The following is a 57,671-nucleotide window of genomic DNA, read 5'->3' as shown; positions in this document are numbered from 1 at the left end:
ACGCGGCCTGGTACTTTGATAACTTTGAGCCCGAAACCATGCAGGCAACTTTTGCCAAAGGTTTGGAAGAATATGCAGCCAATAATATGGAGGCAAGCATCATGCAGCATGCGGCTAAATTTGATTGGGAAAAAACGGCCCGGCAATATCTTGATCTGTATACCGAATGCCTGGGCATGTAATTATTAAATAGATTAATTTTCGATACGCCCGGATAAATCAACGCTTATGAGTAAATCAACTGTATTGGTAACCCTCGATTCTATGAAATATCCCAACACGGGGTTATTTCATTTTGGCAAAAGCCTGGGTAAAGCGTTGATTAAGGAAAATAACCATAATTTTAAGCTTAATTATTACATTGATAAAACCGCCGAAAGTTACTTTACCGGTGGTGATGTTAAGTTAATTAAACGCGTTCCATTGCATAAGTTAGTGTTTCCTAAACGCAACAACTTCAACGTTATACATTTTACCGATCAGTTTTGCAGGCTAAAACCGCAAAAATTTAGCGGTAAAAAAATACTGACCATACATGACCTTAATCAATTGTATGAAGAAAGCTGGTCGCCTCAAAAACGTAACGAATATATGACCAGACTGAGAGGGTATATTGACTCCTGTGATCATATTGTAACTATATCAAATTTTGTTGCCGGTGAAATTTTAACTCATTTCCCACAGACTAAAGATAAGCTTAGCGTCATCTACAACGGTGCCGATAAGCCGGAATCTATAGATGGACATGCCCCTGTTTATCAGCCGCAAAAACCATTTCTATTTACCATTGGTATACTATCGGCGAAAAAGAATTTTCATGTTTTGCCGGCCCTTTTGCAAGATAATGATCTGGAACTGGTGATAGCCGGAATTGATAGCCCTTATAAAAATAAGATCATGGCCGAGGCTGAGAAATACGGCTGCCTTAACAGGGTCAAAATTACCGGCCCGGTAAGTGATGAGGATAAAGCATGGTATTACCAGCATTGTTCGGCTTTTGTGTTCCCGTCTTTGGCAGAGGGCTTTGGTTTACCTGTTATAGAAGCGATGCATCTTGGAAAACCGGTTTTTTTATCCCGGTATACCTCGCTGCCCGAAATTGGTGGCGACGCAGCCTGGTATTTTGACAGCTTTGAACCTGAAGCTATGCAGCATGTTTTAACAAGAGGAATGCATGAATTTCAGGAAAGGAAACTATCAGAAACTATAAAACAGCACGCAGGTAAATTTACTTGGGAACAAACAGCAAAACAATACCTGGAGTTATACGACAAGTGTATTGCCGGTTAATTAACCCCCTTTCAAAGTAGCTTTCAACAGCCTGAATATATAGCGGAGCCCAATTTTGTAGCCAAAGTTTTTTAATATTAAAGCTGTTTTATCTTTTTCAAATGGTCCGTCTACTTCAGTTCCAGATACACCCAGATGGTTAAATTTGGCAATGATATGATCCTTGTAGACAAAATTAAAAGCTTTGTCTTTATAGCATTGCATATTCAGGGCATAATCGGCTGCAATTTTATATTTGGTATTAAACTGATATTTATCAAAAACAGCTTTGGGGTAAATAATGGCCTGATGATAAATGCCGCCTTTGGCCATGTAATACGGGCTTACCTCGCCAGATCTTTTGATGCCATCAGATAAAACATTGCCATAGTATATCACATGAGGGTCATTTAACTCCTGTGCCATATCAGAAAACTCCGGAAATAGCTCATCGTCAGCGCCTAAAAAATAAACCCAGTCGCCTGTAAGCTGCTTTACAGCTTTATTCATTGCGTCATATATGCCATTGTCTGGCTCACTTTTCCAATAGGCTATGCGCTGGGTATTATTTTGCAGCAATTGCACGGTTCCATCTGTGCTTTTACCATCAATTATAATAATGTCAATGGTGGGGTACTGCTGACTATAAATGCTGTTGAGGCATTTTTGTAGCGTTTTAGCTGCATTATAAGTAACAATGATTACGTTAATTTTTGTGTGGGTATTTTGCACGCCTATTTGATCAATTGAATTGTAAAAATACAATTCGATTAATTAAATCAGGTAAGTTTAAAAATCGGGTTGCGCAAATGATGTATTGCACGCTGAAAAATAGTGGTTTTAAAGTACATGAGGCTCATCAAAACAACATCAATAAATATTGCTCGCATATAGTTACTTTTGCACTCTTATAAAATTTTAAATGAAGACTTATTTCAGACTTCTTTCCTTTGCCAGACCTATCGGTAAGTTTGCCGTTCCATATATTGTATGTACTATATTTTCGGTGATATTTAATACACTTAATCTTGCTTTACTGGCGCCACTGCTAAAAACAATTTTTAACCCGGTACCTGCCGGACAGGTATTGAAAAAACCAGAACATTGGATTGATCTGTTGGAGAACTTTAACTATTATGCGCATTTTGCCAACCAGCAATATGGTACTTTAGGTGCTTTAAAGTTTGTTTGCGTGGCCATTGTAGTTTCAGTATTACTAAGCAACGTATTCCGGTATTTTTCGCAACGGATCATGGAGAGCTTACGGATTTATACTCTTTTAAATTTAAGGCGAACTGTTTTTAATAATGTTATGAACCTGCACCTCGGCTATTTTAGCAATGAGCGCAAAGGTGATATCATTTCAAAAATTGCTGCCGATGTACAAGTAGTGCAATTTTCGGTTACAGGTACTCTCCAGGTAGCATTTAAGGAGCCTTTTCAGCTTATAGCCTATCTGGTAGCATTATTCGCTATTTCGGTAAAGCTTACTTTATTTTCCATGCTTATTATTCCAGTTTCAGCATTTATTATTTCAAGGATAGTTAAACGTTTGAAAGAGCAGGCAGTGGAGTCGCAGCAAACTTATGGTAACATGATCAGCTATCTGGACGAAGCCTTATCCGGCATAAAAATTATAAAGGCTTTTAACGCGATACCTTTTATCAAAAACAGGTTTAACCATGAAAACGAAGAGTATTCCAGGATTACCCGTTCCATGGCTAAAAGGCAGCAAATGGCATCGCCGGTTTCTGAATTTTTAGGAGTTTTGATGGTTTCGGGTATAGTTTTATACGGCGGTTCATTGATCATCAATCATACAGGTTCATTAACCGCCGAAAAATTCATCATTTATATTGCCATGTTTTCGCAGGTAATGCGTCCGGCAAAGGCCATATCTGATTCGTTCAGTAATATCCATTCCGGCATAGCTGCCGGTGAACGCGTGCTGGCACTTATTGATGAAAAGCCACAAATAACAGATGCTCCTGATGCCGTAGCAATAACTGATTTTAGCAAAAGTGTAAGATTTGAAAACGTATCTTTTGCGTATAAAAACAAGGTTGAGCCAAATTACAAGGGCGTTGACCCGGAACCGGATAAATATGTACTGAACAATCTCAATCTCGAAATACCTAAAGGTAAAACGGTAGCCTTGGTTGGCCCGTCAGGCGGAGGTAAATCAACCCTGATGGATCTGTTGCCCCGGTTTATTGAACCACAGATGGGTACTATATATATTGATGGTATCAATATACAAGCGGTTACTATGGAATCATTAAGGGCACAAATGGGGATTGTGAACCAGGAGTCGATATTGTTTAATGACACCATATTTAATAACATAGCCTTTGGCAAAACAGGGGTAACGCAAGAAGAGGTTGAAGCTGCCGCGCGGATTGCCAATGCCCATAATTTTATCATGGAAACGGAAAAAGGCTACCAGACCAATACAGGCGACAGAGGGACAAAACTTTCGGGCGGGCAGCGGCAACGGATCTGTATTGCCCGGGCTGTATTGAACAACCCACCTATTATGCTGCTTGATGAAGCTACCTCAGCATTGGATACCGAATCTGAAAAACTGGTGCAGGACGCGTTAAACAATTTGATGAAAAACCGTACTTCGCTTATCATAGCACACCGCCTCAGCACGATACAAAATGCCGATATTATTATTGTATTGGAGAAAGGCTGCGTAGTTGAGCAGGGCTCACACCTCGAACTATTGCAAAACAACGGGCTGTACAAGAAACTGATAGATATGCAAACTTTTAATGCCGATTAATAAATAGCAGGTAAAAGTTAAATTAATCTTTACAATAATGAACAGTGCAGTTATTGTTATTCCGGTTTATAAGCTCGAATTATCAGCGTATGAAAAAATTGCGCTCATGCAGTGCCAGGCCGTGTTATCAAAATATAACATGGTATTGGTGAAACCCAAAAGCCTGGAAATTGATTTCAAGATTGATGATATCAAATTTTCAATGATATCATTTGACGATCATTATTTTGAAGACATACATGGTTACAACCGTCTGATGTTATCGGCCAGTTTTTATGAAAGTTTCCGCGAGTATGAATACATGCTTATTTATCAGCTGGATGCCTTTGTATTTACAGATCAGTTGGATTGCTGGTGCGTTGAGGGATATGATTATATAGGTGCTCCCTGGTTTGCCGTTAAAGACCCCTCCAATATTTTTGATGAATTCATAAGCCGGATCAAGAATTACCTCTATGTAAGATACAATGTAAAGTACAAGGATGGTATGCCCAAAATTGGTAAGCAACTGGCCGGCAGAGTAGGTAACGGAGGGTTTTCACTCAGAAAAACCGAAGTGTTTACCAAATATTGTATTCAATACAAATCACTTATAGATTATTACTGCTCATTACGGCACTCCTGGTTTAACGAGGATATTTTTTGGAGTATTGAACTCAACCGTAAAAAGAAACAACTCAAGATACCGAAATTGAAAAAAGCCTTAGGATTTGCCTTTGAAACCCGTCCCGAAAAAGCTTTAAAAATAAGTAATGGCCATTTACCTTTCGGATGCCATGCCTGGGATAAGCATATTGATTTCTGGCGCCCGTTTTTTAAAGCCTACGGATACGAAATTTAACCATCTGCAAGTTGTTTGCTATTTAGTCTGGTCTTATCTAAAGTGAGATATTTTTTAAGGATATAAAAATTCAGCTTCAGGAAAAGCTTCAGATCAAGCGCTAAGAATTTGTTATTCTTCCAAAGCATATTGAATGCTGTAGAAATGGGATATTCAAATTTAATCAGTTGCTCTATAAAGGCTTTAAATGTGTTTTTTTCGATATAAATAACCTGCCTGGGGGTAAGCGGTTCAATATTTACAGGTAAATGTTTGCTCCATTTATCATGCAGTTTTAAATTTTCTTTCATCCATGTACCGTCGTACCGTCCTTCCGAAAGATGGTCGAGTAAAACCTCAAACGTAACAGCAACCTTATATTTTTGGCCAACCGATAAAGAAAAATCGATGTCATATCCGTGGAAACCCCAGAAGGTATTTTCATCAAACATGATTTCTCTCGCAATTTTTCTGGTGGTGCAAAGCCACACTCCATCAACACAAGCTACCTCGGATATTGACTCGTTGTTAGGATTGCGATTAATATGTTTGGTTTTCTTTTCCTTATACTTAAATGATTGTAATAAGTTAGTATAGGTAGTGTCAATGCCTGTGCCTCCCCAGCCAGAAGGTGTAACAGGTTTATAGCTACTGCCGGCAACACCAACTAAGCCTAACTCCGGATCGTTATGAAATAATTGAACGGTTTTTTGCCCCCAGTTATCGGTTTTAATCAGCACGTCTTCGTGCATGAAGCATAAAATATCATACCGGGCCTTTAAAATTCCCCTATTGTAAACGGAGCAGATTCCCTGTTGGCCATCGCTGTTATCGGTGGCAATAATTTCATATGGAACACCGATGGTTGCTGAAATATTTTCACTTACTTGCTTAAGGAGATTTTTATTGGCCGAACAAATAATTACAGATATCATAGGGAAATGGCAAATGTAAGCTATATTAATAGTTAATTAAGTTAAATAACTCTTTACGCGAGTTTTTGTTATGCGCTAAAACCATAAATACGCAAAATGCTGTAGGTTTGCTACAGCATTTTGTGTCATTTTTGCAGGAAAATGTTTAATAATATGCAATTTATTGAAACTTAAATCCTAAGCCAATTTGCCAAACCTGGTTACGAAAATCGGGTAGGTCGGCTTCATTAGAGCTGTTCCTGGAAAGGTCAATGTTGTAACGGCCCCTGATCTCCACATTGCGGTTAATATCAAAACTAAGGCCTACAACACCGGCAACATAACTTTGATCACCTTCGTGCCCATCATAGCGGGTTTCTACATTGGTGCCAAAGTCACGGTAGGTGTCTCTTTGCGAAGTTAAAAAGGTAAGCTGAGGGCCGATTAAGAAATTAAATCCAGGTACGATCTTGAATTTTGCCAGTAAGGGAACGTCGATATAGTTGGTACGTTCGGTAAAATGGGCATTTTCAAGGTCGGCACTGTACCCCTTTTGCGAAAATAATACTTCGGGTGCGAATGAAAAATAATTTGTAACAGGAACATCCAGTGTAAGTCCCACATTGAAGGCCGCAATACTGTTTGAGCTAAAACGGGAATCATAAGCATCAAGCGAATTTGCAACGTTGAGACCAGCGGTAAAACCCACTTTGATCTGATTCTCATTATATGGTCTGCGTTGTTCATGCCTTACATAGCGGCGTGGTGGCCTGCGGTAAGGGCCATTATAGTTTTGCGCGCTGGCAGCGCCGGCTGCAAATAAACATATTGCAAAAAAGATAAATTTTTTCATTTTTTATTTGTTTTTAACGGTAGCAGAACCAATTACAGATGTTTGTGTTTTATGAATAGGATCTGTAACTGTTCCTTAATTAATTTAATTTATACATGTATAGATTGAAAATTTATACAAAGGTTTATTTTGAATATCCAATAATTCGTGTTAAACATCAGGAGAGTTGTATTTCTTCATGAAATCTTCAAAAATCCCGATACTTGTTGCTGATTACCCAATACTATTTTATACTACATTTGAACCATGCCAAAATTCAATAACGGTGTTTGCCGCACTTTAATTATAGCACTTCATTTTATTGCGGTTAATGCTTTCGCCCAAAAGACAAGCTATATACAAAGCCTGAATACACAGAACCGCTGGGTTGATTCTGTGTATAACAAACTAAGCCGCAAACAAAGGGTGGCCCAGTTGCTTTTTGTAAGGGCGCATACCAATAAAGGCAAAGCCTATGAAGATTCGGTAGCCCGGGTAATTAATGAAGAGCAGATTGGCGGTCTGGTGTTTTTTCAGGGCGGCCCAGGCAGACAGGCTACCCTGGTTAATAAATACCAAAGGCTGGCACAGGTACCTTTGCTTATTTCTATGGATGGTGAATGGGGCCTGGGCATGCGCCTGGATTCTACCATATCATACCCCTACCAAATGACGCTGGGTGCCATACAGGATAATAACCTGATATACAAAATGGGGCAACAGGTAGCTTATGATTTTAAGCGCCTGGGGATCCAGATTAACTTTGGGCCCGATATGGATGTCAACAACAATCCCAATAACCCGGTGATCAATTATCGGTCCTTTGGCGATAATATGTATAATGTGGCCAAAAAAGGGATAGCCTATTTTAAAGGTATGCAGGATGCCGGTTTGCTCACCACGGCCAAACACTTTCCGGGGCATGGCGATACCAATGTCGATTCGCATTTTGATCTGCCTTTGTTGCCCTACAATCGTGCCCGCCTGGATTCGCTCGAGGAATATCCTTTTCGGGAGGCTATTAATGCGGGCATCAGCGGTGTAATGATAGCACATATGAGCATCCCTGCACTGGATAGTACTAAACGCTTACCATCAACCTTGTCGCGCCCCATCGTAACGGGTGTTCTTAAAGATTCATTAAGGTTTAAAGGCCTGGTGGTATCCGATGCTATGGAGATGAAAGGGGTTACCAAATATTTTCCTAACGGCGAGGCCGATGTAAAAGCTTTTTTGGCGGGTATTGATATTATTGAATTATCAGAAAATTCAGATCGCGCTGTTAAGCTCATCCGCCGGGCCATACGTAAAGGTTTGATCAGTCAGGAAGAATTTCAAACTAAAGTAAAGAAGGTACTGGCGGCTAAATACTGGGCAGGTCTTAACCGCCGGCCACAGGTTTCACCGGTAAATTTAAGTGAAGACTTGAATCGCCAGACTGCGAAGGACCTGGTACAGCAGTTGAGTGATGCCTCTGTAACTTTGTTAAAAGGTAACTCGGCGGCGCTGAAGCTGAACCCGTTCCTGAAAACAGCCATCGTGAGCATAGGGGTTGAAGCGCCTACCGTTTTTCAGCAGGAAGTAGCTAAAAGTTTTCCGAATTGCCGCATATTTATCGTGGCTAAAAATGCTCCGGCAATAGAAGTGCGAAATATCATGAACTGGGTAAAGCAATATAACCAGGTAATTGTAGGCATACATGATACCCGTTTGCGCCCGCAAAGTAAACTGGATTACAGCAGTGACGTACGCCAAATGATAACCGACCTTGCTGCCCGCAAAGGTGTAGTAATGAGTGTTTTTGCTAATGCTTACACTATTGCCGGTTTGCCTGGCATCGAGAAAAGCAATGCACTAATGGTATGTTATCAAATGAGTCCGGAACTGCAAAGGTCGGCAGCCAAAGTAATTGCCGGCACACTAAAGCCAACGGGTAAATTGCCGGTGAGTGTAAATACGTCTTTCCCTACTGGTGCAGGGCTGGGTTTGCAGTAGGAATAAAAGTTTTATTTTCTGAATTTCTTGTTTGGATTTCGGCTGATATGAAATATTGCAATGATCAGAACCTGTTTTAAGTTTTCATCAATAGTATAAACAATTAAAAAAGGGGATTTTTCTGTTAACGCCTGATGAAATTGATTATATTCAGCTTTATAGTGGTATGGATTTTTACAAATCTGATTTAGCTTTCTTTTTACAGATGTTTCAAATATTGCACCCAAGTCTTGTTGCTGTTCTTCGTACCAGACAAAAGCGTTTGCGAATTCCTGTGATGCTTCTTGTCGAATTTTTAAATCATAGCTCATCAGAAACGGGCTTATTTTAATAAAGCCTGTTTTGCCATAGCTAAAGTTTCATCCCAGGTAAATGAGTGGCCGATCCCGTTTTGATGATCATTAAATCTCTTATCCAACTCATCTCTTTGAGCTTTGGTAAGCTCATGATTTTCGGAAATTTCATCTTGTAACAAAGTATATATGGCTTTCAATTTATCATTTTCCGCAGTTTCTATATAATTATGCAGTTGTTTTTTAATTTGTGAGGTACGCATATATTCTACTTTTAACAAAGTTAAAAAATATTAATGTATAATATCCATGTTAGGTACTTAAGACAGATTGTTGGTTTATTTATAAGAAAAAAGCAACATTTATCTTATCAATTGTCATCCCGCCCTTCCTTTCTTATCTTTACTAAACAATATGCAATCAAATCTTCATAAATATAACGATAAATTTCAAGCGGCTTTGGCCGGATTAAACCCCGAGCAGTTAGCTGCTGTTAATAAAATGGATGGGCCGGTACTGGTAGTGGCAGGACCGGGTACGGGCAAAACACAGATACTGGCCGCCAGGATAGGTAAAATATTAACCGATACCGACGCCCTGCCCAGTGAGATACTGTGCCTTACCTATACCGATGCCGGGGCGGTGGCCATGCGTAAACGCCTGTTTGAATTTATTGGTCCTGATGCCTATCGCATCAACATATATACCTTTCATGCTTTTTGTAACGAGATTATCCAGGAAAACCTGGAATATTTTGGCAAACTGAACCTGGAATCATTATCTGATCTGGAATCGGCGATGCTGTTCCGTGAGCTGGTTGATGAGTTTGGGAACGATCATTTGCTTAAACGCTTTACGGGAGATATTTACTACGATACCAAGCGTCTTAAAGATCTGTTCTCAACCATGAAACGGGAAAACTGGGACGTTGATATGATAACAAGGGCTGTTCAGGAATATCTGGACGATATCCCCTATCGTGAGGAGTTTGTGTACAAACGGGCCAATGCTAAAACCGGCATTAAAGTTGGCGACCCTAAACAGAAAGATATTGATGCCGCCCATGAAACTATGAGCAAACTACTGGCAGCTGTAGGTGAATACAAAAACTACGATGCCAAGATGAAAGCCCGCGGCCGGTATGATTATGACGATATGATCATCTGGGTGCTCAAAGCTTTCCGCGATAATGAAGAGATACTGCGTAAATACCAGGAACGCTACCAGTATATTTTGGTTGACGAGTTTCAGGATACCAGCGGTTCGCAAAATGAGTTGCTCCGGTTTTTACTAAGCTACTGGGATGTGCCTAACGTTTTTGTAGTAGGTGATGATGACCAGTCTATCTTTAAATTTCAGGGTGCCAATATGAAAAACATCCTTGATTTTGCTACCGATTATGTGGATACCCTGCACACCGTGGTATTGAAGCATAATTATCGCTCCAATCAGCATATCCTGGATATTTCAAGAGCCCTTATTAATAATAATTTTGAAAGGTTAACCAGTCAGCTCAATCTGGATAAGGAGCTGCGCGCCTCGCACAGTCGTTTTGCCGAGCTGACTGTGGAACCGGTGATCAACGAATACGAAAACCCCGACCAGGAGCTGGTGAATGTATCGGCACAGATCAAAACATTGATCGATAAGGGTACGCCGCCGGGCGAAATCGCGGTGATCTATCGCAATCACAGCCAGGTGGAAGAGATGATCAAATATCTCGACATTCAGAAGATTGCGGTAAATACCAAGCGCAAGATCGATATCCTGACCCAGCCCTTCGGCGAAAAGATCATCAACATCTTACGCTACCTGGCTATGGAACTGGATTCACCCTATAGTGGCGATGAGTTGTTGTTTGAGATCATGCACTATGATTTTTTTAACATCGCCCCCATTGAAATTGCCAAGGCCAGCATTGCAGTAGCCAAAGAAAATTATGGTGCCGTAACGGGCAATAAACCCAAAACTTCTATCCGTCGTTATGTGAGTGAGTTACGCTCCCCATCACAAACCGACCTTTTTACCCCGGATAAGGTTACCGCGATGAAGTATCTTATTAATGATATTGATGAGTTGCTGCAATCGGCCGTGAGCAAAACTTTGCAAGCGCTTTTTCAGGATGTAATAGCCAAAATGGGGATACTGCGTTACATTATGCAACAGACTGATAAGGGCGGCCACATGCAAATGCTCACCAGTTTTTTTGATTTCCTGAAGGATGAAAGTCGTAAGAACCCCGAAATTAAGCTCACCGAGCTGATAGCCACCATTGAACTGATGAAGAAGAACGGGATCAGGCTTGATCTGAACCAGGTGATCTTCTCAGATAATGGAGTTAACTTTTTAACTGCTCACGGTTCCAAAGGCCTGGAGTTTGAACATGTGTTTTTTATAGGCTGCGACAAGCGTACCTGGGATAGTAAGGGTCGTAACACCGGCTTCAGTTACCCCGATACGCTAACCCAGGCCGCCTCCGATGATATCGCCCAAAAAGAAGAAGGCCGGAGGTTGTTTTATGTAGCGATAACCCGGGCTAAGCAGCATCTTTATATCTCCTATGCTAATAAAGATAAAAAGGCCAAAGACCAGGAAGCAAGTCAGTTTGTGGGCGAGATACTGGCCAGCACCGATCTGCAGGTCCGCTATCCAAAGGTGACCGAAGAAGCCATGCTCGGGTTTTATGCAACCCAATTTAGTGAGGCCGAAAAACCAAAGGTGGAGCTGCTGGATAAAAATTACATCAACCTGCTGCTGCAAAACTATACGCTGTCGGTAACGCACCTGAGCAGTTATTTGGATTGCCCGTTGCGGTTTTATTTTCAGTGTTTGATCAGGGTGCCATCGGGCAAAAGTCCATCGGCTACATTTGGGCAGGCGGTGCATTGGGCGCTTAATAAAACCTATAAATTGCTCAAGGACAATGATAATGAGTTCCTGTCGACCGAGCAGTTTATGAATGAGTTTCGCTGGTATATGGCCCGCAACAAGGATTCGTTTACCAAGGATGAATATAAATTGCGCGTAGCCTACGGCGAAAAGATCTTGCCAGTTTACTATGAAAAAAATGTAAACCATTGGAATAAGATAGCTATCACCGAACGCACCATCAAAAATATTGAAATAGGAGGTGTGCCCATTAAAGGTAACCTGGATAAGATGGAGTTTGATGGCAAGCATGTAACCGTAGTGGATTACAAAACGGGCAAACTCAAAAACGCCAAAGACAAGCTGTTAAGACCTACCAATGATTTTCCTAATGGCGGCGATTACTGGCGTCAGGGGGTTTTCTACAAGATACTGGTGGACCATGACCGTACCAATGATTGGGAAGTGGTAAGCACCGTTTTTGATTTTGTAGAACCGGTAAGTGAAGGCGAATATCACCGCGAAAAATTTGTGATCACCCCTGATGATATGGACGTGGTTACCGGGCAGATCAAAGATACCTATGCCAAAATAATGGCCCATGATTTTAACACCGGCTGCGGTAAAAAAGAATGCGACTGGTGTCATTTCGTGAAAAGCAATTTTAAGCAAGCAGACGAAATGTTACAAACCGCGAGCGAGGAAGAAGAGGAATAGGTTCTGTAGCATATTAGGAGACACATGTAATGTGTCTCTACAAAGAAAAAAATGTAGAGACGCATCACATGCGTCTCCCGAATTCAGGTATAAAATATGGAAGATAATTTCAAAAAAGGTACAGAATTTCCTCTCCGCGTTTAGAGGGATGGGATTATGGATCACATGGGCTTTATTTTGTAACCATCTGTACAAAAGATCGCATTCCATTCTTTGGCGAAATTATTCAAACTGATATTTCAGAAACTGCGATGCTGAGAAAAGCAAAAATAGCTGAAATTGCATCTGATAATTGGTTGAAAATAGGAGAGTTTTATCCATATGTTATCCCTGGAGATTTTGTTGTTATGCCAGATCACTTACATGGGATATTATTCTTTAATAAACCTGATAAATCTACCTGGGAGTCAAATAGATTTGGAGCGCAAAGAATAACTTGGCATCAGTACTAAGAGGATATAAAGGCTCTATTAAACAATATGCTGATAAAAACAACATTGAGTTTGCCTGGCAGCCTCGTTATTATGATAGAGTGATAAGAGATGAAAAAGAACATGAAAATATTCGGGAATATATTTATGATAATCCAGGAAATTGGCTTTTAAATAAGCAAGGATTTGAAAATTTATATTTATAAATATGGTCAATAGGAGACACATGTAATGTGTCTCTACAAAAAAATAAACGTAGAGACGCATCACATGCGTCTCCCAATATAAAAGCATCAAAAACGCATGAAACACCTAAAACTATTCATTCTTCTCTTATTATCCCTGCCCGCCGCGGCTCAAACCATCATCAAACCCGATGCGGGGATTAAACAAATGGTTGATGAAGTATCTTCCAAAAATATCGAGGCTACCATTCGCAAACTGGTAACCTTTAAAAGCAGGCATACCCTGAGTGATACCACTAGTAAAACTACAGGCAGTGGTGCGGCGCGTAACTGGATCAAAGCCGAAATGGAAAAATATGCCGCTCTCTCCGGCGGAAGGATGACCGTCCAGTTCGACACTTTTACCCAGCCAAAGGGAACCCGGATTGATAAACCCGTAAAGCTTAAAAATGTACTGGCTATATTAAAGGGGACAGATCCTACAGATACCCGGGTATATATCGTATCGGGTCATTATGATTCGCGCATCAATGATGTGATGGATGCCAATGGGGTTGAACCAGGTGCCAATGACGATGCATCAGGAACAGCGCTGTCCATGGAGCTGGCCAGGGTGATGGCTAAACGGTCGTTCCCGGCTACCATTATTTTTGCAACGGTGGTGGGCGAGGAGCAGGGCCTGTATGGATCGGCCAACCTGGCCAAACGTGCCAAAACCGAAAACTGGAATGTAGATGCCATGCTCAATAATGATATTGTAGGCAATACCCATGGTATGGAAACCGACCTGAAAGATAACCGCAGCGTGCGTGTTTTTAGCGATGGTATACCTACCAATGCTACGGATAAACAGGTGGCCGCACTGAAATCATTAGGTGGCGAAAACGATAGCCCCTCGCGTGAGCTGGCCCGCTATGCCAAGGAAACCGGTGAACGTTATGTTGACCAACTGGACGTAAAACTCATCTATCGTCGTGACCGCTACCTGCGTGGTGGTGATCACCTGCCTTTCCTGGAGCAAGGCTTCAGCGCGGTGAGGTTCACTGAAATGAATGAAGATTTTAACCGTCAGCACCAGAACATCCGCACCGAAAACGGCGTGGATTACGGCGACCTGCCCGACTTTGTTGATTTTAATTATGTACAAAAAGTAGCACGCATGAACTTGTCGGTATTGGCTAACCTGGCTTCGGCCCCAGCCCGCCCGCAAAATGTAGGCATCATCACCAGCGACCTTACCAATAAAACAAAACTAACCTGGGAGGCCCCCGCTATCGGCAAAAAACCTGCCGGCTACTATGTGCTCATGCGCGAAACCACCAGCGCCTTTTGGGAACGCAAGTTTTATGTAAGCGATACCGCGGCTACGCTGGCCTACTCAAAAGATAATTACTTTTTCGCTGTACAGGCTGTTGATGCAGACGGGCACGAGAGCTTGCCGGTGTTTCCTAAACCGATCAGATAATCTCTAAAAGTTAAGTTAAATGCAGCTGAATGCCATAGGACTCCTAATAACAACAGCCATATTTCATACTACTTTGATAGCGGTCGCAATACTGCTGATTTTTCGCCTTTTTAAAGTGAAGGCATCATTGATGGTTCAGGCTGTTAATATTACATTGCTTTTGGGCTCTTTATTATTTACAATGATTTTTCTGACGGAATTTTTCATTGGCTTTTTTTCAGGTGCAGAATATGTTCAATATTCCTTTGCTGGATTTGCACCGCATCCTTCCTGGCTTTATCCTTTAATCGTATTTATTAGTTATGTGTTGATGCCTCAAATATTCTGGATTGAAAAATTTAGAACGTCGATTACATCGTCTGCCATAATCATATTAATCTGGATTGTGTTAAGGGCTATTAATTTACTAATACTGGAATCAACAGGCCAGTCCTGGGGAGTGAATTTTGTTTATAAGATGCCTCAAATTGGTATATATGCTGCAATTGTAACAACAACCTATTTGATTTTAAATAAAAGAAGATCAATGTCCATCTCCAAGATGAAAAATAGCTAATAAGCAAATCAAAGCCCTCTCCTTTGGAGAGGGTTGGGTGAGGCAAATTTTTATTAGTTTTGTGATATGTATTTTTTCAGAAAGAAAGATCCTAACAGACCCAACAACATTAACCTGCGCATTATGCATTTTATAAATGCGCTGGCTATTATTATGTTTTTGGCGGGGATCATTTACAAACTGATACAAGTGTTCATATTTAAAAAATGATGACAATAATAAACACCAATAACGCACCGGCCCCTATCGGGCCATATAGCCAGGCTACCGTAGCCGGAAACTTTGTATTTGTATCGGGCCAGATTCCCCTTAACCCGGTTACCGGCGAACTGGTAACCACCGGTATTACCGACGAGGCGGTGATGGTAATGGAAAACATCAAAGCCATTTTAACCGAGGCCGGTATCGGTTTTGAGAACATTGTAAAAACCAGCATATTTTTAACCGATCTGGGTAATTTTGGTCAGGTGAATGAGGTATACGGAAAATATTTCACCGCCAATTTCCCGGCCCGCGAAACGGTACAAGTATCTGCATTACCCAAAGGTGTAAATGTGGAGATCTCGGTTATTGCTGTAAAGTAAGAGCCTCATTCAACGCTTCCCGTCTGCTGGCGTGAAGCGTTGGGAATAAAACAAACATAAACTACGCGTCATTGCGAGGGACGAAGCAATCTCTCTATGCTATACAGAGCAAACAGAAAAGTTTGGGACCTGAATGACCGACCTGCCAGTGTAGAGATTGCTTCGTTTCTCGCAATGACGGTGGGTAAAATATTGAGCTTTATCTATGGATCCTTTTCAAACACCGCTTGTATATCTGAAAGGAGTGGGCCAGTCCCGCGCCGAGGTGTTGAAAAAAGAATTGGCGCTCGCTAACTTCGAGGATCTTTTACGGCATTTCCCGTTCCGGTATATCGACCGAACCCGTTTTTATAAGATCAAAGAGATACAGGCCGATCTGCCTTATGTGCAGGTGCTGGCACGTATTGTGAACAAACAGGTTGTCGGCGAAAAGCATACGAAACGCCTGGTAGTTATGGCTAAAGATGATACTGGCCTACTGGAATTGGTATGGTTCAAAGGTATCAACTGGATCGAAAAAACTATTGTGCCCGGGCAGGTATATGTTGTTTTTGGTAAACCCGGATTTTTTAACGGACAGGCCCAAATGGCGCATCCCGAAATGGAGGTATACTCGCCGGGTGCGCAACGACAAGGCAATGCCAGTCTGCAGCCGGTATATAACTCCACCGAAAAACTCAAGCAGTTTCAGCTGGACAGCAAAGGCATCCAGAAGATTACTTCTACTTTACTGGAACTACATGCCCGCGATATCCGCGAGAACTTGCCGCTGTACATTATCCAAAAATTCAAGCTCATCAGCCGGACCGAGGCTTATCGTAATATCCATTTTCCGGCTGATGCTCGTTTACTAAATGAAGCTATTCTGCGATTAAAATTTGAAGAACTGTTTTTGCTGCAACTCAAATTATTGCGCAACAAATTGTTGCATACACAGAAATTCAAGGGCAATATTTTTGGGTCTGTTGGGCATTATTTTAATGATTTTTATCACCATAAATTACCTTTTGAGCTTACTACTCCACAAAAACGGGTACTTAAAGAGATACGGCAGGATACCCAGCGTGGTGTACAGATGAACCGCCTGCTGCAGGGCGATGTAGGCAGCGGTAAAACCGTGGTAGCGCTCATGAGCATGCTGATTGCGGTTGACAATGGTTTCCAGGCCTGTATCATGGCGCCCACCGAGATTTTGGCCACTCAGCATTACCAAACAGTAAAAAGTTTGGTTGGTGACGATTTTATTGAGGTGTCCTTGCTCACCGGTTCCACCAAACAAAAGGACAGGAAAATATTACACGAAAAGCTGGAAAGCGGCGAACTTAAAATACTCATAGGTACCCATGCCCTCATCGAGGATAAAGTGCAGTTCAAAAACCTGGGTTTTGTGGTGATTGATGAGCAGCACCGTTTTGGTGTGGAGCAAAGGGCCAAGCTATGGCGAAAAAATATTGTACCGCCGCATGTACTGGTGATGACAGCCACACCCATTCCCCGCACACTGGCCATGACGCTTTATGGCGACTTGGATGTATCCGTTATTGACGAATTACCGGCCGGCCGTAAACCTATCCAAACGCTTCATTTTTATGAAAATCAGCGCCTGCGGGTATTTGGCTTTATGAAAAGGGAAATAGCCCTGGGCCGGCAGATCTACGTGGTATACCCGCTGATACAGGAAAGCGAAAAGCTCGATCTGAAAAACCTGGAAGACGGCATCGCGGTGATGTCGCGCGAGTTTCCGCTGCCCGATTATCGCATCAGCATTGTGCACGGTAAATTAAAGGCTGCCGACAAGGAATTTGAAATGCAGCGATTTATCAAAGGTGAAACGCAGATTATGGTAGCTACTACGGTGATTGAGGTAGGGGTTAACGTGCCCAATGCCTCGGTGATGATCATCGAAAATGCCGAGCGTTTTGGTCTGTCGCAGTTGCACCAGCTGCGCGGTAGGGTAGGGCGTGGGGCCGAGCAATCCTACTGTATTTTGATGAGCAGCCACAAGCTGAGCCACGATGGCAAAATCAGGCTCGAGACCATGGTAAAAACCAATAACGGTTTTGAAATATCTGAGATCGATCTGCAATTGCGTGGTCCCGGCAACCTGGAAGGCACCCAGCAAAGTGGTGTGCTCGATCTTAAATTAGCCAACCTGGCTACCGACCAGGAATTATTATTCAAAGTACGCAAGATTGTTGAACAGATCTTCGAAAAGGACCCTCAACTGGCCCTCCCCGAAAACCAGGTGCTACATCATGCCTTTGAAACCAAAAATGCGGGTTTAAGCTGGGATAAGATATCGTGATAGCATGTTAGGTAATACCTTGCGTTTGTTTATAACCACAGGTGTGGGGAAGATAAAATATTAGCTATACATATATTGAATTGATTCTTATTGCGATATGCTCCGTTAGGAGCTACCTATTTGTAGCATACCAGGTAAAATATCTTTTGCTCCGTAGGTGCAACCCTAAATAAACTGCTATGCTGTATAAGGGTAGCCTCTACGAGGCATAAAATACGAACATGAATTTGACTACAAATGGGTAGCTCCTAACGGAGCACACATGCTTTAAAATATCAATCTTGTACTCGTGGTTGCAAACGAGCGCAAGGGAATATAAAGCGGAAATGATATCCACATACTCCTTTTTTCCTTCAAAATATTACATTTGTTAAAACTGATCTTAATATCACATGAAGAAATTTTCCCTGGTGCTGGCTGCACTTTTTACAGCTTCCCTGCTACAAGCGCAGGACTCCTTAACTATTCGTAAAATTTATGATGAGGCCCTTGTAAACGGCAAGGCCTATGAAAGCCTGCATTATCTGTGTAAAAATATTGGCGGGCGCCTAAGCGGTTCGGCCAACGCGCAAAAAGCGGTGGAGTGGAGCAAAAAGCTAATGGAAAGCTATGGCTTTGATAAAGTTTATTTGCAAGAGGTAATGGTGCCGCATTGGGTTCGTGGTGCAAAAGAGACCGCTTTTATTATTGATGGTAAAACCCGTATCCCTGTGCCTATCGCTGCATTGGGAATGACCATAGCTACGCCCAAAGAAGGTATCACCGCCAATATGGTAGAGATACGGAGTCTGAAAGAACTGGAGACACTGGGCGAAAGCGTGATCAAAGGCAAGATCGTTTTCTTTAATCGTCCGTTTGATCCACGTTTCATCGAAACCGGGCATGCCTATGGTACTGCCGGCGATCAGCGTTTTATCGGACCAGCCACGGCAGCCAAATATGGCGCTGTAGGTGTTATTGTACGCTCCTTGACGGAAAGCATTGACGATTATCCGCATACCGGCGCTACGTTGTCTGGCCCAGGCACTCAGCTGATACCTGCAGCTGCTATATCAACAAAAGCCGCTGATAAACTGAGCAATATGCTGCGTTTGCGTAAACTGCCATTGATAAAATTTTACTTTAAACAAAACTGCCAGTTATTGCCCGATGTATTATCTTACAACGTGATCGGCGAGTTGACCGGTACCGAAAACCCTAATAAATTTATCAGCGTAGGCGGTCATCTGGATTCATGGGATCTGGCCGAAGGCGCGCATGATGACGGTACTGGCGTCATGCAATCGGCCGAGGTACTGCGCATATTTAAAGCGATAGGCTATCGTCCTAAAAACTCGGTACGGGCTGTATTTTTTATGAATGAGGAGAACGGCCATAAAGGCGGCACCAAATACGCCGAGCTGGCCGCGCAAAATAAAGAACAGCACATTGCTGCCATAGAAACAGATGAAGGCGGTTTTACCCCGCGCGGATTTAGTTTTGACGGTGTATCCAATGATTTTATCAAAAATATCAACAATAAATACAAAGCCATCCTGGAGCCTTACGAGGTTGATAAACTAACCATCGGCGGCAGTGGTACCGATATTGAACCGATGAAAGAAAAATTGCCAGGTGTGGTGTTGATCGGTTACCGTCCGGATTCGCAACGTTATTTTGATATTCACCATACCCCGAATGATGTGTTTGAAAACGTAAATAAACGCGAGCTGGAACTGGGAGCCGCCGGCATGGCCGCGTTTATTTACCTGATAGATCAGCATGGGTTGTAGATGTGCAGATTTCAGATGTGCAGATGGTTTAATTGATCAAATGAAAACTTTATCTTTTTTCCCGCCGGCTGTGTCCCCACAGCCGGCTTTTTAATTATTATGGTTGCGTTAAGGATAGCAGCGGATACCGGCCTTGCGACTAAGGCCTGAGTAGTATGAACGGATAGCCTGCCCCGACGCAGGAGGGAACGCCATGAGAAATAAACCACCTAAATAATACTCTCATAAACCAAATTTTGTTATGCGGCCAAAATGAAGCATCTATTGAACAGCATTCATACTGAAGAAGATCCTTCGCTATCGCTCAGGATGACAATTACCCTAATTTGTCCAATAAAAAACCTGCCATCGCATTTAATAATCCCAAAATGGTATCGTAAATTTGCAGTACATCTAAAACAACACTGTGACCGAAGACGGAGATAGTAAACCCCAGAAAGTAGATTCCTTTGCAGCATTGCGATACAAAGATTTCAGATCTTACATTGGCATGCGCTTTTGTTTCACCTTTGCTTATCAAATGCAGGCCGTTGTTATCGGCTTCTATATTTACCAGATCACCAAAAGTGTTTTTGCCCTGGGTCTGGTAGGTCTTTGCGAGGCTATACCGGCCATAGGCATAGCGCTGTACGGCGGCTATATTGCCGATAAGTCCGAAAAGCGAAAAATGCTGCTCATCATATTTGCTATGGTGATCCTCACTTCGCTGGTGATGTTTACTGTTACGCTCGATAGCATGCACGGTATAATACACAAAGACTGGATTGTACCCATTATTTTTGCCATGATATTTTGTAACGGTATAGCCCGTGCCTTTTACGGCCCGGCTACTTTTACAGTTTATGCGCATAGCATTCCCAAAGAGGTTTACCCTAACGGCAGTACCTGGAGCAGTTCCAGCTGGCAGGTGGCTTCTATTGTCGGGCCGGCAGCGGGTGGATTGATCTATGGCTATGCCGGTAAAATAGTTCCTGGGCTAAGTGGCATTACGGCAACATTCTCGGTTATCATATTTTTTCTGCTGATATCATTGGTGCTGGTTTTTTTCCTGCGCAAATATCCGCCGGTTTTTGTGCCCAAAGAAAGTATCTGGAAAAGCCTGTCAGAAGGGATCCATTTTGTGTTCCATAATAAAATGATGATCGGTGCTATGAGTCTGGACCTATTCTCGGTATTTTTTGGTGGCGCGGTAGCTTTGCTGCCCGTATTTGCCAATGAGATACTGAAAGTAGGTGCCGAAGGTTTGGGCATTATGCGTGCCACAGCATCACTGGGCGCGGTACTCACCATGCTGGTGATGACGCGGTTTTCGCCCATGGGTAAACCCTGGCGCAATCTGTTGATAGCGGTTACCGGCTTTGGTTTAAGTATCATTTGCTTTGGCTTATCGCGCAGTTTTTATCTGTCGCTTTTCTTCATATTTACCGAGGGTGCTTTTGACAGTATCAGCGTAATTATCCGCGGTACCATTATGCAATTGTTAACGCCCGATCATATGCGTGGCCGGGTATCAGCCGTAAACCAGATGTTCATTGGCTCATCCAACGAGATCGGTGCTTTTGAATCCGGAACCGCGGCCCGTTTGCTGGGCACCGTACCTGCCGTAATATTTGGCGGCAGCATGACCATGCTTATTGTAGGTATCACTTATCTCAAGACCAAAAAACTCATTCCATTGTCGCTTAACCAGATTCAGCCGTCTGCTGAGGTCGAAGTTAAGCCTGTTGTGTAAGAGCCTCACCCTGCCCTCTCCAAAGGAGAGGGTTCTGATACTTTTTACAGAATAGCCATTTGACTCTATCACGTTTATTTCAAAGTCCTCTCCTTTGGAGAGGATTATTACATGAGGGCTTCGCCGTTTAGGTGAGGCTTTCTGTAGCTGAAGTTAAACCTGCCGTGTAACAGATATATGTCAGTTGCGTCTTAGTTATTATCAATTGAACTTTATAACTTAGATTTTTTAGGACTGACATTTAAAAAACAATTTATGAGAATAACAAAATGGGCTTTGGCGGCTATTCCTGTCGCTATTTTAGCGTCATGCGGCCAAAAAAAGGAGTCGTCATCAACCGATGATGCCCCTAAACGCACCGTATTTTTTGATAAAACAGGTATGGACACCACGGTAAAACCCGGCGACAATTTTTATTTGTACGCCAGCGGCGCATGGTTAAAAAAAACCGAGATACCAGCATCGCAGCGCGGATGGGGTTCGTTTTATACGCTGTATGATGATAACCAGAAAAACCTGCACAAAATACTGGAAGAAATTACCAAGCAGGATAACGCTGCAGGCAGCAAGGAGCAAAAAGTGGCCGATCTGTACACCAGCGGTATGGATACGGTAGGAATCGAAAAGCTGGGTTATGAGCCTGTTAAGCCCGTACTGGCAAAAATTGCCGTAGTGAAGGATTATAAAGGATTGATAAGCCTGGCGGCCGATAGCTATAAAGATGGCGGCGGATTTTTATTAGGATTTTCTGTTAGTCCGGATGACCGTATCAGCACCCAAAATATCGCTCATTTTGACCAGGCTGGTTTAGGCTTACCTAACCGCGACTATTATTTCAACAGCGACTCGGCTACGGTTAAAATACGTGCCGCCTATGTAAAGTACATCGCCAAATTGTTTACGCTGACTGGTGTTGACGAAGCTACGGCAACTAAAAAAGCCGATGGTATCCTAAAACTGGAAACCTTGATAGCTAAATCGCACCTGACACCAACCGAACTGCGCGACCCGGTTAAGAACTACAATAAATTCGCCGTTGCGGATTTGCAAAAACAGGTCCCGGATATCGACCTAAAGGATGCTTTTAAACACCTGGAGCTAAGTGCAGATACCGTTTTGGTGGGTCAGCCTGCTTATTTTAAAGCGTTGGATGGCCTTTTAAAATCTGAACCTATTGAGGTTTGGAAAGATAAGGCAACTTTTACCGCTTTGGATAACGCTTCAACAGCCCTGAGCAAAGCTTTCAGGGACGCCAACTTTGAGTTTAACGGCAAAACGCTGAGTGGTAAAAAACAAGAACAGGAGCGTTGGAAAACCGTTATTGAAACCGTTGATGGTGGCATTGGCGAATTATTAGGACAGCTTTATGTAGAGAAGTATTTTACCCCTGATGCTAAACAACGTATGCTTACGCTGGTAAATAACCTGCAAAGCGTATATAAAGACCGTATTGAAAAACTGGATTGGATGAGCCCCGAAACCAAGGCCAAAGCCTTGGCTAAACTGGCCGCCTTTACCAAGAAAATTGGTTATCCCGATAAATGGAAAACTTATGATGATGTAACGATTAGTAAGGATGCTTATTACAAAAATCAGGAATCCATTGCCCGTCATCATTATAATGAAATGATCAAAAAAGCAGGCAAACCGGTTGATAAAACTGAATGGGGCATGACACCGCCAACCGTTAACGCCTATTATAACCCCACCTTTAATGAGATCGTTTTTCCGGCTGGTATATTGCAATTTCCTTTCTTTGATAAGGATGCCGATGATGCTATTAATTATGGCGCTATTGGTGCGGTTATCGGGCACGAAATGACCCATGGCTTTGATGATCAAGGTCGCCAGTACGATAAAGATGGTAACCTGAAAGACTGGTGGACAAAAGCGGATGCTGATAAGTTTAAAAGTCGTGTAGGGTTGATGATCGAACAGTACAACAAATTCACTGTATTGAACAACCTGCATGTAAACGGCAGCCTTACCCAGGGTGAAAACCTGGCCGATATTGGTGGTGTGGCTATAGCTTACGAAGCATTTAAAAGAACCGAGCAGGGCAAAGGCGATGCAAAGATTGATGGTTTTACGCCAGATCAGCGTTTCTTCCTGTCGTTTGGCCAGGTATGGCGTATCAAAACCCGCGACGAAACCATGCGTATGCGTATCAGCGTTGACCCGCACTCTCCAGAGATGTACCGTGTGAACGGTCCGCTGTCAAACACCCCGGCATTTTACAAAGCATTTGGCGTAAAACCCGGCGACAAGCTTTACCGCCCCGAAAATGAGCGTGTGAAAGTTTGGTAATCGTGTGCATCCGCTCATAAGTAAAACAAAAGCGCCGTCTGATATCAGACGGCGCTTTTGTTTCTAAATATTTTGTCATTCTGAGTTTTTAAAATCCGGGGATTATGAAGATGAAATGACGTGTTAATTTATGAATGATACTCAATCATGTATAAAATATGTCATTGCGAGCGTAGCGTGGCAATCGCGAACTATACAGGGCGGCTCTGTATAGCATGCGATTGCTTCGTCGTTCCTCCTCGCAATGACATGAGGGGACGTCACGCGGGTAGCGTAGTGAAGAATCTGTTCTACAGATTGTATGTTCAAAAATAGATTCTTCGTTCCTCAGAATGACAAACAAATGTTGTTAAATATATTTTTATCCCAGTACGCTCTCCACCCAGGCCTTGCCCCAGTTGTCGAGCTCATTAGCAGTCCATAGTGATGGGTAAAATATCCTTTTCTGGAAACGGGGAGGCAGGTACTTTTGCCAGTTGGTACCGCCGGTGGCTTTGATCTCTTCGGGCTCGCGGTTCAGGTATCGTACCGCCGATTTATAATGCGATAACGGCCAGTTGATATTCACGTTCACGTCCAGTTGTTTGAGCTCCAGTTTGAGTTCGGGCGTTAATTGTCCGGCGGTTTCAAACTGGCAGGCCAAGGCGTTAAAGTTGTGGTTAACGCTGATTTTACCCAACTCAATAAATGTTTTGGAATATTTTTTCTCAAACTGTTTGAGTGTAAGCGTTTTTTTGCCGGTAGATAGTTCAGTAGCGCCAAATTTCCAGTACAGGTACTCAAACTGGTCTTCAATGGAGGCCTTGCTGAGTTCCGGACGCTTATCCTTATCAACCAGGTTAATAAAATCAGTAGCATATATCTCAATCATCCGGTACTGGCCCGACTGAAATCCGCTGGCGGGTAGTAACGACATCCGGAATTTCAGGAACTGCTCTTTCTCCATGCCATCAACCATGATTTCGAATGATTGGGTAAGGGCGCCAAAATAGCGGTTGATGCGTTTTAACCTCGCGGTAAAAAAATCAACCGTTAGCGGCTGTGCTTCGGCAATTTGCCGGCACTCATGCAAGGTTAGTTTAAAATACAGCTCGGTGATCTGGTGATAGATGATAAATATCTCTTCATCAGGGAAGGGGGTTTTGGGGCTCTGTAAACTCAGTAAGGTATCCAGGTGAATATAATCCCAGTAGGTTAAAAAGTCGGCATGCAGCAGACCGTCGAGGTAGGAGGTCATGTCCTGCCCCATGGCTTCATATTTTTCCTGCAAACGTGCCAGGCGATCTTCAATTTCAGGATGGAAATGCATGATCAAAGGTAGTAAAAATGAGATATCAGCAAATTGGTAGGATATCTGCAAAAAGCAGAAACATTTTTGCGGCATAAATGTCTTTATAGCAATTATCTGAACCGGAACTTTTGAATGCTGAAAAATTAAGCTTAAACCCCATGAAGATCAGTAAAATACTTATAGGGATTGACGATAGCGCTTATGCGCGCAATGCTGCTGCCTATGGCTTTGATATGGCCCGGGATTATAAAGCCGCTGTAGGCTTGGTGCACATCATCGAACCCATTGTCATGCCTTCGACACCTGCAGATAATTTAACCGGAACACCTATGGATAGCACTTTTGGCATTCAGGACGTGGAGTTAAACGAGGTACAAAACAGCCAAACAGAAATGCTTATCGCCAATACCATCAAAGAATTTGGCGATGGGGTGGAAATAACAGCCTTTAAGCAATACGGCTCCCGGGCCGAAGGGATAATTGATTGTTGTAAAGAGTTTAATGCTGATATGATTGTAATTGGCACGCATAAACGTTCGGGCTTCGACCGTTTGCTCATTGGTAGTGTTGCCGAGCATGTGGTGCGCCATTCGGCAGTTCCGGTGCTGGTGGTGCCGTTTGTGGAGTAAGGCTGTTTAGGTTATACGATTTTTGAATCTTTTAAACGTACTACGTAAAACATATAACTCACAACGTATTAATACAGCAACCTAAACTTAATGGTATGCTCAATAGCTTTTAGCTCGTTAAGTACCTGCGGATCATAACCGGTGTTTACATCGGTAATTACATAGCCTATCTGAGTGTTGGTAACCAAAAATTCGCCTACTATATTGATGTTGTGGCGAGCAAATACCTCATTTATTTTGGCCAGTATGCCCGGTATGTTTTTGTGGATATGGATGAGCCGATGGGCATTACTTACACGAGGTGGCTGCAGATCGGGAAAGTTACAGCTGGTATGTGTTTTACCCTCATTCATAAAAGCCATTACTCGGCGGGGTATAAAATCGTTGTTGTGAGGATTATGTTTAGGATCGTCAAATATGATGATACCGCTTTCTGTAGCCGCATCGGCAAGCTTGCGATTGCTTTTGCCAAAAATACCGATCACTTTTAGTCTGCCCGCGTTTTGTACTTGTTCAGGAGTGGGCTGATTAGCTTCGTCACAAAATAAAACACCGGCTTCTTCCAGGTATTTTTCTTCAATGCTTTCGCGGTGGCGCAAGTTATAGCCTTCTTTTTTCATTTGCGCCAGCGCGTCATCATCCACATTACCTACTATGAGGCATTTAATGCGGTTTTTTGGATATGAAATAGCGCGCGGCAGTTTATTGAGGTATAAAAACTCGTCAAAGCTGGGTGTTATGTGATCGGCTTTTTCGGCCACCGACTTACGTTCGATGTTTTCGGTAAAGGCGAAGAATTTTTTGATCATACCCGATTCCTTCAGCTGGAAATCCGAATAGCCATCGCCAATGCCATAGATATCGCCGGGCAGCTGTAATTCTTTCAGTAATTTAACTTTACCACCTTCCTGCGATAGTGGATTTTCCCTGTCGTAACCGATGATCTTACCCTCCTCGTCAAACACAAAGGTATTGGCGTAGATGTTTTCTTTTTTGATATGATATTCGGTAACAACCGGGGTAATAAACTCCTTAAAGCCACCGGATACGATGAGAACCTCGTCCTGATGATTTTTAAAGAATATGGTATTCCGAGAAAACGAAGTGGATACTTTTTTCTTAAGATGGGTAATGAGTTGCTTTAAATGATCGCGGTTGGCCTCTAATAGCTTAACGCGGTTTTCCAAACTTTGGGTAAATGACAACCGGCCTTCCATCGAAGCGTTGGTCAGATCTTCTATCTGTTTATAAATATCCTCCCGGTTGGGGTGATTTTTGAGGGAAATGCGGGCCAGTTCATCAAGGGCTTCTACCTGTGTAAACGTGCTGTCGAAATCAATAATAAAGTACTGCTCCATCTTGGGTGCAAATGTGCGAAATTTTTTTGTTGGTTCATTAGTTCATTGGGTGATTAGTTCATTGGTTTTAGCGCACAATTACTCCAACATGATACTAATGAACTAATCACCCAATGAACTAATGAACATTCAACGCTTTACAAACCTCTGCAATAGTTTCACTCACCGGTTTAAACTCTATGCCGATAGCTTCCTTGATCTTTGAATTATCAAAATTGCGGACCTCGGAAGCTGCCCTGGCTGAGACCTTATCAATAGCAGGTGATCCACCGGTTAAGGCAGCCAGTACAGCCGCGCCGCGCCAGGCCAGACCCATCATCCAGGGTTTGGCTAATTTGGATGGCGGTTTTATGCCGAAATCACGGGCGATTTCAGTGGTCATATTCTGATAAGTATAATTTTCTGCGCTGATGATATAACGCTCGGCGGTAATATCTCTGTTCATGAGGGCAACCATGCATTTGGCCACATCCTCCACATCAACAAAACCACCGCTGCCGCCGGTATAATATTTAAGTCCCTTTTGTACGGTTTTGAATAATGCACCCGTACCAGATGTACCAGCGCTTGCTCCTAAAATAAGGGAAGGGTTAACAATCACGGCATCCAGGCCTTCGGCTATGCCCCGCCATACTTCCATTTCGCTTTCCAGCTTGGATATGGCATAACCATCATTTTCGGTTGATTGCTCCAGGTGATGGTTTTCGGTGATCAGCTCCCCCGGTTTGGCTATACCAATGGCAGCAATCGAGCTTACATGAACCATCCTTATGCCGCGCTCGACACATAAGTTAACCACATTGGCCGTACCCGTGACATTGGTATTGATCATGGGATCTTTGTCCGCCTGTTTTAAAGATACCCAGGCAGCGCAATGATAAACCTGGGTAACACCTTCCAGCGCATCGACCAAAGCAAATATATCCAGCATATCAGCGTCAACCCATTCTATTTGTGTTTGATAGGGGGTTAACAATGCGGGTATCCTGGAAGTACTCCTTTTTGTGCAACGGATGTGTTGGCCTGAATTCACCAGCAGTTTTGCCAGTTCAGCTCCTAAAAAACCTGTTGCGCCGGTGATCAGTATCATATGTGCAAATGTGATAATAAATGTGCAGATTTCAGATGTGCAGATTATTTTGGATGTGCAGGTGTGCAAATATGTAGATGTGCAAATTTTGCCTGATTCAGAATCAATAATTACCAGAATTATAAAATCATCTGCACATCTGAAATCTGCACATTTGCACATCCATCATTTGCACATCTGCACATCTATCTGCACATTTGCACATCTGCATATTTGCACATTAAAACATTATGTCCTTAGCTGATTTTTTTACACCTATTGATCTTAAAAAGATCACTCCTAAAAAGGGGTATTATACCAGCCAGCTTGGCGACAAAATTGTGCATTATTCTGTCGATTTTCCCGATCTGGAAGAAAAAACCGACCTGGCCATCATTGGTGTTATGGATGATCGTAATGCTACCGATAATCAGGGCTGTGCCCTTGGCCCCGATTATATCCGCGAAAAACTTTACCAGCTTTATGAAGGTGGCTATAGTGTAAAAATTGCCGATTTGGGTAATATACGCGCCGGCGCCACAGTGACTGATACTTATTTCGCGCTTAAAACCGTAGTGGCCGAGCTCATTAAAAAAGATATTATTCCTATTATATTAGGCGGCGGTCAGGACCTGACCTATGCGCAATACCTGGGCTATGAAGACCTGGAACAAAAGGTTGATCTGGTGGTGATCGACTCGCATTTTGACCTGGATGAGGACGATACTCAAGGCGGCATTGAAACCACCTCAACATCCTATCTCAACAAAATATTTTTGCATGAGCCTAATTTCCTGTTCAATTACAGCAACCTGGGTTACCAAACTTATTTTGTAAGTCAGGAGAGCCTGCGGGTTATGGAGAAGCTTTATTTTGATGTACACCGCCTGGGCGAGCTTACCGGCAATGTGGCAGTTACCGAGCCAGCCATCCGTAATGCGAGTATGATCAGTTTTGATGTAGGCGCCATCCGTTCGGCCGATGCGATGGGCAATGCCAATGCCACACCCAACGGTTTTTACGGTGAAGAAGCTTGTCAGCTTTGCCGTTATGCTGGTTTTAATGATAAGCTAACTTCTATTGGTTTTTATGAATTTAACCCGGCTTATGACAGCAATGGTCAAACCGCTACGCAGCTGGCGCAAATGATCTGGTATTTTATTGAAGGGGTTTATAACCGTAAGCGCGATTTTCCGCTCAACCCAAAAAGTCAATACCTTATCTATAAAACAAGTTTAAAGCACGAAGATCAGGAAGTGGTGTTTGTAAAAAGCAAGAAATCTGACCGCTGGTGGATGCAGGTGCCGTACCCCACAGGCGGATCCCGGAATGAGCGTTTTCACCTGGTGCCCTGTAGCTATGCCGATTATAAAATGGCAGCTTCGGGCGAATTACCCGATCTTTGGTGGCGTACTTATCAAAAATTAAACTGATAAATTATAATTCAACCGGCATTCTTGCGTTAAGAATGCTTATAGTTTTGATATTCTAATGAAGAAACTGATTTTCTCTGTGGCGGCTATGCTGCCCTTAATGGCATTTGCCCAAACTTCTGACACTTTTACTATCAATGGTAAAGTAGGCGCTCTTGGTGCTCCCGCCAAAGTGTACCTGATATACCAGTTGGGTTCCAATAACGTGGTGGATTCATCGAGCGTAACCACCGGTAGTTTTAGCTTTAAGGGATCCATATTAAACCCGGTGAATGCAACTTTGGCACTGGATTATAAAGGTATTGGTCTGAACAAATTTATTCAGCAAAACTATCCCGACGGCGGTCCATCAAACACAGCGGATGATTTGAATCTTTTCCTGGAAAAAGGGACGATAACCGTCAATAGTAAAGATTCGCTTTCTAAATCACTCATTTCGGGTTCGGTTTTAAATGATGATAACCGGAGGCTTACCGGGCAACTGGCTGCAATCAATAAAAAAGCACAGGCATTAATGGCCGAAGCAAAAGCTGCTACACCCGATCAGCAAAAAGCGCCTGATTTTCAGGCCAGGATGCAGGCCCGTTATAAAAACATCCAGGCCGAACAAAAGGCAGTGCTCAAAAATTTTATTACCAATAACCCGAATAGTTATCTGAGTTTGCTGGCTATAAATTCCGTAGCAGGACCAGCACCTGACCCTACGGAGATTGAACCCTTATTTAATGGTTTATCTCAAAGCTTGCGGGATTCCGAGAGTGGTAAAAACCTGAAACACGGTATTGACGCATTAAAAGTAACTGCCATAGGAGCTGTAGCGCCAGACTTTATCCAGAACGATGTAAACGGTGCACCGGTTAAGCTATCATCATTTAGGGGGAAATATGTGCTGATTGATTTTTGGGCATCCTGGTGTGGCCCTTGCCGTCAGGAAAACCCGAACGTGGTACGCAACTATAATAAATATAAAACCAAAAACTTCACCGTATTAGGGGTATCATTGGATAAGCCCGAAGGCAAATCGGCCTGGCTGGCCGCAATTAAAAGCGACGGATTGGAGTGGACGCAAGTATCCGATCTTAAATTCTGGAATAATGAAGCTGCCGGGCTTTACCAGGTAAGCTCTATCCCCCAAAATTTCCTGATTGACCCTAACGGTAAGATCATTGCCAAAAACCTGCGTGGTGAAGACCTGGACGCCAAATTGCAGGAGCTATTTGGTAAAATATAGTATTGTGGTATTAGTATGGTAATATTTTAATTAATAAGTATTTATATAATTAAAATATTACTATTTTGCCGTATGAACAGCACCGCACTAAAAAAAATAGCTTTGTTAGCATTGGCAGGCATGCCGGCTATAGGTTTTGCACAGGATGCAAAATATACCATTCAGGGGAAAATTGGTGACAATAACGCACCTGCAAAAGTATACCTGGAATACCGTAAACAAGGTAAAACTATAATTGACTCGGTTACTTTGGCCGGGGGGAAGTTCCAGTTTGCGGGTGTAACAGGTAGTGATCCGGTTAATGCTTACCTGGTGTTTAACAACAAAGGTAATGGCGCTAATAATAGTGACGATTACCGTTCCATTTATATTGAAGGCGGAACCGTTAACGTAACTACTGCCGATCTGCTGGCCAATGCCAAAGTTGACGGGCCCAAAACCAATAAGGATAACGAAAAATATAAGCTGGCTCAAAAGCCGATAAATGATGCTTATGAGGCTCTTGCCGCTAAACGTAAAGCCGCAACGCCCGAGCAACAAGCCGATCCGGCGTTTGCCAAGCAACTGTCTGCCGAAGAAAAAGCCATTGACGATAAAAGCACACTTGTTGATAAACAATTCATTAAAGACAATCCTGATTCTTACATCAGTCTGAACGCGCTGGAAGGCTATGCCTATAGTGCCGACTATGTAGATATTGAGCCTTTGTTCACTGCTTTAACGCCTGCTGTAAAGGAAACAGAGGCCGGTAAAAAATTCGCTGAGCGTATGCCTAAGCTCAAAGCGGTTGCCTTGGGTGCAACAGCGCCTGAGTTTGCCGAAGCCGATACCAGTGGTAAGGAGATCAGCCTGTCATCATTCCGTGGAAAATATGTGCTGATTGATTTCTGGGCTTCATGGTGTGGCCCATGTCGTAGAGAAAACCCGAACGTTGTGGTGGCTTACAATAAATATAAAAACAAAAAATTTACTATTCTGGGCGTGTCTTTAGACCGACCAAATGCTAAAGATAAATGGCTGGCAGCTATTCATAAAGATGGCCTGACCTGGAATCATGTATCCGACCTGAAATTCTGGGATAGTAAAGCTGCCGCGTTATATGCAGTGCGCGGCATTCCGCAAAACTTTTTATTAGATCCCGACGGCAAGATCATCGCCAAAAACCTAAGAGGCGAAGAGCTGGAAAATAAACTGGCCCAAATTTTCGGGAAGATTTAGATGGTTCATTAGCTCATTGGTTCACTGGTTCATTGGTGAACGTGTACACAAAGCCAGATCGCGATTTACAAACGATCTGGCTTTTTCATGAGATGATGGTTTTATTGAACTATGTCCCCAATGAACTAATGAACAGGTGAACCAATGAACTACAACAGATCAAACCCAATATCTCTTCTGAAATACATGCCATCGTAATAAATGCGACTGGCATCGGCGGTGGCTTGTTGCAGGGCTTTAAACATATTGTCCTGTAGAGTTGTAATCGCCAGAACACGACCGCCTGTGGTGATCACGTTATCGCCATCGGTTGATGTACCTGCATGAAAAACAATAGATTCATGAATATTCTCTGTTCCGGTGACCACCTTGTTTTTAAGGTACTCGCCAGGATATCCGCCTGCCACCATCACTACAGTAGCCGCGGTTTTAGGGCTGATTATTAATTCTTTCTGATCAAGGTTTACTTCGGCAACACCTTGCAGCAGATCAACAAAATCCGAATCGATACGGCGCATCACGCTTTCTGTTTCCGGATCGCCCATGCGGCAGTTGTATTCAATTACCCAAGGCTCACCTTCGCTGTTCATCAAACCAATAAAAATAAAGCCTTTGTAAGGTATGCCGTCCTTTTTTAAGCCTTCAATGGTAGGGATGATCACTTTCTCTTCTACCTTTTTCATGTAGGCAGCATCGGCAAATGGCACCGGCGAAACAGAGCCCATGCCACCGGTATTCAGGCCGGTATCACCTTCGCCAATACGTTTGTAATCCTTGGCTTCGGGTAATATCTTATAGCTATTGCCATCGGTCATTACAAAAACCGAAAGTTCAATACCTGTTAAAAACTGTTCAATAACCACGCGCGAGCTGGCTTCACCAAATTTGGCTTCGGCCAGCATTTCGGTAAGCTCCAGCTGGGCTTCTTCAAGGGTGGTGCATATTAACACGCCCTTGCCTGCTGCCAATCCATCTGCTTTTAGCACAACGGGTAATCCGGCGGTGGCCAGGTAAGTTAAACCTTCCTGTAAAGTATCTTTGGTGAAGGTTTTGTAAGCTGCTGTAGGGATGTTATGCTTTTGCATAAACTGTTTGGAAAAATCCTTGCTGCCCTCCAACTGGGCTGCTTCCTGCTGCGGACCTACCACCGGAATACTTTTCAATTGCTCATCGTTCAGGAAAAAGTCATGAACGCCTTTTACCAGCGGTTCCTCGGGGCCAACCAGAACCAGGTTGATGTCATTGCTGAGCACAAAAGTCTTGATGCCTTCAAAGTCGGTAACTTTAAGGTTAACATTGGTGCCATACTGCGTAGTACCGGCATTACCGGGTGCAATAAAAAGGTTTTGACACTTTGGACTTTGAGCGATTTTCCAGGCGAAGGCACTTTCCCTTCCGCCCGAACCGAGGATCAGGATATTCATGGCGGCAAAGATAGTTATTTGACATTAAGTTTCGGACGATACTCTATCTCATAAAAAAGACCTTTAACCACCAGGCTAAAGGTCTTTTCTTCATCTATCCCGATTGGGTTAAGCTTCTAATACAGGCGCATCTTTTACTTTTTCCAATACCGATGCCGGTAAATAAGGTCTGCCGCCTTTAGCTGGTACACAGGTGCCGGTAAAAACAGCCTTGGTCATCACTTTATTATTCAGAATCATGGATTGTTTAAAATGCAGCTTCGGTGCACCGCCTTTGTCGGCAAAAAGCTCGCAGGTTACGGTAAAGTTATCGCCTTTTTTTAAGGAGCGTAAAAAGCTGATGCTGTAGTTTGAAAGTACCATGTATACACCATTTTTAGCTTCGATCTCCAGATCAAAACCCAGCACTTCGCGGATGTAATCATGCCGGCAGTATTCCATATAAAAAGGGTAATACAAACCATCCATAATTTCCTGAACATCGATGTGTTCTTCTTTAGCAACGTAATTTTTAGAATATTCCATAAGTATGTATTTTAATAGGGCAGGACGGCAAATATATAAACTAAAAATTTAGGCTACGTGCAGTCTATTTTTTTATAAATGAATATTTATTAAGCTTATTTAGCAAAGATATCTTTCATAGTATGACAGCTTTTGTACCATGAACATGGCCTATTGGGTTTAGTTTGATCTATTCTCTTAGGAAAGGATAAAAACTGCAGATCTTGCTTTGCCCGTTCACGAATAAAGCAAAAGGTTTGGGTGTGCATTCTGAAATACTGAATAAGTACTTTACCTCTTGTTTGTATCCTATACGCTCAAATGTGCTATCTTTAAAAATGCTACACCAAGAATTTGAACCTCCTGAAGAGCTACGGGATACCATCAAGTGCTTTTGGTACAACAAAAGAGAATCAGGAGAAGTGCTATCAGATTTTGAGGTGCAACCCGATGGCTATGCCGAAATTATTTTTCATTTTGGAGGCTGCTGCAGCAGGATGCATCAAGGAGGTTTGCAGCCCTTACCGTCACCATTTATGATGGGCCTGCTTAATCAACCTACTATTTTTTACTCAAAAAATCGTTTAGAGATCATTGCCATCAGGTGCTATCCATGGACGGTATTCGATCTGCTCGGACTACCATCGGGTAAAGGTGCGGTGCATATATTTGAGCATCCTATCGTCCGGCTTCAATCTATATTGGATAAGCTGGTTCATGCCGGTAAAATAGATGAAGCGATAGCAGAGGTAAAGCAATATTTCATGGATGCATGGTCGGGTGTAGCTACCAGCAGTATGCTATTCAAAGCGGGAGTTGCCATGCGAAAAGCCAACGGCGCCATGCCGGTAAGCCAGGTTGCAGAGGCGGCCCATGCTACGGTACGTACACTGGAAAGGAATTTCAAGCAATCATCTGGTTATACAGTTAAGGATGTGTCGGCCCTGATACGTTTTGAACAGGTACGAAACCAATTATGGAGTTATCCGTATACCAACATTGCCGGCTTAGCACATGAGCTGGGCTATACTGATCAGGCCCATTTAAGCAGGGAATTCAAACGCTACAGCGGTACCACGCCGGGAGCGTTCGCCCGTAAAGCAAAAAAAGAGAGACCCGTGGTAAGCGGCGATTTTGTCGCGTTTATACAATCCTAAGGGCGGAACATTTCAGAATTTTGTGAAGTAATAATTTAAAAATGAAAACTACACAATATTCAACTATATACGATGTGATTATAGCCGGTGCGGGGCCTGTAGGCCTGTTCCTTGCCTGTGAACTGGCTCTGGCCAAATGTTCAGTCCTGATACTGGAAAAGGCCGAAGATCCATACTCACCATTAAAACAAATGCCTTTTGGAATACGGGGGCTTAATGCATCTACCATTGAAGCACTTTACCGCCGTGATTTACTAAAAGACCTTAAGCTCCACGAACGAGTTAAAAACCCGCACCAAAACGCCAAACAAGGAGCGCAGCGCCAGGGAGGGCACTTCGCCGGTATTCCATTTAATTTCGGCGATATTGACACCTCACAATGGGAATATCGCCTTCCAGCTTCAACCGAAACCAATTTAATTTCGGAGATGTGGGAGCTTGAAACCGTGTTAACCCGCCGCGCGGAAGCCCTGGGCGTAGAGCTAAGACGAGGGCATGCCATAACCGGCTTTCATCAAACCGTGGATGGGATGACCGTTCAGTCTGATGACCAGTCTTTTCAAGGCAAATGGCTGGTGGGTTGCGATGGAGCCCGCAGTGTTGTTCGCAAGACGGGCGGTTTTGAATTCGCCGGAACAGAACCGGAATTTACCGGTTACTCAACACTGGTTGACCTAACCGACCCGGAAAAGCTCAATCCGGGCCGAAATGTAACACCAAGAGGCATGTACATGCAATCACAGCCGGGTTACCTATTAATACAGGATTTTGATGGCGGTGCATTTCATCATTCAAAAAAGCAGATAACGCTTGAACACCTGCAGGAAATGCTCCGCCGCATCTCGAACACCGATGTTACGATCAGTGCTATACATGTCGCAACCACCTGGACCGACCGGGCACGGCAGGCTACAACTTATCGAAACGGGCGGGTATTTTTAGCCGGCGATGCCGCTCACATTCATGCGCCGCTGGGCGGCCAGGGGCTCAATCTTGGGCTGGGCGACGCCATGAATCTGGGCTGGAAACTTGCCGCGACAATCCAAAATAAGGCCCAGGAAGGCTTGCTGGATAGTTATTATACAGAACGGTATCCAATTGGTGCTGAGGTGCTGGATTGGTCGCGAGCCCAGGTTGCCATCATGAAAACAGATCCGGCCGCCCGTGCACTGTATGCGATTGTGCGGGACCTTATTAATACCCGCGATGGGGCCACCTACGTTGCCGGGCGTGTGTGGGGCGTTAACACCCATTACAATCTTGCCGGCAAGCATCCCTTAGTGGGCCACAGCGTACCTAACTTTGAGTTGGAGGGCGGTACTACAATTGGCGACTTAATGCATGATGGCCTTGGGATACTGCTTGACTTTGATAACAATGATTCCCTTAAAACTTTAGCTGGTGAATATGGCGATCAGATAAAGTATATTTCGGGCCAGGCGAAGGACCAATTAGGCTTGAGCGCCTTATTGATACGCCCTGATGGGATCATCGCCTGGACTGCTGACCAACCTGATCTTGTAGGGGCCGAACAAGCTACCGGACTCTGGTTTACTTAACCTGTAACGAATAAAAACAGAGGCTTGAGATACAGATCTCAAGCCTCTGTTTTTTTATAGGGAATCAAAATTTCTTTTTGATGCAGGTGCCAAATACGATTTTCCTGGCAATCAGGCTTCTTTAAGTTTTAATAGCGTTGATATTTTCAATACCCCGTAAATGGGCGTTTTTAAGAAGCAGCGATGCATTGCTTTTGGATTTTCAGCGCCGTACACTGGGTTCAAGGGCCACTTTAAGCTTTACTTATCATTTTGGCAAAAGCACGGGTGTTCACAAACAACCTAAGAAAAAAGAGGATAATCCGGATAAGCGGATTGACGATGCTTCTTAGATAGAAAAATTTTTATGTTTTCGGTCAATACTAAAATTCTTCAATCGTTCTTTAGATCAGTTAGTAGAAATTAGGCATTCAGAAGAAAATGCCTAATTTATTAACCTATGCTGTTATCCTATTAATGAAATTCCTTCAATTTTTTAACGGTAATTCGACATAGAAAAATGTGCCATTGCTTTGTTTGCTTTCGAACCAGATATGCCCTCCATGCGCTTCTACAATTTGTTTGGATATAGCTAACCCCATACCAAAAGGTTGCTCTCCGGCCGTTCCTGGTCTTTTAGCTTCGGTGAACATGTCAAATATTTTACCTTGCATTTCTGAGGGTATGCCTATGCCATGATCTTCAATGGTTATCAATACACTATCTTCCTTACTGATCATTTGTACATTGACAACAGCGCCACTGGGGCTAAACTTAATAGCATTAGCAATCAGGTTACTGATCACCCGCCACATTTTTTCCCGGTTAACGCTAATAGTGAGATGATCCGCGGTTAACTGTATCTGTTGCCCCTTTGCTTCGGCTTTAAAATATAAAAGCTCCACACAATAATGCAGCAGGGTAAACATATCAACCGGCTCCATTTTAAGCTCTTCGAGCCTGGTATGAATTTGTAAAAGGTCATCTATCAGGTTCAGGGAATTTTTTCCGGAAGTTTTGATCAGCTCCAGCATGGTATGATCATCACCAGTTCCGTGTTTATTATCCAGCATCATCGTGGCCACCGTCATCATGGCTCCTACCGGGTTACGCAGGTCATGCGCTACCATTTTCATCATACGGGTATTGTCTTCCTGGCTTTGCTCCAACGCCGTAAGCGTTTTTTGCATCTGCGTATTATATTCACTGATCTTTTGATTCAGTTTCGTTAGCTCATTAACACTATTTCGGTAACGCTTCAGATTATACCATACTAATAGTAAAATAATAATCGTCATCACCGCAAAGACAATGATCCCAGCCAGGTACGCGGTTTTTAACTGATCGTTTTTATTTAATAAGGTTAAGCGGTATTGCTGTTCTATGTTCTTAAAACCCTGGTCTATATCGGCAATTTTTAAGCTCTTACTGACCTCATCAAGCGAATCTCGCATGCTATCATATTGCTGAATATACTGGTAAGCTAATGGCACCTGATGGGTTTTATCAAAGTACTTCCACTTTAATTTTTTCCATTTTAAACGATTTTCCGTGTTACTTTGACTTTTTCCGCGTCCAGCGAGAAGATCGCCCTCAATTTGCCCTAATAAAGAATCAGCCGCTGTAAACCGGGAAGATTGTATATACAAGCTTGCCAGTTTTAGCTGTGCTGTTTGCGCATCTTCTATGGCATAGCCCGGGCGATTATTGATATGAATGCTTTCCTGAAGGTATTTTTCCGCTTCGGTATAATTATTTATCAAAGCATAAACCCCACCTAAATTGCCGTACACAATTGCCCGGGCCATTTCTGCAAACTGCTTTTTTTCCGGAAAGCGTCTTGCGTTACGATCAATAAAGGTTAACGCGCGTTTATAATAATAAATAGCGCTATCGGGCATATTTGCCTGTTCAAAACACAGTGCAATGGTATTGAGATGCGATTGTGGATAAATAAACAAGTTACCAAAGCCTGCACCAGCTTTACAATGGCTGTTTTCGGCAAAGGCTTGTTTAAAGTAGGGGATAGCTCTTAAATAGTTACCTTGTTTATACCTCACCATTCCTAATTGATAAGTGATCTGGCAATAGCTGCAGCTATCCAGGTATTTTTGAGCGAAGAGCTTACCATCATAGAAGCATTTAAATGCTTCGGCGTACTTTTTTTCAACCATCAAAACATAGCCTTTGGCAAATATGGCACCGGCATATTCTTTTTTGTATTGTAGCTCATTACCTTTCAGTATCAGCAACATGCTATCGGCATATAGTCTTTCTTTAACCGGATTCTTGTTGTAGTATAGGTAATAATTAGCTTTCTGATTATATTTTTTCCACAGATCGGTGACACCTGGATTATGGAAAATATGGTATGCAGAGTCGAGATAAATAACAGATCGTTCCAGCTGCCCGCTATTGAGTAAAGTATTAGTCCTATCGATAATGGAATCAGCCAGTGCCGGATGGTTATTGTTTTTTGTAGCTACTTGTTTACAGGCAGAAAAAAACAGAATACCGGTTAACAGGATGCCTAAACAACTCCATTTTATTAAATTAGCAGGATACAAGCATAAAGGCAAAGGCATAAGCTAAGCATTTGATAGCATTTACAAAAGGTATACGGATAAGGCTTTAGTAAAGTTAAAATTTGTATTTAAGCAGTTAAATTACGCAATTGCTTTTGCCATAAAAATTAAAGCAGTTTACTAAATAAAAAGGTTATCATTCATATCCGTTTTTTAAAACCAACACGGCGCCGGGTTTAAAGTCCAGATCAATAAGACCATCTTTAACGGTACCCATTTCAACATCTGTTTGATTTTGGGCAAACCACGTTTTGAAGGGAAGCTTCAATTTAGTTTTTCCACCTTTTTCTGATACAACTTTTACTTCATCTATCTGTCCGTTTTCTTTTTTTATACTGACCAGAAAAGCTCCCTCGGCCCGTAAATTTTCAAAGGAAAGGTTTTTCCAGGCAGTTGGTACAGCTGGTGTTACCTCAATAAAGCCGGCATAACTTTGCAGCAACATTTCCTGCAAACCAGAAGCGAACGCGAAGTTTCCCTCTAAGGTAAAAGGGCGATATTGAAACTTAGAATAACCCGACTTGGTTTGGTCGCCATTTAAATGAAAACTATTGATAGAGCAAAACGCCTTTGCAAAAATGGTCAGATCCTTAGCCGCACCCTGCCCGTCTTTTGCCCGCGCTTTCATATTAGCAAGCCAGGAGTAAGAATAGCCACACCAATAAGCGGGGCCTATACTATCCAGCAAATGAATGGAATTTTTGATAATGGATTGTGCCTTTTCACCATCTTCCCATTTCATCAACCCCAGCGGATAAATGCACAGCATATTTGAAAAATGCCTGTGCGATTGGTTATAAGCCATGGAAGGCGCAAACATCAGTTCATTAGCCGGTGTTACCACGAAATCATCAAACTCATCATATATCTTTTTCCAGTGAGCGGCCTCGGTCTTTTGATCCAGCTCTCCGGCCAGTTCTGTAGCGGCTTTAAATGTAAATTTCATTAAAGCCAGGTCGTAATTGGTGTTCTGGTGGAACCAGGCTGTAATATCGTTATCATTGATCTCGGGACTTGAGCTGATAGGCAATTTGCGATGCCCTTTACTATCCAAACTGGTCAGGCTTTCAATAAATGTGGCGGTTGCTTTTATCCAGGGGTAGGCTCGGGTTCGCAAAAAGTTTTTATCCATACTGTAGCGCCATTGCAAATAATAATGCTGACCCAGCCAGGAAGATACCGTTGGTGAAAGTGAATACTGTATCCACCCGCCCATTTCTGTACCGTTCATGGTAGTAACGCCCGGTACGGCCAACCCATTTTTACCAAAATACATTTTTGTGTACCGCTGGTAATTAGCTTTATTAGCATCCAAATGGTTCAGATAGGCCATACCTTCATTCAAATGATTGGCGCTGTAGCTGGGCCAATAGCTTAACTGGGTATTCAAATCGTGGTGAAAGTCGCCTTTCCAGGGTGGTAGTCGACCGTTATCTGCCGTCCATACCGCTTGCAGTGAGATCGGCGGGGCGCCCGTTCTTGATGCCGAGCCAAATTTGTATTGTTCCAGGTACCACTGTTTCTCCAACAACGCATCTGGTATATGAATGGCCGATTTACTCCAGAAATTATCCCACCAGTTTTCATGCGATTCGAAATCAGCCTGAAGCCCCCGTTTTAACGCGTTTGCGGATACTATAGCAGCTGTGGGATTAATCTTTTTAGCGGGATATTGTGACGAGATAGTCCACACGCCTTCTATGGTAGTTGCATTTACTTTACGCCAGCTTACATTGATCTGGTAGGTAAAACCACCCCAGCCCTTTTGTTTGTAGGTAATGCTATTTCCCTGCTGACTGATTGTTCCCGCAGGATAACCCAACCGCGACAAGTCATCGCCACCAACCGGATCGCCGGATACTTTTATTTCTCCCTGGTATTTTGGGGCAATTAACGTGGGTTCAAAATCGCTTTTAATATTTTCAAACCTGAACCAGCCTACCGGTGCTGTTGCATGTACAAAGGTTTTCAGCATAGTGCCATTTGCCCATTTAACGGTACATAAAGCATTGGATAAATGCAAATTAACAGATTTTACCTTGCCCCAATCTTTGGTATTACACTCCAACGCGCCGCCGGGAATTTTGGAAGGGGCAGGTTCATGGTCATAAGGCTCATCCAGATACTTTTGTACCGGTGCATAATTTTTTTTATTGACCTGGTTAATTACCCACTGATAGCTAAATTCTTTACGGTGCAGTCCCTTCATCGGGCGCAGGTCCCAAAGATCGGCCCTGTCTAACGAAAAGCGCAAATGATTGCCCTTTTGCCATATCAATGCTCCAAGCATACCATTACCCAGTGGAATAGCTTCGTCCCATCGCCTGGCCAGGGTATCAAATTGTAAATCATGGCTAATCTCATTTTGTGCAAACACACTGTTATAAAATAAAATACAGGTGATGATCAGGATTATTTTTTTCATGGATATGGATAGTTACAAACCAAGTACATGATCGCCTGGATTAGCGATTTTGTTGTAATGGCTTTTTTGATGACAAGGTAATTAATTACAATGAAGTAATAAATAAGTAAGATGAGTAGATTTTTCTCATAGGGACGCCTATTAAAAGGGCCAATATAAAGTTAAAAACTTATCCATTAAATTATTGCCCAATCCGGCATATCTTATCATATTGGCACCATTATTAGCTTGACTTAGCCTCATCAACAAAGCGAGATCTGAGTTTACATGGTTTACGGTTTTTAATGTAAATTTCATCTCAAATAATCATAATAAAGCATCGTGTTTATATACTCACTATTATACTATAACGAAAACGTTGTCGTAAATAAATACCTGAAAATTAGCTTTTTATAAAAGCTAATAAATAAATTTGGGTAAACCACTAATTAACCTATACTTTATAAACCCAATTTTTTTCGCGACAACCGCCCGGGTAGTTTGTTGCTATTCCTATGCATTTTGTAAACCAACAAATAACATAAACCTATTTTAAAAATGATGAGAAAACCTGCACTAACATCCGGATGATCACGCTGCTATTTGCGGAGCAGGTATATCTATACAAAAGGCAAAGCATTTCGGAGTGCTGAAGCTACACTTTTATCGAAGTGTTTATCATAGATGTACAGATCAAAGAATTAATTAACCAAAACCAATAAACCAAATTTCTTGAGCTATGAGAAAGAAAACCACCTATTGGCTGGCCTTTGCCTGCCTGTTTGCTCTGTGCGCATTTCTGTGCCAGTGTAAAAAATCAACTATTAAAAGCGGTACATCAGATACCACACCACAAACCAACCCCCGTGCGGTAACCACTTTTATCCATCCCGGCGTAATTAACACCCAGGCTAATCTCGACCTGATCGCTTCGCAGGTGAACAGTGGTGATGCCACCCGTACTGCTGCTTACCAAAAAGTACTTGATTTTATCAGCAACAACGCTTTGCCAACCCAATTTTACACTACGGTTTATGTTGGGTCAAACGGGCATACCAGTCCCTCAAAAAGCCAGATCAGGAAGGACGCCGAGTTGGCTTACGCTCTGGCCCTCCGTTTTGCCAAAACTGCCGATGTTACCTATGCCAACCAATGTATCGCGATATTGAACGGCTGGTCATACACCTTCCAGAACTATGCCCCTATAGATGCCTCCGACAACCCAAATCAACCTGCCCTGGAAGCCTCCTGGACCACACCCAGTTTTGTGGCTGCTGCCGAAATTATCCGGTACTATAAACCAAATGGTGTATCGGCCAACTGGTCGACCACGGATATTAACAAGTTTAACGACTACCTCAACAATGTAAAGAACAACTATATCAACAACGTACCTGCCTATAATAATAACTGGAACGTATCTGCCGGTTACGCCAAAATGGCTATCGGGGTTTTCCTGAACAGTGCCAGTGTTTTCCAGGCGGGTGAGGATATGATCAACGCTGTATTGCCGCAGGTAATACAAAGCGGTGGTACCATGCCCGAGCTTTGCGACCGCCAGGACTGCGTACACTACCAATATTCCCTAACCGGTTTAACTTATGCTGCCGAAATTGCGAATATGCAGGGTGATGGCTCATTGTACACTGCACTTTCCAGCCGCATCAGCTCCGGTTATGATTTTGAGCGCAGCGCTTATAACCAAAGCACGGGCTGTAACTATTGTTCAACCTCAAGTCCTATTTTTCCGGGTGTTGAGGTGGCTTATCATCATTATGGTACCGCTAATATGCTGTCATTACGTAACCAGCAAGATCCGTTGGGTGTACCGAATGATAATACCTTTTTAGGCTTTACCTCTTATACCCACTTTAATGTAGGCGGCGGCACTACACCCCCTCCAACAGGCTCAAATCCACCAATTGGTTCGGTTATATCCCTTAAGGGCTTCAACAATGCCTATGTAAGCGGCGAAAACGGCACCCAGGCCATGACCTGCACCCGTACTACTGCAGGCGATACTGAGCATTTCACCGTAATTGATGCCGGTGGCGGCAAAATATCCCTGCGCAGCAAAGCCAAATTTGTATCATCCGAAAATGGTACTATGGCCATTACCTGTAACCGTGCAACCGCCGGCGACTGGGAAAAGTTTGACTGGATAACCACCCCCGATGGTAAGGTTACCCTGCGCGGTAATAATGGCCTATTTATCAGCAGCGAAAACGGTACCCAGGCCATGACCTGTACCCGGACTACAGCTTCGGGATGGGAATCATTTACAGTTGGTCAGTAAAAAAATAATTGTATAACAAAGCCCTTAGCATGTAAGCGGGGCTTTGCACAAAAACTTTTTAAAGCTTTATTTTAACACATTTCTGCCCTGAAAATGTATGAAACCGGGTCGAAAATTGCCGAAAACTTATTCAAAATACCTGTTTTAATAAATTTCAGTACGGTTTTGACAGCGTTTTTATAATTTAAAAAGTCATTCACAAATTAACGATCAAACAACTATGTACCGATGGGTCGGTTGGACTTTTATTGTCTCCTTAACACAACAACCCGGCTGTCTTTTTATTGGGTAGCCGGGCTGTTATTTATATAAAACTACGACTTACAACACACTTATTTCTTCCCAAAGCTACCAGCCAGCTCATTCAATTTTGCTACGCTAATAGTTTGCCCGCCGTTACTGATCACGATGCGGTAGCGGAAAGTTACTGATTCTCCCTTTTTAAGCGTCAGGTTCTTTTCGGATTTGCGGTTGGTAAAGATCTTTTCCCCAAGTGGATTGGCCGCAAATAATCCATAGCCACGGGCATGCCAAAAAGTGGGGTAGTTTACATTTTTAGGATGATCGATAATGGCGATGCTTACCGAGTCGGCACCCATTTTTCCATAAACCTTGCACCATACACCACGTGTGCTCCAGGCACCGTTACCGGTTTTGCCTGCGCTGGTAAGGTAAGTTCCGTTGGCGATATGATCCTTCCCGCCTTTTACAACGGTTACATTACCCTTATCATCGGTATATTTCTGATCGGCTGTATCAGGGATCTGCAATTCATGGGCAAAGCGTAAACCCAGCAAGCCATCTTTGGCATCCTTAAAAACCGCATCCATATCAGCTTTCAGGGTAGTATACCGGTCGATAACGCGTTGGTTGGCATCACCGCTAAATTCAAAACGAGTCGTTTCTTCCAGGATCACTTCTTTCTGCTGATTGGTCCAGTTGGCATGATAGGACAGTACGCCTGTGCTGCCACTTTTGGTTTCCAATATCTTATCGGTACGGATCCAGCCGTAAGCATGTTTTTTACTTGCGGGGATAGCGTAGGAATTGTTCCAGAAGTCGAGCCCATTGAGGTTTTCAAAATTAAACCAGATCCCGATGTGATGCGGATGATCAACCGGGTCGCCGGTACGCGGCGCCAACGGGAAACCACGGGTTACAACAGTGCCTCCGGCGGTATATAAAGGATATAACACCGGTTTCTCCAGGGTGTCAGGAAACAGAAAACTGGTAAAAGGTTTACCGCCGATAGAGATATCTATTTTATCCTTGGATACTTTGACTATTTTTACCGGCTCGGCTTTTTGAGCTTGTGCTAAGGATGATAAGGCCGTAAGCATAGCGACGATGCTTAAAGTTTTTATAGTTCTCATACTATTGATATAAAGTTAAATAAACACATCATTGGGAAGTACGAAGCAATCTCTATGCTGTACAGCGCGCATCTACACAGTTGATCTGCCTATGTAGAGATTGCTTCGTACCTCGCAATGACGTATCGGAGATAAATTTCTTTCACAAAAGTTTTAAAGCCCTCTCCTTTGGAGAGGGGGGTGAGGCTTTTAATATTTAAACACCTTCCCATTAGCCATTACTTCCTGCGTAGCCTCATCAAAAGTAGCTTTGTAGCCGGTATGCACGGCGGCGTTGGTCATGATATTGGCTATGGAATGGCTGTAACCGGCCTCAACCGGTGCGTGTGGTTCTTTACGGCTGCGTACACATTCCATCCAGTTGCGTACATGGTTTGAGGTGAGCACATCGCCACCAGTGTTGGCAGATGCTATCACCTTTTCGGTATTGGCCAGGTTGATCTCGGGCAATAGATTGGCCTGCATGTGCATGGCATCGGCCATCTTTTGGGTCAAACCACCTTCTGGCGAAACTTTATTGGTGTTCAGATTCAGTTCACCGCCGTTGGAGTAATAGATCTCGGCCGGGTGCTCATCGCCATTATGCATGCGCGAGCCAAATGTTACCTGGAAGCCTGTCGACGGATCATCCAGCGGACCATAATCAAACGCGGCCAAAATGGTATCCCAGTTTCTGCGGCCATCTTTCCATACGTATATGCCACCGTTGGCTACCACGCTGCGCGGATGTTTTAACCCGGTAAACCAGTGTACGGTATCAATCTGGTGACTCATCCATTGCCCGGGCAAACCAGAGGAATAGGGCCAAAACAAACGGTACTCCAAATATTTACGCGGATCAAAGGCCTCATATGGGCGATTCATGATAAACCGTTTCCAATCGGTATCTTCTTCTTTGAGCAAGCCCAATAAGTCGGGCCGGCGCCAGCGGCCGGGTTGGTTCACGTTCCAGGTAAGTTCTACCATGGTGATAGGGCCAAATTTGCCCGAGCGTATAAAATCATTAGCCGCATGGTAATTGGCACCGCTGCGGCGCTGTGAACCTATCTGTACAATTTTGCCCGATTCCTTTACCGCTTTGAGCGCGGCGCGGTTATCCTCCATGGTTTCGGCAAAAGGTTTTTCTACATAAGCATCGCAGCCAGCTTTTACCGCCTCGATGGTATGGCGGGCATGCTGAAAATCGGCGGTGCTGATAAATACCGCGTCGACCGCTTTGCTGTCGTACATTTCCTCGTTATTGCGGTAGGCCTTTACATCATGCTGCATTTTTTCTTTCCAAATGGCAGATCCTTCTTCACGTCGCCGTTTCCAGATATCAGATACGCCAACCACATCAAAGTTGAGTTCCTTATAATGGTTCATAAAGCTGGGGATATGCGAGCTGCGGTGACGGTCTGAAAAGCCTACTACACCAACCCGCACGCGGTCGTTAGCACCGATGATGCGTTTATAACTTTTGGCGCTCCAGCTGTTTTGAGCAAGCATTACACCGGCACCCGCCAACGCGGCCTGCCTAATAAAAGTACGGCGTGATTTTTCCATGAAGAATAGGTAAATTGGTTAATTAATGGGTGGTCCGTTTAACCGGCCCAACCAAATATCGAAGAAAACTTATAGAAAAGCCAAAATTTTAACTGTTAATGCCACAATAATATACGGAAACGATTGCGTAAAGCGGTTGTTACAAAGAAAGCATGCGCGGCACGCATGCGCCAGCAACCAGGCTGTAGGTTGTTACTCTGGCGCACGCTCGTGGCAGCAAAGAAATTTCTATCGGCACTCTTTTTCATTACAATAAGTTAACATGGATCTGGTATTTTTGGGGCGTAAGTTAAAATCCAAGACCAATCACAAAACAATCATGAAAAAAGGACACCTGCTGATTCTGCTCCTCTTAATTTTTTCAACCATTTCCTGTAGCAAAAAGAACGACTCAAAGCCGGAAAGCACTAACATTGTCAATATTAATGGTACTAATTATGCTACCGTAAAAATTGGCACCCAAACCTGGACAGCCGTTAATTACAATGGCCCTGGAGGTGAAAATTATAATAGGAACCTTGATAACGACCCTGTTACCGGAAAGTTTTATAGCCTGACTCAGGCTATGGCCATCACTTTACCGGCGGGGTGGCGATTGCCAACCCGGGAAGACGCCGATAAATTACTGCTATTTTTAGGAGCTGTTAAAGACATCAATAATAATGTGCAAGGCGACTCCGTTATTTCAGCAAAACTCAGATCAAAATCTGGCTGGAGTTTAACACAGGGTACAAACAATAGCGGCTTTAATGCCTACCCTGTGGGACTGGCATATAATGCGTATGACGGAACGGGAACGGATACCACTTTTTGGACAGCTTCTGCAGGACCGTTTTCCTTTGATCAGTATACTTTACGGATAACGAATGACAAGGGTTATTCATTAAACTTTGTAACCGTAGAGGATAGGAACTATATTAGTTCATGCAGATTTTCTGTGCGTTTTGTTAAGGATAATTAATCAGATTGTAAAAACATAGAAACTAAACCCTTCCTGTTGTTGGCGCATGCGTGCCGCGTGTGCCTTAGTTTTTTCTTGATACCACTATCAAAGATCTCCAAACAAAAAAGCGGCGGCCATTTTCATGACCGCCGCTTTTAAATAATTACTTGTTGTTATTATTTCTGGGGTGTTAAAGGCTGTGGCGCTGGCGCTTTGCCTATCAGGTCCATAAACTGATCTAGTTTTGGGGTTATGATGATCTGTGTACGCCTGTTTTGCGCTTTACCGGTTGGGGTGCTGTTATCAGCAATCGGGTTGTATTCACCACGACCACCCGCTGTTAAGCGTTTAGGATCAACCTGGTAATTGTTTTGCAAGGCCTGCACTACCGATGATGCACGCAGCGCGCTCAGATCCCAGTTGTTGCGGATGTTTTTCTGAGAGATAGGCACATTATCGGTATTACCTTCTATCAGCACATCATAATTACTGTAATCCATAATGATCTTGGCAATTTTGGCAAGGGTTGCTCCAGCCTTGTCAGATATTTCATAGCTGCCTGATTTGTACAGCATGTTATCAGAAAGCGAAATGTAAACCACGCCTTTCAATACTTTCACATCAACATCCTGAGTTTCCTGAGGGGTTAATGAGCGGGTAAGGTTGTTGGTTAACACCATGTTAAGCGAATCGCTTTTGCTTTTAGCATTTATCAGTTGCTGGATGTAACGGTTTGAGCTGTTGATCTCGTCAACCAGCTTGGAGATGTTTATACTGCCCTGGTTACTGGAGTTCAAACATTTGTTCAGTGCGTCCTGCAATGCTCTTACGTTTGACTGTTCAGACTTCAGCTGATCTTCCAGGCTGCTTACCCGGCCATTGGCTACGGCCAGTGCCTGCTCGCTGGTCTGGTACTTCACGCTCAGATCGCGGGTGCTGTTTTGAAGCTGGGTATAGTTGGCATCCAGCTCTTTGTATTTTTTAGTGCTTACGCAACTTTGTCCAAGCACTGCTACTACAAGCAGTGCAAGGATGGATATTCGATATTTCATCATTTGATTTTTTTGTGCTTAAATATAGTACAATAAAGAATAACTAATCAGCCGCCATAAAGTTTGCTTATATATAAATGACAACAGCTTGTTAACGCTGTTTTATGCGGGAAAGTACATATATCTGGTACAATGCCATAAACTTATTTCCTATCTTGCCAGCACATTTATCCAATTATCTGTCTAACCAAATGAAAACATCCTTTAACAAAAAAATTAAACTAACCGCTATGATCTGCCTGTTTGCCGCTACCGGCGCTTTTGCACAAAGTACCCCCGATATGAAATGGTTTAACAAGCCAACAAAAGCGGCTGAGGGCAATACCAAAAAGTTCACTTTTACCGTTGATCCGGGTACCGATTACTGGCAGGTTACACACTATGGTTTTAAACGCGATAATGGCCCTTTTTACTACCAGGAAGTAGCAGGTAATTTTGAGGCCAGCGTAAAAATTACCGGCAGCTACCACGAACTGTTTCACCAGGCAGGACTGATGATACGCATCGACGAAAAAAACTGGATCAAAACCGGTATTGAGTATGTTGACGGCGTACAGAATGTAAGCGCCGTGGTAACCCGCGAAGTATCTGACTGGTCGGTTGTGCCACGCCATGACAGCCCTAAATCGGTATGGTTAAAGCTATTAAGAAAGGGAGATTATGTGGAGATCAAATACTCTTTTGACGGACAGAAATTTGATATGCTGCGCCTGGCTTATTTCCCGCCCAATGTAAAAGCCGAGATAGGTATGGTTGCCGCTGCTCCGGGTAAACTGAGCTTCCCGGTAACTTTCGAGAATTTTAAGGTTGAAGCTGTAAAGTAAGTAAAAGCTTTGTTAATGAGGATACCTCAGGGTCCTTTGCGAGAGACCCTGAGTGGACAAGAAAAAGCTCCTTAACCATAAAGTTAAGGAGCTTTTTTGTTGCTATGGCTATCGAATCCGCTTAAAACTTATACGTTAAACCCGCACCAAAGATCTGCTTAACCTGCAGAGCTATCTTGGAAGTACCATCTCCGTTTGGTATCCGGGTTTTACCATCATAAATCAATTGCGCGCCGGCATTCACCGTTACAAACTTGTTTACTTTCATAAATAGATTAACAGTATAGTCGGTGTAAATATCGCCGGGTTTGTGTAGGTAGTCTGAGTATAGTTTCAGGATGTTTTCCAGGCTGATGTTTTGCACCAGGTTAACCTTGTAGTAAGCATCAAACGAGGCGCCAAACTGGAACAGGCTTTTATGACCGGGGGTAACACCAAAAGCGCCCACGTTTGAAAGTGAATCATTCCTTACCATAATAATACGTGCCGCGGCAGGCGAAATATTGATCCGGAAGTTATCAGATTTTTTATAGGCAAAACCAGGTCCGAATGTCAAATAAGCCGGAGCCAGAAAATTTGATATCAACGTTTTTGGCGTAGTGTTATAGTCATAACCTTTGGTAAACTGGCTCTGGAAGTTCATGTAAAATGTATATAACCAATATTTGGATATCTGGCGGCCAAGTAAGCTATTCAGGATAATACGGTCGTCGTTTTTACGCCAGCCTGCATCCTGCTGTTTACTTAATCCATATCCCAGGATCACTTTATTGTCCCAGCTCCATATGTCTTTTTTGTAGTTAAAATCGTAGTTAAAGATCAGGTTACCGGCAAAAGCATTTACACCGCCCGCCGACCAATTTTTATACGAGCTTTGGCTGATCAGGAAAGTGTTTTCGCCGTGTATCTTCCATTTTTTTGCGGTGTCGGTTGCTGTTTGGGGAGTTTGTGCATAGCTGATGGCAGCCATGCATAGTGCGGCTAATAATAGGGAGGTTTTTTTCATAAAGGGTAAAATGTTTGATGTTTTTTAAATTATTATCTGCCATTCACCCTACCCGCCGTAATGAGGTTTCCCTTATTAATTATTCGCTCTTTTTGGATGCAATATCTTTTATCATCATCCTGACAGATGTATGACAAATATCGCATTTATTATTTATTATTACTTATGAATTAATATAGCCATTAACTTTCAGTCCATCAGGATAATATATAATAATTAAAATGATAATCGTTACGATTATCATTTGCGAGGTGGTTCACCACACCTGGAAAAGCAATACTACTTATAATGAAATTGGGGTGCATATAAAGTGATACTAAAGATAATCAACACTAAATGTTTCCAAAATTCAAACATAATTTGGCATAGTCATTTAAAACTCAATTCGATGAAAATACTTAAGAAAACGATTAAACTAATTTCTTTCGCGCTGTTTCCTTTATTTGGAATGGCTCAAAGTCCGGGCTATGTAGCGGATAAAACTATCCCTTTAACTGGTAACGGGGGGTATGATTATGCCTTTATTGATCAGGCTAATCATGTTTTATATGCTTCGCATGGCACTACGGTTAATGTGGTGGATCTGAAAACTGAGAAGCAAGTAGCCGTTATTGAAAACATGAAAGGCGTACATGGGATAGCCGTGTCAAATGAATTGAACCGTGGCTTTATCAGCGACGGGAAAGGAAGCGCCGTTATTGTGTTTGATACTAAAACATTTAAAACTATTAAAGTAATACCCATAACAGGGAAGGATGCCGACGGTATTATTTATGATCCATATTCAAAAAAGGTATTTGTTTTTGAGGGTGATGATAACGCAGCAGTTGTTGTAGATCCCAAAGAACTTAAACAAACTGGTTCTATTTCACTTGGTGGGGCCCCGGAATTTGCGGTGTCTGATGGAAAAGGATTGATTTACAATAACCTTGAAGATAAAAACAGCTTGAATGTGATTGATGCTAAAATCTTAAAGGTGATAAAGAATTATCCGCTATCACCTTGCGGTGGACCAACCGGGTTGGCCATTGACAAAGATAATAAGCGCCTGTTTACTGTTTGCCGTGAAAATAAGGGCATGAGTGTTATTGATATTACAACCGGAAAAGTGGTGCAAACTTTACCAATTGGCGCCGGGGTTGACGCGGTAATTTACGATGCGGCGAATAAATTGGTGATTGCTTCTAACGGGGACGGAACAGCTTCCATATTTAAGCAAAACTCGGCGGATAGTTACACCATTATCCAGACCTTGAAAACACAAAATCGTGCGAAAACAATGGCTATGGATATTTCAACGCATAAACTTTATTTTCCTGTAGCTGATTTTCAACCCGGCACCAAGACACAGGTACCGGAAAGTTTTAAGCTTTTGGTTTATAAATTAAACTGATCATTATAAAGTGCAAGGATTTTGTTAGCCACATATACAGCGCTTACATTGGAGTATCATTGATTGCTCCAATGTGAGCGCTTACTACATCAGAGAGTGGGCGGTGATGGAAAATACAATCAATTGGAAGTGGCAAAACTAAATCGGCTTTAGGGGCAGGTCACTCCAAAAGTTCATCCTGTGGCCGGTGTTCTTACGGCGCTTTACCAGATACTATTAAAAAGCCAGCCATCAAACAAAATTAATCACCTAAATACAACCTATTTAGTTTTTATCTATTTTACCCGGGCAATGACCAAAACCCCAGTTTATCTCCAATCAAAAAGCCATTATGAGATCCTCGACGGATTACGTGGTGTGGCCTCTATCATGGTAGTTATATTTCATGTATTTGAAACTTACTCCGGCGATCGTTTTCACCAGATAATTAATCACGGCTATTTGGCAGTCGATTTCTTTTTCTTATTGTCGGGTTTTGTGGTAGCCTATGCCTATGATGACCGCTGGGACAAAATGACCCAATGGGATTTTTACAAACGCCGCCTTATCCGTTTGCAGCCATTGGTAATTGTTGGTACCCTACTGGGCGCATTGCTTTTTTACTTTCAGGGTGGGGCAGCGATGCCACTGGTTGCAGCAACACCTGTTTGGAAGTTGTTGCTGGCGACGGTGATTGGCTTTACCATGATCCCGCTGCTGCCCTCAATGGATATCCGCGGCTGGCAGGAAACACATCCACTGAACGGCGCGGCATGGTCGCTTTTGTACGAATATATTGCCAATATTCTTTATGCGGTGCTCATTCGCCGTTTCTCAAAAACGGTACTTACCATATTTGTTATATTATCGGCCGGTTGGCTTGTTGATTTTTTAGTATGGGGACCACAAGGCGACGTTATTGGCGGCTGGACCATTGATAAAACGCAGGTTAGCATTGGCTTTATACGTTTGCTTTATCCGTTTTTCGCGGGAGTATTGTTGATGCGTATAGGCAAACTGATACATATTAAAGGAGCGTTTGCCGTTTGCAGTTTATTGATTATTGTTTTTTTATCCATCCCCAGGATTGGAGGTGCCACACATTTGTGGATGAACGGTATATACGAGGCATTTGTTATCATCGTAATTTTCCCGCTTATTGTATCTATGGGCGCGGGCGGTAAGTTGATCAGCAAAAGCGCTATTAAAGTTTGTAAATTTCTCGGGGCCATATCGTACCCGCTTTATATCACTCATTATCCGCTGATATATTGGCATATTGCATGGGTAAGCAACAATAAAGTGCCCATGGCACAGGGCCTTCTGGTAGGCTTTGGATTGGTAATTGTCGCTGTAACCATAGCATGGCTGAGTCTGAAATTTTACGATGAGCCCCTTCGCGAATGGCTTAAAAAGCGTTTCCTGATGAAAAAGGTGGTTGAAGATTAACCCGCCCGAAACGGATCCTCAGTAATTTCCTAATGCCGGGCAGACAACTTCGGTTTTGAAGATGTCGTTATACTCGGCGGAAGTATCGGCTACCTGGACCTAACCAAATTTTAGGATCCGGCCTTGGAGGTGAAACATCAGCGGCGGTCATGAAATTCCTGAGCAATACGGACACCTGATCAAGTATAATAATGTCGCCATAGGATTAGTTCTCCGTTACTATAAAAATAGAGAATAATAATGGCCGAAACCGGACGCTTTCTTTCAATATCGGACACTTTTTTTGAAAATTTCAATTATAACTATCACTGAATAAGTCGGTTAAAGATGGCATAGCGCTTGCAAACTAAATTACGTAGGCTTTTTACTATGTACGTTGCAATAATTACTTAACACAATTTTATGCGATCAACATTACGTATTTTATCATTCATTTTTTGCTTATGCTTATTTGCTCCGGCAAGCTTCTCATCAACTAAAACAGGGAAGACCACCTTTCAAGATTACAGGGTTATAGTGAAGGGAGTAAACTTCACCGTCGATCCGCGTATTGAGCTTTTTCATACCGTGGAACTACTTAGTGGTATGCCATTAGTGAATTTTATTGAGTTGGATTACAAGCAAAGAATTCTGAACAATTTTGCGGCCCATAAAAAGCATCCTTTATTTGCCTACCTGAAGCGAAATGATCTTTATGGGAAGATTTTTAATTCTATTGATGCACCCATATGGGCAATGCTTCACATGTCTAATAATTTAGAATGGCGTAAGGATATTCCTGTTCCCGAGGCTAAAAACCCGCTGCTCGACTCGTTGCGGCTACTGATGAAAGATTTTGCTGAAAAAGCGAACTATGCCAAATTTTTTAACAATAATGCCGACTTTTATCGAATCTCGTTGGCAACGGTAACCTACAACCTGCCCGATTTTAATGAAAAAGAACGCCTGCTGAGCTATTGCGGAAACAGTAACGCCAAAAGTATCCAGTTCAATGTGATTCTGAACTTTCTGGGCTGGGGCAATTTTGGACCGCGCATTTTTAAAAAGGGCGGCGCGGAATTATACGCAGTGATTGCCCCGGAAAAAACTGCCATTAGAGTGCCTACCTTCGATGTGTCTGCTTTGTATCGCCTGCTATGGCATGAATTCGCACATTCTTTTGCCAACCCTGCCGTCGAAAAATACGAAGTGCAATTTGATCAGTTCGAATGGATGTGGGAACCCATAAAGGAGTCCATGAAAGCGCAGGCTTATCATTCCTGGCGATCTGTTGTTAAGGAACATCTGACCGAAGCTATTGCATGCCGTATGGCGGCACTTAAGTTTGGTGAAAGCGCTGCTGACCTAAATTATGTACGCAGACAATATGGTATGCGCTGGATCTATCTTCATCCTTTATTGGATGCACTTAAACATTACGAGAAAAGCCGCCAGCAATTCCCGACATTGGATAGTTTTATCCCGGAAATTATAAAAGCGTTTAAACAAGTGAAGCCCGGTGATATTGATCAGTGGATGGCAGTAACCGACGCGATCAGAAAACCCGACGTTAGCGCCATGCCGGCAATCGACGCCATCTACGGCCAAAAGGACATTTTGTTCATTGTTTCCAGTAATGAAGCAGATCAGGGCGCCGACCGGAAACTAAAAGATTTTATGACCAAAACGATTAACCGGATACCTGCATTCAAAGATGCAAAAGTAGTGGCTGATACGACGGCACTGAAAATGGATCTTTCTGGTTACAACCTTTCCGTTTGGGGAACACCGAAGGGTAACAAATTCCTGCAAAAATACTTTGATCAGATTCCCCTGCTGATTGAGGATAATCGGATAATCGGCGAAAATATATACGAAGGTACGGGCTATGGGATATTGATCGGTTGGGTTAATCCGCTGAACAAAGATAAGGTAATGGCCATTTATACGGGACAAAGTCCAGCCGATGTTGTCGACTTTGACAATATTCCCAATGGCTCCGGAAATTACCACATTTTTAATAACAAGATAACACTGAAGCAAAGCACATTCAGCCGCCTCGGCGGAATCTGGTTCGCGAAATAGCAACCTACTTTGCAGAATACTACTGGCTTATGGAAAAATCTGCTTTTCACAAATAAGATGCGCAAGGCGAGGCATGTTAACGATAAATGATTCCTATGGAAACATAACCGCGTAAAACGTATCGTCAAATGACAGAAGTGCGATACTCGTTGTTGCAGTCCCAGCCCTACAAACGTTTTATCTTAAATATGGCGACTGATTTGGCTCTTTGAATGTAATGGCCGCAATTGAAATTTGTCTTTTAAGTCTAATCTTTCGCAGTCGCTCCCTCAATATAGCTGTATACCCTTTTCCCTATAATCATTCAGCACCTGATTATCCGGATCAAGATCGGTGATCAGGTAATCAACCTTCGCCAGTGGACAAACGTTCATCCGTTGTACAGAGTTTAATTTTTCGGAAATACACATGATCACCAGGCGATTCGAGGCGTTGATCATCGCCTTTTTCAGGTGAACGATGTTCAGATCGGAATCGGTTACGCCATCGGCTATCGAAATACCGTTGGTGCCCAAAAAACAAATATCAAACTTAATCTCATGCAGGTAATTCACTACCTGTGAGCCAACGCAAACCTGTGAATCTTTGGAGAACTCCCCGCCAATCAATATCACGGTAACCAAAGGATGATCGGCCAATTGCAGCGCCACCAGCGGACTGATGGTAAACACCGTAACCGCCAGGTTTTGCGGCAGAGCCTGCATCATTTCCAATACGGTGGTACCGCCGCCGGTTAACACCATCATACCGCTTTTAATAAGACCTATGGCTTTTCGAGCGATGGCCTTTTTTGCATCAACCGCATAGATATCGGTTTGTTGAAAGGGGTAATGAAATGATTTGGACAGGGCCCCGCCATGCACTTTTACGATCTGCCGGGAATCGTCCAACTCCATCAAATCGCGCCGTATGGTATCTTCAGATACATTGAGCGCGGTGGCCAGATCGGCCGATAATACTTTGTTATGCAGGTTTATTTGTTTGATGATAAATGCGTGGCGTTCCTTTTTAAGCATATACAAATGTAGTTTTTTGTAACAATCCTGAATCAGGTGTATTTATAGCCCTATAAACATGCGGTTATTTGCAACTTATAAAATAAAATCAGATAAATAGCGCATAATTAAAAATAAATTATACATATATTTAGCACATACTTTATTGCTATGCGGTTTTATGCAGGATTCGCCGCCTGGTACCGGCCAAAATTATCTTAACGGATTTCGCCCGGGAATTTGCAACTAACAAACACTATATAATTAACCCATTTAAGTATGAAAAAAAGTTTACTCTTTTTTTTCCTGGTATTATGTTGTTGTGCCCTAAAAACCATGGCGCAAGTGCAAAGCATTACCGGAAAAATCACCTCGGCAGATGATGGAAGTCCATTACCCGGGGTATCCGTAAAAATTAAAGGAACCCACACCGGTACCCAGTCCGATTCAAAAGGCACGTATGCCATCAGTGCAAGTCCCGGCCAGGTTATCGTCTATTCTTTTATAGGGATGAAGCCCCAGGAAAGAACCGTTGGCACGGTCACCGTGATGAACATAACGCTCCAGTCGGATGCCACCATGTTAAAGGAAGTTCCTATTACGGTGGGCTTTGGTGTTAAGGCCGATAAACGCTATTCAACTTCACCCGTGCAAACCGTTAAGGGCGAAGCCATCCAGCAAACTCAACGCGAAAACTTCATTAATGCCCTGCAGGGTCGTGTGGCGGGTGCTACCGTTACCGGTACCAGCGGAAATCCGGGCGCGTCGTCATCTATTGTATTACGTGGTTTAAACTCCATCGGCGGTTCAAACAGCCCCCTGTTTGTTATTGATGGTATCAGGGTGAGTAATGACGCGGTTGACCAAAGCTCACTGGCATCAAACGGCGATAACCGCCGCGAAGATTTTACCAACCGTATTGCGGATATCAACCCCGATGATATTGAAACGGTTACGGTACTAAAAGGTGCGGACGCGGCAGCGGTATATGGCTCATCGGCTTCGGGTGGCGCCATTGTGATTACCACCAGGAAAGGCCATGCCGGCCCGGGTACGGTTACTTATGATAACGATTTTG

At 43.1% G+C, this 57,671-nt stretch carries 48 protein-coding genes (2 of these 48 cut by a window edge); 30 read left to right on the top strand and 18 right to left on the bottom strand.

From position 1 onward, the window contains the following. Positions 1-182: the end of a glycosyltransferase family 4 protein gene (locus AB6735_RS16000; protein ID WP_370996852.1), read on the top strand. The gene continues 874 nt to the left of window position 1, outside the view; the window shows 182 of its 1,056 coding nt (coding positions 875-1,056); the start codon falls outside the window, past its left edge; it ends in the stop codon at positions 180-182. A 46-nt stretch (positions 183-228) separates the two neighbouring features. Then, entirely contained in the window at positions 229-1,290 is a 1,062-nt protein-coding gene (locus tag AB6735_RS15995) for a glycosyltransferase family 4 protein (RefSeq protein WP_370996851.1), read from the top strand. Here AB6735_RS15995 and AB6735_RS15990 read toward each other — a convergent pair whose 3' ends face one another. Continuing rightward, the gene (locus tag AB6735_RS15990) at positions 1,291-2,001 is read right to left on the bottom strand and encodes a glycosyltransferase family 2 protein (RefSeq protein WP_370996850.1); all 711 of its coding nucleotides are present in this window, start codon (positions 1,999-2,001) and stop codon (positions 1,291-1,293) included. Between the two features lie 190 nt (positions 2,002-2,191). On the opposite strand from AB6735_RS15990, the gene AB6735_RS15985 reads away from it, so the two are divergent. After that, complete coding sequence (locus AB6735_RS15985; protein WP_370996849.1) at positions 2,192-4,057, top strand: ABC transporter ATP-binding protein; 1,866 nt, start codon at positions 2,192-2,194, stop codon at positions 4,055-4,057. A gap of 37 nt (positions 4,058-4,094) precedes the next feature. Next, positions 4,095-4,898: a DUF5672 family protein gene (locus AB6735_RS15980; protein WP_370996848.1), complete on the top strand. Its 804-nt coding sequence runs from the start codon at positions 4,095-4,097 to the stop codon at positions 4,896-4,898. Here the strand turns inward: AB6735_RS15980 and AB6735_RS15975 are convergent. Next, on the bottom strand, positions 4,895-5,812 hold the full coding sequence (locus AB6735_RS15975; RefSeq protein ID WP_370996847.1) for a glycosyltransferase: 918 nt from the start codon (positions 5,810-5,812) through the stop codon (positions 4,895-4,897). The two genes, AB6735_RS15980 and AB6735_RS15975, sit on opposite strands and share 4 nt — an antisense overlap. Before the next feature lie 160 nt (positions 5,813-5,972). Then, complete coding sequence (locus tag AB6735_RS15970; RefSeq protein ID WP_370996846.1) at positions 5,973-6,644, bottom strand: porin family protein; 672 nt, start codon at positions 6,642-6,644, stop codon at positions 5,973-5,975. Between the two features lie 246 nt (positions 6,645-6,890). Here AB6735_RS15970 and AB6735_RS15965 point away from each other — a divergent pair, with 246 nt between their 5' ends. After that, on the top strand, positions 6,891-8,618 hold the full coding sequence (locus AB6735_RS15965) for a glycoside hydrolase family 3 protein (protein ID WP_370996845.1): 1,728 nt from the start codon (positions 6,891-6,893) through the stop codon (positions 8,616-8,618). Between the two features lie 11 nt (positions 8,619-8,629). On the opposite strand, the gene AB6735_RS15960 is transcribed toward AB6735_RS15965, so the two are convergent. Together AB6735_RS15960 and AB6735_RS15955 are read right to left on the bottom strand one after the other, a co-directional pair. Beyond that, positions 8,630-8,929: a type II toxin-antitoxin system RelE/ParE family toxin gene (locus AB6735_RS15960; protein WP_370996844.1), complete on the bottom strand. Its 300-nt coding sequence runs from the start codon at positions 8,927-8,929 to the stop codon at positions 8,630-8,632. Positions 8,930-8,940: 11 nt separating this feature from the next. Then, the gene (locus AB6735_RS15955; RefSeq protein WP_370996843.1) at positions 8,941-9,174 is read right to left on the bottom strand and encodes an addiction module protein; all 234 of its coding nucleotides are present in this window, start codon (positions 9,172-9,174) and stop codon (positions 8,941-8,943) included. Positions 9,175-9,325: 151 nt separating this feature from the next. On the opposite strand from AB6735_RS15955, the gene AB6735_RS15950 reads away from it, so the two are divergent. From AB6735_RS15950 to AB6735_RS15900, 11 genes are all read left to right on the top strand, one after another. Further along, positions 9,326-12,496 (top strand): ATP-dependent helicase, encoded by a 3,171-nt coding sequence (locus AB6735_RS15950; protein WP_370996842.1) that lies wholly within the window; start codon positions 9,326-9,328, stop codon positions 12,494-12,496. A gap of 251 nt (positions 12,497-12,747) precedes the next feature. After that, on the top strand, positions 12,748-12,948 hold the full coding sequence (locus tag AB6735_RS15945) for a hypothetical protein (protein ID WP_370996841.1): 201 nt from the start codon (positions 12,748-12,750) through the stop codon (positions 12,946-12,948). Next, on the top strand, positions 12,933-13,133 hold the full coding sequence (locus AB6735_RS15940) for a hypothetical protein (protein WP_370996840.1): 201 nt from the start codon (positions 12,933-12,935) through the stop codon (positions 13,131-13,133). The genes AB6735_RS15945 and AB6735_RS15940 overlap by 16 nt, the downstream gene beginning before the upstream one ends. A gap of 97 nt (positions 13,134-13,230) precedes the next feature. Then, positions 13,231-14,577: a M28 family peptidase gene (locus tag AB6735_RS15935; protein ID WP_370996839.1), complete on the top strand. Its 1,347-nt coding sequence runs from the start codon at positions 13,231-13,233 to the stop codon at positions 14,575-14,577. Positions 14,578-14,596: 19 nt separating this feature from the next. Continuing rightward, complete coding sequence (locus AB6735_RS15930) at positions 14,597-15,133, top strand: hypothetical protein (RefSeq protein ID WP_370996838.1); 537 nt, start codon at positions 14,597-14,599, stop codon at positions 15,131-15,133. Between the two features lie 66 nt (positions 15,134-15,199). Then, positions 15,200-15,343, top strand: a complete 144-nt coding sequence (locus AB6735_RS15925; RefSeq protein WP_370996837.1) for a DUF6728 family protein — start codon at positions 15,200-15,202, stop codon at positions 15,341-15,343. Beyond that, entirely contained in the window at positions 15,340-15,717 is a 378-nt protein-coding gene (locus AB6735_RS15920; RefSeq protein ID WP_370996836.1) for a RidA family protein, read from the top strand. Before AB6735_RS15925 ends, AB6735_RS15920 begins: the two co-directional genes overlap by 4 nt. A gap of 205 nt (positions 15,718-15,922) precedes the next feature. Then, positions 15,923-18,022 carry an ATP-dependent DNA helicase RecG gene (gene recG / locus AB6735_RS15915; RefSeq protein ID WP_370996835.1) on the top strand — a complete coding sequence of 700 codons (2,100 nt, stop codon included), beginning with the start codon at positions 15,923-15,925 and terminating at the stop codon, positions 18,020-18,022. Positions 18,023-18,414: 392 nt separating this feature from the next. Next, a complete protein-coding gene (locus tag AB6735_RS15910; protein WP_370996834.1) occupies positions 18,415-19,794 on the top strand; it encodes a M20/M25/M40 family metallo-hydrolase in 1,380 nt (459 codons plus the stop codon). A 406-nt stretch (positions 19,795-20,200) separates the two neighbouring features. Then, entirely contained in the window at positions 20,201-21,526 is a 1,326-nt protein-coding gene (locus tag AB6735_RS15905) for an MFS transporter (RefSeq protein ID WP_370996833.1), read from the top strand. Positions 21,527-21,781: 255 nt separating this feature from the next. Beyond that, on the top strand, positions 21,782-23,833 hold the full coding sequence (locus tag AB6735_RS15900) for a M13 family metallopeptidase (RefSeq protein WP_370996832.1): 2,052 nt from the start codon (positions 21,782-21,784) through the stop codon (positions 23,831-23,833). 361 nt (positions 23,834-24,194) lie between these two features. Here AB6735_RS15900 and AB6735_RS15895 read toward each other — a convergent pair whose 3' ends face one another. Next, entirely contained in the window at positions 24,195-25,142 is a 948-nt protein-coding gene (locus AB6735_RS15895; protein ID WP_370996831.1) for a tryptophan 2,3-dioxygenase family protein, read from the bottom strand. A gap of 140 nt (positions 25,143-25,282) precedes the next feature. On the opposite strand from AB6735_RS15895, the gene AB6735_RS15890 reads away from it, so the two are divergent. Next, positions 25,283-25,753 (top strand): universal stress protein, encoded by a 471-nt coding sequence (locus tag AB6735_RS15890; protein WP_370996830.1) that lies wholly within the window; start codon positions 25,283-25,285, stop codon positions 25,751-25,753. Positions 25,754-25,821: 68 nt separating this feature from the next. Here the strand turns inward: AB6735_RS15890 and AB6735_RS15885 are convergent, their stop codons facing one another. Both AB6735_RS15885 and AB6735_RS15880 read right to left on the bottom strand, forming a co-directional pair. Next, positions 25,822-27,111, bottom strand: a complete 1,290-nt coding sequence (locus AB6735_RS15885) for an HAD-IB family phosphatase (protein WP_370996829.1) — start codon at positions 27,109-27,111, stop codon at positions 25,822-25,824. Positions 27,112-27,229: 118 nt separating this feature from the next. After that, entirely contained in the window at positions 27,230-28,201 is a 972-nt protein-coding gene (locus AB6735_RS15880; RefSeq protein ID WP_370996828.1) for an NAD-dependent epimerase/dehydratase family protein, read from the bottom strand. Between the two features lie 230 nt (positions 28,202-28,431). Between AB6735_RS15880 and AB6735_RS15875 the strand changes: the two genes are divergently transcribed. The 3 genes from AB6735_RS15875 (at position 28,432) to AB6735_RS15865 (ending at position 32,062) form a co-directional block, all read left to right on the top strand. Next, a complete protein-coding gene (locus AB6735_RS15875; protein ID WP_370996827.1) occupies positions 28,432-29,613 on the top strand; it encodes a formimidoylglutamase in 1,182 nt (393 codons plus the stop codon). A gap of 58 nt (positions 29,614-29,671) precedes the next feature. Continuing rightward, positions 29,672-30,844: a redoxin domain-containing protein gene (locus AB6735_RS15870; protein ID WP_370996826.1), complete on the top strand. Its 1,173-nt coding sequence runs from the start codon at positions 29,672-29,674 to the stop codon at positions 30,842-30,844. Positions 30,845-30,916: 72 nt separating this feature from the next. Continuing rightward, a complete protein-coding gene (locus AB6735_RS15865) occupies positions 30,917-32,062 on the top strand; it encodes a redoxin domain-containing protein (RefSeq protein WP_370996825.1) in 1,146 nt (381 codons plus the stop codon). Positions 32,063-32,211: 149 nt separating this feature from the next. On the opposite strand, the gene purD is transcribed toward AB6735_RS15865, so the two are convergent. Further along, complete coding sequence (purD, locus tag AB6735_RS15860; RefSeq protein ID WP_370996824.1) at positions 32,212-33,486, bottom strand: phosphoribosylamine--glycine ligase; 1,275 nt, start codon at positions 33,484-33,486, stop codon at positions 32,212-32,214. 108 nt (positions 33,487-33,594) lie between these two features. After that, positions 33,595-34,011 carry an acyl-CoA thioesterase gene (locus AB6735_RS15855; protein WP_370996823.1) on the bottom strand — a complete coding sequence of 139 codons (417 nt, stop codon included), beginning with the start codon at positions 34,009-34,011 and terminating at the stop codon, positions 33,595-33,597. Positions 34,012-34,328: 317 nt separating this feature from the next. Here AB6735_RS15855 and AB6735_RS15850 point away from each other — a divergent pair, with 317 nt between their 5' ends. The 3 genes from AB6735_RS15850 to AB6735_RS15840 all read left to right on the top strand — a co-directional run bounded on the left by AB6735_RS15850 (position 34,329) and on the right by AB6735_RS15840 (position 37,038). After that, complete coding sequence (locus AB6735_RS15850) at positions 34,329-35,147, top strand: helix-turn-helix domain-containing protein (protein WP_370996822.1); 819 nt, start codon at positions 34,329-34,331, stop codon at positions 35,145-35,147. A 41-nt stretch (positions 35,148-35,188) separates the two neighbouring features. Continuing rightward, positions 35,189-36,706 carry an FAD-dependent monooxygenase gene (locus AB6735_RS15845; protein ID WP_370996821.1) on the top strand — a complete coding sequence of 506 codons (1,518 nt, stop codon included), beginning with the start codon at positions 35,189-35,191 and terminating at the stop codon, positions 36,704-36,706. Positions 36,707-36,843: 137 nt separating this feature from the next. Next, the gene (locus tag AB6735_RS15840) at positions 36,844-37,038 is read left to right on the top strand and encodes a hypothetical protein (protein ID WP_370996820.1); all 195 of its coding nucleotides are present in this window, start codon (positions 36,844-36,846) and stop codon (positions 37,036-37,038) included. A 135-nt stretch (positions 37,039-37,173) separates the two neighbouring features. Here the strand turns inward: AB6735_RS15840 and AB6735_RS15835 are convergent, their stop codons facing one another. Continuing rightward, positions 37,174-39,270 (bottom strand): ATP-binding protein, encoded by a 2,097-nt coding sequence (locus AB6735_RS15835; protein ID WP_370996819.1) that lies wholly within the window; start codon positions 39,268-39,270, stop codon positions 37,174-37,176. Positions 39,271-39,406: 136 nt separating this feature from the next. Further along, complete coding sequence (locus AB6735_RS15830) at positions 39,407-41,695, bottom strand: glycoside hydrolase family 95-like protein (RefSeq protein ID WP_370996818.1); 2,289 nt, start codon at positions 41,693-41,695, stop codon at positions 39,407-39,409. 718 nt (positions 41,696-42,413) lie between these two features. Between AB6735_RS15830 and AB6735_RS15825 the strand changes: the two genes are divergently transcribed. Continuing rightward, positions 42,414-43,970, top strand: coding sequence for an alginate lyase family protein (locus AB6735_RS15825; RefSeq protein WP_370996817.1), 1,557 nt, complete (start codon positions 42,414-42,416; stop codon positions 43,968-43,970). Positions 43,971-44,302: 332 nt separating this feature from the next. Here AB6735_RS15825 and AB6735_RS15820 read toward each other — a convergent pair whose 3' ends face one another. The 3 genes from AB6735_RS15820 to AB6735_RS15810 all read right to left on the bottom strand — a co-directional run bounded on the left by AB6735_RS15820 (position 44,303) and on the right by AB6735_RS15810 (position 47,136). After that, entirely contained in the window at positions 44,303-45,343 is a 1,041-nt protein-coding gene (locus tag AB6735_RS15820; RefSeq protein ID WP_370996816.1) for a PmoA family protein, read from the bottom strand. 189 nt (positions 45,344-45,532) lie between these two features. Continuing rightward, on the bottom strand, positions 45,533-46,888 hold the full coding sequence (locus tag AB6735_RS15815) for a Gfo/Idh/MocA family protein (RefSeq protein ID WP_370996815.1): 1,356 nt from the start codon (positions 46,886-46,888) through the stop codon (positions 45,533-45,535). A 95-nt stretch (positions 46,889-46,983) separates the two neighbouring features. After that, on the bottom strand, positions 46,984-47,136 hold the full coding sequence (locus tag AB6735_RS15810; RefSeq protein WP_370996814.1) for a hypothetical protein: 153 nt from the start codon (positions 47,134-47,136) through the stop codon (positions 46,984-46,986). Positions 47,137-47,207: 71 nt separating this feature from the next. Between AB6735_RS15810 and AB6735_RS15805 the strand changes: the two genes are divergently transcribed. Beyond that, the gene (locus AB6735_RS15805; protein ID WP_370996813.1) at positions 47,208-47,849 is read left to right on the top strand and encodes an FISUMP domain-containing protein; all 642 of its coding nucleotides are present in this window, start codon (positions 47,208-47,210) and stop codon (positions 47,847-47,849) included. A 158-nt stretch (positions 47,850-48,007) separates the two neighbouring features. On the opposite strand, the gene AB6735_RS15800 is transcribed toward AB6735_RS15805, so the two are convergent. Continuing rightward, complete coding sequence (locus tag AB6735_RS15800) at positions 48,008-48,886, bottom strand: flagellar motor protein MotB (RefSeq protein ID WP_370996812.1); 879 nt, start codon at positions 48,884-48,886, stop codon at positions 48,008-48,010. 188 nt (positions 48,887-49,074) lie between these two features. Here AB6735_RS15800 and AB6735_RS15795 point away from each other — a divergent pair, with 188 nt between their 5' ends. Then, entirely contained in the window at positions 49,075-49,707 is a 633-nt protein-coding gene (locus AB6735_RS15795) for a DUF1349 domain-containing protein (RefSeq protein ID WP_370996811.1), read from the top strand. A 121-nt stretch (positions 49,708-49,828) separates the two neighbouring features. Here AB6735_RS15795 and AB6735_RS15790 read toward each other — a convergent pair whose 3' ends face one another. Further along, positions 49,829-50,713 (bottom strand): DUF3078 domain-containing protein, encoded by an 885-nt coding sequence (locus AB6735_RS15790; RefSeq protein WP_370996810.1) that lies wholly within the window; start codon positions 50,711-50,713, stop codon positions 49,829-49,831. Positions 50,714-51,101: 388 nt separating this feature from the next. Between AB6735_RS15790 and AB6735_RS15785 the strand changes: the two genes are divergently transcribed. The 3 genes from AB6735_RS15785 (at position 51,102) to AB6735_RS15775 (ending at position 55,598) form a co-directional block, all read left to right on the top strand. Beyond that, positions 51,102-52,106, top strand: coding sequence for a hypothetical protein (locus AB6735_RS15785; RefSeq protein WP_370996809.1), 1,005 nt, complete (start codon positions 51,102-51,104; stop codon positions 52,104-52,106). A 291-nt stretch (positions 52,107-52,397) separates the two neighbouring features. After that, positions 52,398-53,534: an acyltransferase family protein gene (locus AB6735_RS15780; RefSeq protein WP_370996808.1), complete on the top strand. Its 1,137-nt coding sequence runs from the start codon at positions 52,398-52,400 to the stop codon at positions 53,532-53,534. A 402-nt stretch (positions 53,535-53,936) separates the two neighbouring features. Beyond that, complete coding sequence (locus tag AB6735_RS15775) at positions 53,937-55,598, top strand: DUF4932 domain-containing protein (RefSeq protein WP_370996807.1); 1,662 nt, start codon at positions 53,937-53,939, stop codon at positions 55,596-55,598. 269 nt (positions 55,599-55,867) lie between these two features. On the opposite strand, the gene AB6735_RS15770 is transcribed toward AB6735_RS15775, so the two are convergent. Then, positions 55,868-56,614, bottom strand: a complete 747-nt coding sequence (locus AB6735_RS15770; protein ID WP_370996806.1) for a DeoR/GlpR family DNA-binding transcription regulator — start codon at positions 56,612-56,614, stop codon at positions 55,868-55,870. A 258-nt stretch (positions 56,615-56,872) separates the two neighbouring features. Between AB6735_RS15770 and AB6735_RS15765 the strand changes: the two genes are divergently transcribed. Beyond that, a protein-coding gene (locus AB6735_RS15765) for a SusC/RagA family TonB-linked outer membrane protein (RefSeq protein WP_370996805.1) crosses the window boundary here: on the top strand, positions 56,873-57,671 show its beginning. It continues 2,327 nt past the right edge of the window; 799 of the gene's 3,126 nt are visible here — the first part of the coding sequence; its start codon is at positions 56,873-56,875; its stop codon lies off the right edge, out of view.

Source organism: Mucilaginibacter sp. RCC_168 (genome assembly GCF_041355315.1).
In the GTDB taxonomy this organism is placed as follows: domain Bacteria; phylum Bacteroidota; class Bacteroidia; order Sphingobacteriales; family Sphingobacteriaceae; genus Mucilaginibacter.
This window is presented reverse-complemented; position numbering and strand designations above follow the sequence as displayed.

What these genes read in the sequence shown, in the direction of transcription:
- AB6735_RS15820 (WP_370996816.1), bottom strand. Translation starts at nt 45,343, where the DNA reads ATGAGAACTATAAAAACTTTAAGCATCGTCGCTATGCTTACGGCCTTA.
- AB6735_RS15920 (WP_370996836.1), top strand. Translation starts at nt 15,340, where the DNA reads ATGATGACAATAATAAACACCAATAACGCACCGGCCCCTATCGGGCCA.
- AB6735_RS15845 (WP_370996821.1), top strand. Translation starts at nt 35,189, where the DNA reads ATGAAAACTACACAATATTCAACTATATACGATGTGATTATAGCCGGT.
- AB6735_RS15985 (WP_370996849.1), top strand. Translation starts at nt 2,192, where the DNA reads ATGAAGACTTATTTCAGACTTCTTTCCTTTGCCAGACCTATCGGTAAG.
- AB6735_RS15785 (WP_370996809.1), top strand. Translation starts at nt 51,102, where the DNA reads ATGAAAATACTTAAGAAAACGATTAAACTAATTTCTTTCGCGCTGTTT.
- AB6735_RS15795 (WP_370996811.1), top strand. Translation starts at nt 49,075, where the DNA reads ATGAAAACATCCTTTAACAAAAAAATTAAACTAACCGCTATGATCTGC.
- AB6735_RS15805 (WP_370996813.1), top strand. Translation starts at nt 47,208, where the DNA reads ATGAAAAAAGGACACCTGCTGATTCTGCTCCTCTTAATTTTTTCAACC.
- AB6735_RS15930 (WP_370996838.1), top strand. Translation starts at nt 14,597, where the DNA reads ATGCAGCTGAATGCCATAGGACTCCTAATAACAACAGCCATATTTCAT.
- AB6735_RS15935 (WP_370996839.1), top strand. Translation starts at nt 13,231, where the DNA reads ATGAAACACCTAAAACTATTCATTCTTCTCTTATTATCCCTGCCCGCC.
- AB6735_RS15875 (WP_370996827.1), top strand. Translation starts at nt 28,432, where the DNA reads ATGTCCTTAGCTGATTTTTTTACACCTATTGATCTTAAAAAGATCACT.
- AB6735_RS15885 (WP_370996829.1), bottom strand. Translation starts at nt 27,111, where the DNA reads ATGGAGCAGTACTTTATTATTGATTTCGACAGCACGTTTACACAGGTA.
- AB6735_RS15855 (WP_370996823.1), bottom strand. Translation starts at nt 34,011, where the DNA reads ATGGAATATTCTAAAAATTACGTTGCTAAAGAAGAACACATCGATGTT.
- AB6735_RS15870 (WP_370996826.1), top strand. Translation starts at nt 29,672, where the DNA reads ATGAAGAAACTGATTTTCTCTGTGGCGGCTATGCTGCCCTTAATGGCA.
- AB6735_RS15895 (WP_370996831.1), bottom strand. Translation starts at nt 25,142, where the DNA reads ATGCATTTCCATCCTGAAATTGAAGATCGCCTGGCACGTTTGCAGGAA.
- AB6735_RS15825 (WP_370996817.1), top strand. Translation starts at nt 42,414, where the DNA reads ATGAGAAAGAAAACCACCTATTGGCTGGCCTTTGCCTGCCTGTTTGCT.
- AB6735_RS15960 (WP_370996844.1), bottom strand. Translation starts at nt 8,929, where the DNA reads ATGAGCTATGATTTAAAAATTCGACAAGAAGCATCACAGGAATTCGCA.
- AB6735_RS15975 (WP_370996847.1), bottom strand. Translation starts at nt 5,812, where the DNA reads ATGATATCTGTAATTATTTGTTCGGCCAATAAAAATCTCCTTAAGCAA.
- AB6735_RS15980 (WP_370996848.1), top strand. Translation starts at nt 4,095, where the DNA reads ATGAACAGTGCAGTTATTGTTATTCCGGTTTATAAGCTCGAATTATCA.
- AB6735_RS15815 (WP_370996815.1), bottom strand. Translation starts at nt 46,888, where the DNA reads ATGGAAAAATCACGCCGTACTTTTATTAGGCAGGCCGCGTTGGCGGGT.
- AB6735_RS15850 (WP_370996822.1), top strand. Translation starts at nt 34,329, where the DNA reads ATGCTACACCAAGAATTTGAACCTCCTGAAGAGCTACGGGATACCATC.
- AB6735_RS15910 (WP_370996834.1), top strand. Translation starts at nt 18,415, where the DNA reads ATGAAGAAATTTTCCCTGGTGCTGGCTGCACTTTTTACAGCTTCCCTG.
- AB6735_RS15900 (WP_370996832.1), top strand. Translation starts at nt 21,782, where the DNA reads ATGAGAATAACAAAATGGGCTTTGGCGGCTATTCCTGTCGCTATTTTA.
- AB6735_RS15800 (WP_370996812.1), bottom strand. Translation starts at nt 48,886, where the DNA reads ATGATGAAATATCGAATATCCATCCTTGCACTGCTTGTAGTAGCAGTG.
- recG (WP_370996835.1), top strand. Translation starts at nt 15,923, where the DNA reads ATGGATCCTTTTCAAACACCGCTTGTATATCTGAAAGGAGTGGGCCAG.
- AB6735_RS15890 (WP_370996830.1), top strand. Translation starts at nt 25,283, where the DNA reads ATGAAGATCAGTAAAATACTTATAGGGATTGACGATAGCGCTTATGCG.
- AB6735_RS15830 (WP_370996818.1), bottom strand. Translation starts at nt 41,695, where the DNA reads ATGAAAAAAATAATCCTGATCATCACCTGTATTTTATTTTATAACAGT.
- AB6735_RS15810 (WP_370996814.1), bottom strand. Translation starts at nt 47,136, where the DNA reads ATGAAAAAGAGTGCCGATAGAAATTTCTTTGCTGCCACGAGCGTGCGC.
- AB6735_RS15775 (WP_370996807.1), top strand. Translation starts at nt 53,937, where the DNA reads ATGCGATCAACATTACGTATTTTATCATTCATTTTTTGCTTATGCTTA.
- AB6735_RS15865 (WP_370996825.1), top strand. Translation starts at nt 30,917, where the DNA reads ATGAACAGCACCGCACTAAAAAAAATAGCTTTGTTAGCATTGGCAGGC.
- AB6735_RS15790 (WP_370996810.1), bottom strand. Translation starts at nt 50,713, where the DNA reads ATGAAAAAAACCTCCCTATTATTAGCCGCACTATGCATGGCTGCCATC.
- AB6735_RS15955 (WP_370996843.1), bottom strand. Translation starts at nt 9,174, where the DNA reads ATGCGTACCTCACAAATTAAAAAACAACTGCATAATTATATAGAAACT.
- AB6735_RS15880 (WP_370996828.1), bottom strand. Translation starts at nt 28,201, where the DNA reads ATGATACTGATCACCGGCGCAACAGGTTTTTTAGGAGCTGAACTGGCA.
- AB6735_RS15945 (WP_370996841.1), top strand. Translation starts at nt 12,748, where the DNA reads ATGCTGAGAAAAGCAAAAATAGCTGAAATTGCATCTGATAATTGGTTG.
- purD (WP_370996824.1), bottom strand. Translation starts at nt 33,486, where the DNA reads ATGAATATCCTGATCCTCGGTTCGGGCGGAAGGGAAAGTGCCTTCGCC.
- AB6735_RS15950 (WP_370996842.1), top strand. Translation starts at nt 9,326, where the DNA reads ATGCAATCAAATCTTCATAAATATAACGATAAATTTCAAGCGGCTTTG.
- AB6735_RS15995 (WP_370996851.1), top strand. Translation starts at nt 229, where the DNA reads ATGAGTAAATCAACTGTATTGGTAACCCTCGATTCTATGAAATATCCC.
- AB6735_RS15770 (WP_370996806.1), bottom strand. Translation starts at nt 56,614, where the DNA reads ATGCTTAAAAAGGAACGCCACGCATTTATCATCAAACAAATAAACCTG.
- AB6735_RS15780 (WP_370996808.1), top strand. Translation starts at nt 52,398, where the DNA reads ATGACCAAAACCCCAGTTTATCTCCAATCAAAAAGCCATTATGAGATC.
- AB6735_RS15835 (WP_370996819.1), bottom strand. Translation starts at nt 39,270, where the DNA reads ATGCCTTTGCCTTTATGCTTGTATCCTGCTAATTTAATAAAATGGAGT.
- AB6735_RS15965 (WP_370996845.1), top strand. Translation starts at nt 6,891, where the DNA reads ATGCCAAAATTCAATAACGGTGTTTGCCGCACTTTAATTATAGCACTT.
- AB6735_RS15925 (WP_370996837.1), top strand. Translation starts at nt 15,200, where the DNA reads ATGTATTTTTTCAGAAAGAAAGATCCTAACAGACCCAACAACATTAAC.
- AB6735_RS15970 (WP_370996846.1), bottom strand. Translation starts at nt 6,644, where the DNA reads ATGAAAAAATTTATCTTTTTTGCAATATGTTTATTTGCAGCCGGCGCT.